This window comes from Streptomyces sp. NPDC053069 (assembly GCF_044546895.1).
GTDB lineage: Bacteria > Actinomycetota > Actinomycetes > Streptomycetales > Streptomycetaceae > Streptomyces.
The window spans coordinates 1-55,124 of sequence record NZ_JBITZN010000018.1; the positions used below are offsets into that span (position 1 = coordinate 1).

54 protein-coding genes and 1 rRNA gene (1 of these 55 running past the window's edge) are annotated in these 55,124 nt (G+C 71.1%); 30 read left to right on the forward strand and 25 right to left on the reverse strand.

All coding sequences use genetic code 11. The features are described 5' to 3' along the window. The 10 genes from rrf to ACIGXP_RS32915 form a co-directional block, all read left to right on the forward strand. Positions 1 to 92 (forward strand): 5S ribosomal RNA (gene rrf / locus ACIGXP_RS32870); the annotation flags it as partial. A 62-nt stretch (positions 93 to 154) separates the two neighbouring features. Beyond that, positions 155 to 799, forward strand: a complete 645-nt coding sequence (locus tag ACIGXP_RS32875; RefSeq protein WP_399774622.1) for an HAD family hydrolase — start codon at positions 155 to 157, stop codon at positions 797 to 799. Between the two features lie 93 nt (positions 800 to 892). Next, positions 893 to 1,630, forward strand: coding sequence for a VC0807 family protein (locus tag ACIGXP_RS32880; RefSeq protein WP_399774625.1), 738 nt, complete (start codon positions 893 to 895; stop codon positions 1,628 to 1,630). An 82-nt stretch (positions 1,631 to 1,712) separates the two neighbouring features. Beyond that, entirely contained in the window at positions 1,713 to 2,939 is a 1,227-nt protein-coding gene (locus tag ACIGXP_RS32885; protein ID WP_399774628.1) for an MFS transporter, read from the forward strand. Then, positions 2,890 to 4,062: an acetoin utilization protein AcuC gene (locus tag ACIGXP_RS32890; RefSeq protein ID WP_363220143.1), complete on the forward strand. Its 1,173-nt coding sequence runs from the start codon at positions 2,890 to 2,892 to the stop codon at positions 4,060 to 4,062. The genes ACIGXP_RS32885 and ACIGXP_RS32890 overlap by 50 nt, the downstream gene beginning before the upstream one ends. A gap of 129 nt (positions 4,063 to 4,191) precedes the next feature. Next, the gene (locus tag ACIGXP_RS32895; protein WP_363220142.1) at positions 4,192 to 5,007 is read left to right on the forward strand and encodes a phosphatase; all 816 of its coding nucleotides are present in this window, start codon (positions 4,192 to 4,194) and stop codon (positions 5,005 to 5,007) included. A gap of 129 nt (positions 5,008 to 5,136) precedes the next feature. After that, the gene (locus ACIGXP_RS32900; RefSeq protein WP_121791081.1) at positions 5,137 to 5,349 is read left to right on the forward strand and encodes a helix-turn-helix domain-containing protein; all 213 of its coding nucleotides are present in this window, start codon (positions 5,137 to 5,139) and stop codon (positions 5,347 to 5,349) included. A gap of 147 nt (positions 5,350 to 5,496) precedes the next feature. Beyond that, positions 5,497 to 5,595, forward strand: coding sequence for a 30S ribosomal protein bS22 (locus ACIGXP_RS32905; protein ID WP_003948845.1), 99 nt, complete (start codon positions 5,497 to 5,499; stop codon positions 5,593 to 5,595). Between the two features lie 192 nt (positions 5,596 to 5,787). Continuing rightward, complete coding sequence (locus ACIGXP_RS32910) at positions 5,788 to 6,849, forward strand: NAD-dependent epimerase/dehydratase family protein (RefSeq protein WP_363220141.1); 1,062 nt, start codon at positions 5,788 to 5,790, stop codon at positions 6,847 to 6,849. A gap of 12 nt (positions 6,850 to 6,861) precedes the next feature. Continuing rightward, positions 6,862 to 7,932, forward strand: a complete 1,071-nt coding sequence (locus tag ACIGXP_RS32915; RefSeq protein WP_363220140.1) for a lysophospholipid acyltransferase family protein — start codon at positions 6,862 to 6,864, stop codon at positions 7,930 to 7,932. Positions 7,933 to 8,036: 104 nt separating this feature from the next. Here the strand turns inward: ACIGXP_RS32915 and ACIGXP_RS32920 are convergent, their stop codons facing one another. The 3 genes from ACIGXP_RS32920 to ACIGXP_RS32930 form a co-directional block, all read right to left on the reverse strand. Next, on the reverse strand, positions 8,037 to 9,254 hold the full coding sequence (locus tag ACIGXP_RS32920) for a DUF5667 domain-containing protein (protein ID WP_399774631.1): 1,218 nt from the start codon (positions 9,252 to 9,254) through the stop codon (positions 8,037 to 8,039). Between the two features lie 247 nt (positions 9,255 to 9,501). Continuing rightward, positions 9,502 to 10,338, reverse strand: coding sequence for an ECF subfamily RNA polymerase sigma factor, BldN family (locus ACIGXP_RS32925; protein ID WP_399774633.1), 837 nt, complete (start codon positions 10,336 to 10,338; stop codon positions 9,502 to 9,504). Positions 10,339 to 10,668: 330 nt separating this feature from the next. Then, positions 10,669 to 11,598 (reverse strand): HAD-IB family hydrolase, encoded by a 930-nt coding sequence (locus ACIGXP_RS32930; protein ID WP_363219966.1) that lies wholly within the window; start codon positions 11,596 to 11,598, stop codon positions 10,669 to 10,671. A 142-nt stretch (positions 11,599 to 11,740) separates the two neighbouring features. On the opposite strand from ACIGXP_RS32930, the gene ACIGXP_RS32935 reads away from it, so the two are divergent. The 5 genes from ACIGXP_RS32935 (at position 11,741) to ACIGXP_RS32955 (ending at position 17,481) form a co-directional block, all read left to right on the forward strand. Then, complete coding sequence (locus ACIGXP_RS32935; protein ID WP_363219967.1) at positions 11,741 to 12,022, forward strand: glutaredoxin family protein; 282 nt, start codon at positions 11,741 to 11,743, stop codon at positions 12,020 to 12,022. 281 nt (positions 12,023 to 12,303) lie between these two features. Then, positions 12,304 to 13,080, forward strand: coding sequence for a redox-sensing transcriptional repressor Rex (locus ACIGXP_RS32940; protein WP_363219968.1), 777 nt, complete (start codon positions 12,304 to 12,306; stop codon positions 13,078 to 13,080). Further along, positions 13,077 to 14,816: a glutamyl-tRNA reductase gene (locus ACIGXP_RS32945; RefSeq protein WP_399774637.1), complete on the forward strand. Its 1,740-nt coding sequence runs from the start codon at positions 13,077 to 13,079 to the stop codon at positions 14,814 to 14,816. The genes ACIGXP_RS32940 and ACIGXP_RS32945 overlap by 4 nt, the downstream gene beginning before the upstream one ends. Beyond that, positions 14,813 to 15,772, forward strand: coding sequence for a hydroxymethylbilane synthase (hemC, locus tag ACIGXP_RS32950; RefSeq protein WP_363219970.1), 960 nt, complete (start codon positions 14,813 to 14,815; stop codon positions 15,770 to 15,772). Before ACIGXP_RS32945 ends, hemC begins: the two co-directional genes overlap by 4 nt. Continuing rightward, positions 15,769 to 17,481 (forward strand): bifunctional uroporphyrinogen-III C-methyltransferase/uroporphyrinogen-III synthase, encoded by a 1,713-nt coding sequence (locus tag ACIGXP_RS32955; protein ID WP_363219971.1) that lies wholly within the window; start codon positions 15,769 to 15,771, stop codon positions 17,479 to 17,481. The genes hemC and ACIGXP_RS32955 overlap by 4 nt, the downstream gene beginning before the upstream one ends. Positions 17,482 to 17,533: 52 nt before the next feature. On the opposite strand, the gene ACIGXP_RS32960 is transcribed toward ACIGXP_RS32955, so the two are convergent. Beyond that, the gene (locus ACIGXP_RS32960; RefSeq protein ID WP_399774640.1) at positions 17,534 to 18,826 is read right to left on the reverse strand and encodes an MFS transporter; all 1,293 of its coding nucleotides are present in this window, start codon (positions 18,824 to 18,826) and stop codon (positions 17,534 to 17,536) included. Between the two features lie 26 nt (positions 18,827 to 18,852). On the opposite strand from ACIGXP_RS32960, the gene ACIGXP_RS32965 reads away from it, so the two are divergent. The 3 genes from ACIGXP_RS32965 (at position 18,853) to ACIGXP_RS32975 (ending at position 21,807) form a co-directional block, all read left to right on the forward strand. Next, complete coding sequence (locus ACIGXP_RS32965) at positions 18,853 to 19,422, forward strand: CGNR zinc finger domain-containing protein (protein WP_399774642.1); 570 nt, start codon at positions 18,853 to 18,855, stop codon at positions 19,420 to 19,422. Between the two features lie 5 nt (positions 19,423 to 19,427). Beyond that, the gene (gene hemB, locus ACIGXP_RS32970) at positions 19,428 to 20,420 is read left to right on the forward strand and encodes a porphobilinogen synthase (RefSeq protein WP_363214298.1); all 993 of its coding nucleotides are present in this window, start codon (positions 19,428 to 19,430) and stop codon (positions 20,418 to 20,420) included. Between the two features lie 163 nt (positions 20,421 to 20,583). After that, the gene (locus ACIGXP_RS32975; protein ID WP_399774644.1) at positions 20,584 to 21,807 is read left to right on the forward strand and encodes a PLP-dependent aminotransferase family protein; all 1,224 of its coding nucleotides are present in this window, start codon (positions 20,584 to 20,586) and stop codon (positions 21,805 to 21,807) included. A 19-nt stretch (positions 21,808 to 21,826) separates the two neighbouring features. Here the strand turns inward: ACIGXP_RS32975 and ACIGXP_RS32980 are convergent, their stop codons facing one another. Beyond that, a complete protein-coding gene (locus ACIGXP_RS32980) occupies positions 21,827 to 22,645 on the reverse strand; it encodes a DUF4253 domain-containing protein (RefSeq protein ID WP_399774646.1) in 819 nt (272 codons plus the stop codon). Positions 22,646 to 22,793: 148 nt separating this feature from the next. Between ACIGXP_RS32980 and ACIGXP_RS32985 the strand changes: the two genes are divergently transcribed. After that, complete coding sequence (locus ACIGXP_RS32985; protein ID WP_363214295.1) at positions 22,794 to 23,954, forward strand: hypothetical protein; 1,161 nt, start codon at positions 22,794 to 22,796, stop codon at positions 23,952 to 23,954. Between the two features lie 114 nt (positions 23,955 to 24,068). Here ACIGXP_RS32985 and ACIGXP_RS32990 read toward each other — a convergent pair whose 3' ends face one another. Continuing rightward, positions 24,069 to 24,467: a VOC family protein gene (locus ACIGXP_RS32990; RefSeq protein ID WP_399774648.1), complete on the reverse strand. Its 399-nt coding sequence runs from the start codon at positions 24,465 to 24,467 to the stop codon at positions 24,069 to 24,071. Positions 24,468 to 24,539: 72 nt separating this feature from the next. Between ACIGXP_RS32990 and ACIGXP_RS32995 the strand changes: the two genes are divergently transcribed. Continuing rightward, a complete protein-coding gene (locus ACIGXP_RS32995) occupies positions 24,540 to 25,493 on the forward strand; it encodes a helix-turn-helix transcriptional regulator (protein WP_399774650.1) in 954 nt (317 codons plus the stop codon). A gap of 82 nt (positions 25,494 to 25,575) precedes the next feature. Here ACIGXP_RS32995 and ACIGXP_RS33000 read toward each other — a convergent pair whose 3' ends face one another. From ACIGXP_RS33000 to argS, 5 genes are all read right to left on the reverse strand, one after another. After that, a complete protein-coding gene (locus ACIGXP_RS33000) occupies positions 25,576 to 26,148 on the reverse strand; it encodes an SUKH-4 family immunity protein (RefSeq protein ID WP_399774652.1) in 573 nt (190 codons plus the stop codon). Between the two features lie 30 nt (positions 26,149 to 26,178). Continuing rightward, positions 26,179 to 27,960, reverse strand: coding sequence for a nucleic acid/nucleotide deaminase domain-containing protein (locus tag ACIGXP_RS33005; protein WP_399774654.1), 1,782 nt, complete (start codon positions 27,958 to 27,960; stop codon positions 26,179 to 26,181). A 130-nt stretch (positions 27,961 to 28,090) separates the two neighbouring features. Next, on the reverse strand, positions 28,091 to 29,767 hold the full coding sequence (locus tag ACIGXP_RS33010; protein WP_399774656.1) for a WD40 repeat domain-containing protein: 1,677 nt from the start codon (positions 29,765 to 29,767) through the stop codon (positions 28,091 to 28,093). Next, entirely contained in the window at positions 29,764 to 30,639 is an 876-nt protein-coding gene (locus ACIGXP_RS33015) for a nucleic acid/nucleotide deaminase domain-containing protein (RefSeq protein WP_399774658.1), read from the reverse strand. The genes ACIGXP_RS33010 and ACIGXP_RS33015 overlap by 4 nt, the downstream gene beginning before the upstream one ends. A 60-nt stretch (positions 30,640 to 30,699) precedes the next feature. Continuing rightward, entirely contained in the window at positions 30,700 to 32,466 is a 1,767-nt protein-coding gene (gene argS, locus ACIGXP_RS33020; RefSeq protein WP_399774660.1) for an arginine--tRNA ligase, read from the reverse strand. A gap of 149 nt (positions 32,467 to 32,615) precedes the next feature. Here argS and lysS point away from each other — a divergent pair, with 149 nt between their 5' ends. Beyond that, complete coding sequence (lysS, locus tag ACIGXP_RS33025) at positions 32,616 to 34,355, forward strand: lysine--tRNA ligase (RefSeq protein ID WP_399774662.1); 1,740 nt, start codon at positions 32,616 to 32,618, stop codon at positions 34,353 to 34,355. Positions 34,356 to 34,421: 66 nt separating this feature from the next. Here the strand turns inward: lysS and ACIGXP_RS33030 are convergent, their stop codons facing one another. The 3 genes from ACIGXP_RS33030 to ACIGXP_RS33040 form a co-directional block, all read right to left on the reverse strand. Then, on the reverse strand, positions 34,422 to 35,663 hold the full coding sequence (locus ACIGXP_RS33030) for a DUF2637 domain-containing protein (RefSeq protein ID WP_399774885.1): 1,242 nt from the start codon (positions 35,661 to 35,663) through the stop codon (positions 34,422 to 34,424). 119 nt (positions 35,664 to 35,782) lie between these two features. Beyond that, the gene (locus ACIGXP_RS33035) at positions 35,783 to 36,685 is read right to left on the reverse strand and encodes a DUF3558 family protein (protein WP_363214289.1); all 903 of its coding nucleotides are present in this window, start codon (positions 36,683 to 36,685) and stop codon (positions 35,783 to 35,785) included. A gap of 130 nt (positions 36,686 to 36,815) precedes the next feature. After that, positions 36,816 to 37,703: a DUF3558 domain-containing protein gene (locus ACIGXP_RS33040; protein WP_399774665.1), complete on the reverse strand. Its 888-nt coding sequence runs from the start codon at positions 37,701 to 37,703 to the stop codon at positions 36,816 to 36,818. A 222-nt stretch (positions 37,704 to 37,925) separates the two neighbouring features. Between ACIGXP_RS33040 and ACIGXP_RS33045 the strand changes: the two genes are divergently transcribed. Continuing rightward, positions 37,926 to 39,119 (forward strand): RtcB family protein, encoded by a 1,194-nt coding sequence (locus ACIGXP_RS33045; RefSeq protein ID WP_399774667.1) that lies wholly within the window; start codon positions 37,926 to 37,928, stop codon positions 39,117 to 39,119. A 7-nt stretch (positions 39,120 to 39,126) separates the two neighbouring features. Here the strand turns inward: ACIGXP_RS33045 and ACIGXP_RS33050 are convergent, their stop codons facing one another. From ACIGXP_RS33050 to ACIGXP_RS33065, 4 genes are all read right to left on the reverse strand, one after another. Then, on the reverse strand, positions 39,127 to 39,282 hold the full coding sequence (locus tag ACIGXP_RS33050; RefSeq protein ID WP_399774669.1) for a hypothetical protein: 156 nt from the start codon (positions 39,280 to 39,282) through the stop codon (positions 39,127 to 39,129). Then, a complete protein-coding gene (locus ACIGXP_RS33055) occupies positions 39,282 to 40,043 on the reverse strand; it encodes an SDR family oxidoreductase (protein ID WP_363214285.1) in 762 nt (253 codons plus the stop codon). Before ACIGXP_RS33055 ends, ACIGXP_RS33050 begins: the two co-directional genes overlap by 1 nt. 59 nt (positions 40,044 to 40,102) lie before the next feature. Beyond that, entirely contained in the window at positions 40,103 to 40,441 is a 339-nt protein-coding gene (locus ACIGXP_RS33060) for a YnfA family protein (RefSeq protein ID WP_363214284.1), read from the reverse strand. 132 nt (positions 40,442 to 40,573) lie between these two features. Then, positions 40,574 to 40,978, reverse strand: a complete 405-nt coding sequence (locus tag ACIGXP_RS33065; protein ID WP_363214283.1) for a helix-turn-helix domain-containing protein — start codon at positions 40,976 to 40,978, stop codon at positions 40,574 to 40,576. 136 nt (positions 40,979 to 41,114) lie between these two features. On the opposite strand from ACIGXP_RS33065, the gene ACIGXP_RS33070 reads away from it, so the two are divergent. The 3 genes from ACIGXP_RS33070 (at position 41,115) to ACIGXP_RS33080 (ending at position 44,376) form a co-directional block, all read left to right on the forward strand. Continuing rightward, entirely contained in the window at positions 41,115 to 42,005 is an 891-nt protein-coding gene (locus ACIGXP_RS33070) for an NADP-dependent oxidoreductase (RefSeq protein ID WP_399774672.1), read from the forward strand. A 220-nt stretch (positions 42,006 to 42,225) separates the two neighbouring features. Next, entirely contained in the window at positions 42,226 to 42,966 is a 741-nt protein-coding gene (locus tag ACIGXP_RS33075) for a response regulator transcription factor (RefSeq protein WP_363214281.1), read from the forward strand. Next, positions 42,967 to 44,376, forward strand: a complete 1,410-nt coding sequence (locus ACIGXP_RS33080; protein WP_363214280.1) for a HAMP domain-containing sensor histidine kinase — start codon at positions 42,967 to 42,969, stop codon at positions 44,374 to 44,376. It begins immediately after the preceding gene. A gap of 69 nt (positions 44,377 to 44,445) precedes the next feature. Here ACIGXP_RS33080 and ACIGXP_RS33085 read toward each other — a convergent pair whose 3' ends face one another. Then, positions 44,446 to 46,203, reverse strand: coding sequence for a phosphatidylglycerol lysyltransferase domain-containing protein (locus tag ACIGXP_RS33085; RefSeq protein WP_363214307.1), 1,758 nt, complete (start codon positions 46,201 to 46,203; stop codon positions 44,446 to 44,448). Positions 46,204 to 46,433: 230 nt separating this feature from the next. Then, positions 46,434 to 46,709, reverse strand: a complete 276-nt coding sequence (locus tag ACIGXP_RS33090) for a hypothetical protein (RefSeq protein WP_363214279.1) — start codon at positions 46,707 to 46,709, stop codon at positions 46,434 to 46,436. A 91-nt stretch (positions 46,710 to 46,800) separates the two neighbouring features. On the opposite strand from ACIGXP_RS33090, the gene ACIGXP_RS33095 reads away from it, so the two are divergent. Further along, positions 46,801 to 47,631, forward strand: coding sequence for a M55 family metallopeptidase (locus ACIGXP_RS33095; RefSeq protein ID WP_399774676.1), 831 nt, complete (start codon positions 46,801 to 46,803; stop codon positions 47,629 to 47,631). A 302-nt stretch (positions 47,632 to 47,933) separates the two neighbouring features. Here ACIGXP_RS33095 and ACIGXP_RS33100 read toward each other — a convergent pair whose 3' ends face one another. Then, positions 47,934 to 48,557, reverse strand: a complete 624-nt coding sequence (locus ACIGXP_RS33100) for a CGNR zinc finger domain-containing protein (RefSeq protein ID WP_399774679.1) — start codon at positions 48,555 to 48,557, stop codon at positions 47,934 to 47,936. Positions 48,558 to 48,650: 93 nt separating this feature from the next. Between ACIGXP_RS33100 and ACIGXP_RS33105 the strand changes: the two genes are divergently transcribed. Continuing rightward, positions 48,651 to 49,415: an MBL fold metallo-hydrolase gene (locus ACIGXP_RS33105; RefSeq protein ID WP_399774682.1), complete on the forward strand. Its 765-nt coding sequence runs from the start codon at positions 48,651 to 48,653 to the stop codon at positions 49,413 to 49,415. 40 nt (positions 49,416 to 49,455) lie between these two features. Here the strand turns inward: ACIGXP_RS33105 and ACIGXP_RS33110 are convergent, their stop codons facing one another. Continuing rightward, positions 49,456 to 50,355: a LysR family transcriptional regulator gene (locus ACIGXP_RS33110; protein WP_363214275.1), complete on the reverse strand. Its 900-nt coding sequence runs from the start codon at positions 50,353 to 50,355 to the stop codon at positions 49,456 to 49,458. A 78-nt stretch (positions 50,356 to 50,433) separates the two neighbouring features. Here ACIGXP_RS33110 and ACIGXP_RS33115 point away from each other — a divergent pair, with 78 nt between their 5' ends. Next, positions 50,434 to 51,447 carry an EamA family transporter gene (locus tag ACIGXP_RS33115; protein ID WP_399774684.1) on the forward strand — a complete coding sequence of 338 codons (1,014 nt, stop codon included), beginning with the start codon at positions 50,434 to 50,436 and terminating at the stop codon, positions 51,445 to 51,447. Further along, positions 51,338 to 52,015 (forward strand): NAD(P)-dependent oxidoreductase, encoded by a 678-nt coding sequence (locus ACIGXP_RS33120; protein ID WP_399774887.1) that lies wholly within the window; start codon positions 51,338 to 51,340, stop codon positions 52,013 to 52,015. Before ACIGXP_RS33115 ends, ACIGXP_RS33120 begins: the two co-directional genes overlap by 110 nt. Before the next feature lie 88 nt (positions 52,016 to 52,103). Here ACIGXP_RS33120 and ACIGXP_RS33125 read toward each other — a convergent pair whose 3' ends face one another. The 3 genes from ACIGXP_RS33125 to ACIGXP_RS33135 form a co-directional block, all read right to left on the reverse strand. Next, positions 52,104 to 53,294, reverse strand: a complete 1,191-nt coding sequence (locus tag ACIGXP_RS33125) for an SPFH domain-containing protein (RefSeq protein ID WP_363214273.1) — start codon at positions 53,292 to 53,294, stop codon at positions 52,104 to 52,106. A gap of 11 nt (positions 53,295 to 53,305) precedes the next feature. Continuing rightward, positions 53,306 to 53,557, reverse strand: a complete 252-nt coding sequence (locus tag ACIGXP_RS33130) for a hypothetical protein (RefSeq protein WP_399774687.1) — start codon at positions 53,555 to 53,557, stop codon at positions 53,306 to 53,308. A gap of 191 nt (positions 53,558 to 53,748) precedes the next feature. Beyond that, the gene (locus ACIGXP_RS33135; protein WP_399774690.1) at positions 53,749 to 54,270 is read right to left on the reverse strand and encodes a hypothetical protein; all 522 of its coding nucleotides are present in this window, start codon (positions 54,268 to 54,270) and stop codon (positions 53,749 to 53,751) included. A 667-nt stretch (positions 54,271 to 54,937) separates the two neighbouring features. On the opposite strand from ACIGXP_RS33135, the gene ACIGXP_RS33140 reads away from it, so the two are divergent. Next, positions 54,938 to 55,124 carry the start of a DUF5994 family protein gene (locus ACIGXP_RS33140; RefSeq protein ID WP_369365184.1) on the forward strand. 296 nt of this gene lie beyond the right edge of the window, so only the first 187 of its 483 coding nucleotides appear in the window; it begins with the start codon at positions 54,938 to 54,940; its stop codon lies beyond the right edge, outside the window.

A 55,124-nucleotide genomic window follows, 5' to 3' on the forward strand; every position in this document is an offset into this window, starting at 1 on the left:
CGCCCGGTTACATTCCGAACCCGGAAGCTAAGCCTCACAGCGCCGATGGTACTGCAGGGGGGACCCTGTGGGAGAGTAGGACGCCGCCGAACAAAATTTGAGAAAACCCCCGCACCACACGGTGCGGGGGTTTTCTGTGTTTAAGATCGATCGCATGCGCTATGACCTTGTCATCTTTGACAACGACGGTGTCCTCGTCGACAGTGAGCCGATTTCCAATCGGCACCTGGCCGCCTATCTGACCGAGCTGGGGCACCCGACATCGTACGAGGACTCCATCCGGGACTACATGGGATCGGCCATGCACCGGATCCATGAGCTGGTGCTGGAGCGGACCGGGCAGCGGCTGCCTGATGACTTCGACGACGTCTTCCATGCGCGGGTGTTCGCCGCGTTCGAGCGGGAGTTGGAGCCCGTTGCCGACGTCGAGGGCGTACTGGAGAAGCTGGCCGCGGACGAGGTGCCGTACTGCGTGGCCTCTTCCGGGAGTCATGCGCGGATCCGCGTCGGGCATCGGACGACCGGGCTCGACCGGTGGTTCACGGAGGAGCGCATCTTCAGCTCCGAGGACGTGGGGCGGGGAAAGCCGGCACCCGATCTGTTCCTGTACGCCGCTGAGCGGATGGGCGTTGCTCCCGAACGGTGCCTGGTCATAGAGGACTCTCCGCTGGGCGTGCAGGCGGCCGTGGCGGCCGGGATGGACGTCTTCGGGTTCACCGCGATGACGCCGGCGGCGAAGCTGGCAGGGGCCGATCAACTGTTCTCGTCCATGGGGGACTTGGCTGACCTGCTGGTATGACCTGAACCATCGGTCCGGGCCTGACAATTGTCATGCGGACGTCCGGACGATCGTTTCTACTGGCGGACCCCCTGCGGCGGCCAAGCTGAGGGCATGACGAAGAACACGGGGGCCCAGGGCCGGACCGAGCAGCAGCAGAGCCCGAGCGCGCTGGACAATTTCATGCCGCTGATCGTGGACGTGGCGGTGCCGCTCGGCTCGTACTACCTCTTCAAGGACGCCTTCGGGATGAGCACCTTCGCCGCGCTCGCCTGGAGCAGCGTGGTGCCGGCGGTGCGGACCGTGTGGAGCCTGGTGAGGGAGCGGAAGGCGAACGGACTTGCCGGGCTGATCCTGGCCGTCAACGTCGTCTCGCTGCTGCTGACCTTCGTCTCCGGCGATCCGCGGCTGATGCTCGCCAAGGACGGCGCGGTCAGCAGCACGGTCGCGATCGGGATCCTGCTCTCCGTGCGGCTGGGCCGGCCGATGATGACCGCGGGCCTGAAGCCCTTCCTGGTCAAGGGTGACGCGGCCAAGGAGGCGGCCTGGGCGCGGCTGATGTCCGGGGCGGCGGCCCGGTCCGCGGAGTTCCTGCGCAAGGAGCGGGTCTACTCCGTCGTCTGGGGCCTGGCGCTGCTCGCCGAGTGCGTCGCCCGGGTCGTGGGCGCCTACACCGTCCCCGTGGACACCATGGTCTGGCTGGGCACGGTCTTCCTGATCGGCGCGATCGGCATCGGCATGGTCGTCGGCGGTGGGCTGGCCATCGAGCCGATGGAGAAGATGCTGACCGCGGAGGCGGAGGCGGAGGCGGAGAAGGCCGGTCGGCCCGCCGACGTGGCAGTCGCCGCCTGATCGGCAAGGAAAGCAAAGCTGAAGGAAATTCATCTTTGGCTGGATCTACCCACGGGTAGTCCGGGGCCCTACGCTCGCCGCCATGACTGATGTGCTGCGGCGTGGCAGGGCCTCGCTGGCGTTCGGCTTCTTCGCCCAGGGCGTGACCTTCGCCCTGCTGGTGACGCGCATCCCGGCCGTCCAGGACCGGTACGGCATCTCCGACGCGCTGCTGCCGGCCTTCCTGGCCGCCGTACCGATACTCGCCGGTGTCGGCAGCGTGACCACCGAGCAGCTGGTGAAGCGGATACGGCCCAGCCGGCTGCTGCGCTGGTCCCAGCCGCTGGTGCTGCTGGCGCTGCTCGGTGCCGGGGCGGGCGAGCGGATCGCGGAGCTCGCGGTGGCGCTTGGCGCGTTCGGGCTGGCCGTGGGCGCGCTGGACGCCTCCATGAACATGCTCGGGGTGAGCCTGCAGCGGTCGTACGGGCGCAGCATCATGCTCAGCTTTCATGCCGCGTACAGCCTGGGCGGGATCCTGGGTGCCTCGCTGGCCTGGGTCGGGGCGCACTGGCATCTCGCGCTGTGGGTGTCGTACCTGCCGGTGGTGGCCGTGCTGCTGCCGGCGACGCTGGCGGGGAGCCGGTGGTACGTCGACGGGGATCCGGCGCCCCTGGAGGAGCAGGGCACCAAGGGCGGGGGTGTCGTCTTCAAGCTGCTGCTGCCGCTGTGTCTGGTGATGACCTTCGCCTACATCGGGGACTCGACGGTCTCCAACTGGAGCGCGAAGTATCTGAAGGACGTGCTGGGTAGTTCCGAGCAGCTGGCGACCGTGCCGTACAACGTGTACATGGTGACCACGCTGCTGGGGCGGGCCATCGGGGACTTCGGGGTGTGGCGGTTCGGGGCCGCGACGGTCGTACGGCTCGGGACGCTGGTGGCGGCCGGTGGGTTCGCGGTGGTGGCCTCGGCGCCCGGGGCGTGGGTGGGGATGCTGGGGTTCACGCTGCTGGGTCTGGGGTTGTGCGTGCTGGTGCCGCAGACGTTCGCGGCGGCGGGGCGGCTCGCTTTTGAACATCACGGTCCGGGGGCTTCGGATGCGGCCATCGCGCGGCTGAACATTTTCAATTACGTGGGGTTTCTGATCGGTTCGCCGTTGGTGGGGGCGCTGGGCGAGGCGTGGAGCTATCGGGGGGCCATGCTGGTGCCGATGGTGTTGGTGCTGGTGACACTGGTGTACGCCAGGTCGTTCGCTGCTCAACCGGACCGATACGGTGGCGGGCATGAGCGGCCGCGCACAGCTGATGTGGGACGAGGCAGTAACGGGCTATGACTTCGGCCCGGACCATCCGATGGATCCGGTCCGGCTGGCACTGACCCGCAAACTGGTGGGTGCCTTCGGGCTCGACCGGGAGATGGAGGTCGTCGCGGCCAAGCCCGCCGGGGAGTCGACGCTGCGGCTGGTCCACCGGGAGGACTACATCGACGCCGTGAAGGCCGCGTCGGCCGATCCGGCCGGGGCCGACGGGTCGTACGGGCTCGGGACCCTTGATGATCCTGCGTTCGCGGGGATGCACGAGGTGTCCGCGCTGATCGCCGGGCAGTCGGTGGGGGCGGCGGAGGCGGTGTGGCGGGGGGACGCCGAGCACGCCGTGAACTTCGCGGGCGGGCTGCACCATGCGATGCCCGGGGGCGCGGCGGGGTTCTGTGTGTACAACGACGCGTCGCTGGCCATCGCCCGGTTGCTGGAGCTGGGGGCCGAGCGGGTCGCGTATGTGGACGTCGACGTGCATCACGGGGACGGGGTGCAGGCGGCGTTCTGGGAGGATCCGCGGGTTCTGACGATCTCGCTGCACGAACATCCTCGTACGTTGTTCCCGGGGACCGGGTGGCCGCAGGAGACCGGGGCCGGGGCGGGGGAGGGGGCCGCGGTGAACGTGGCGCTGCCGGCGGGGACCGGGGACGGGGGCTGGGTGCGGGCGTTTCACGCGGTGGTGCCGGAGTTGCTCGCGGAGTTCCGGCCGCAGGTGCTGGTGTCGCAGCACGGGGCTGACACGCACTTCGAGGATCCGCTGGCGCATCTCGCCGTGTCGTTGGACGCGCAGCGGGCCGTGCAGGTGGCGTGCCATGAGCTGGCGCACGAGTACGCCGGGGGCAAGTGGGTCGCGCTGGGGGGCGGCGGGTATGCGGTGGTGGATGTGGTGCCGCGGTCGTGGACGCACTTGGTCGGGATCGCTGCGGGGCGGCCTGTGGCGCCGGAGACGGTGATTCCCGAGGGCTGGCGGCGGGAGGTGTTCGCCTTGACCCGGCAGTTGGGGCCGCAGCGGATGACTGACGGCCGGTGGCCGGTGAGTTGGGCGTCGTGGGAGTCGGGGTACGACCCCGCTGATCGCTTGGACCAGGCCGTACGGGCCACTCGCCGGGCGGTGTTTCCGCTGCGGGGGCTTCTTCCCTGAGCCGTCCGGGGGTTTCCCCATGGAGGGAGGCACGACTGCTCGCGGCTGCGGTGGCACGCGTTAGGCCAACCGTGCGCACTTGAGCCGTTCCGGTCCTCGGCCCCTCCCTCATGCGTCACCATCGCATCCGTGTGGACCGGCGGAGCTCTGCGTGCGCATCTGCTGGCTGTTCGGCTTGCCGGGGAGGTCGGGACCTCCCGGGAGGACAGCCTGCGGAGTTATCGGCTGTTCGCTGCCCGGGATCCGCGGGTGTTGATCGGCATCGATCCCGAAGGGTCCTGGGGGGAGCGGGACGTGCTGGGGCTCATGGCGGAGAGGTGCGGGGTTTCGGCCGATCCTCGGCACACTTCTGGCTTGGACGTGATCGATCCGGAGCGGACGCTGGCCGCGCTGGACGCTTTCGCGGCGCGGATCGGGGAGGCGGCCAGGCGGGGTGCGCCCGTGCTGTTCGGGACCGGGCATCCGCAGCGGCTGCTCGGGTTCTACGCCGGCTTGGCGGACGCGCTCTCGGCGGCGGGGTGTGACGTGCTCACCCCCGCGCAGGGTCGCTGTGTCGACATATTGACCCGGTTCGGTCTACGTACGTGTGCGGTCGACTACGCACGAGGTGTCGGGTTGGTGCGGGAAACCGTCGGTGGGCGCCCCGGTTGTGAGCCGGGTGTGCACTGCCATTCGCCGCTGCCGGTTCGGGTCGTGCTGGAGGCCGCGGCGGAAGGCGGAGGGCCGCTGCCCGAGTTGGTCGTAGGGGATCACGGGTGGGTCTGCGGTGCAGGTCAGCTGGGGTTCGAGGCCATCGGTCTGGCTGACACCGACGATCCGGCGCTGTTCGTCGGGGAGGCCGAGGGGCGCGTGTCCGTGGTCGTTCCGGTTGATGACGCCGTGCCGTCTGATCACTACCGGCCGCTCACCCGCTACGTACTCAAACGAGCGTGTCTGTCACAGTAGGCCTGCGATGGGTGCACCTCTTCCCCACTTGCATCACCCGCCCCTACATTGGGGAGTGAGCACGCAACGACGAAGAGTCACCGGAAGGGGAAGCCGGTGGCCGTCGAGTGCGGAAGGTTCAGGTGTGTCATGGCTGCAGCTGGCGAGAGGCCTCTGAACGAGGTTCAGTTCCTTACCGTGGCGGAGGTCGCCTCGGTGATGCGAGTGTCGAAGATGACCGTGTACCGCCTGGTGCACAGCGGTCATCTGCCCGCGATCCGGGTGGGGCGGTCCTTCCGCGTCCCGGAACAAGCGGTACACGAGTACCTCCGTGACAGCTATGTGGGGGTGGAGACGGCCTGACGGCAATCCCAGGGTGACCCCCGGGTGACCCGGGGCACCCCCCTCGATTACGACCTTGGCGCTCGGTTGGGTAGGCTAGCCCCTCGTAGGTCGTGTGGGCCCATGGCGCCCAAACAACCGAGTGATGAGAAGTGAGCGAGGGTAGTCGTGGGCTCTGTTATCAAGAAGCGGCGCAAGCGGATGGCCAAGAAGAAGCACCGCAAGCTGCTCAAGCGCACGCGCGTTCAGCGTCGCAACAAGAAGTAAGGCGACGCGCGCGAGCGTGTCAGCGTGGCTCTGTGGCCTCCCACCAACATTGGTGGGAGGCCACAGGCATGTCGGGGAACCCGTAGGTTCCGAGAGTGAATTTCCGTCACTTGGTGCATCGGGCGGTCATCACAGCGCAACAGCAAACCGCTAGGTTGGCCGTACGCATCCGTACGAAGGAAGGCGCTGATCTTGGGGAAGGTCGTGCTCGTCACCGGAGTGGCCCGGCAACTGGGCGGCCGCTTCGTACGGCGGATCCAGCGGGATCCCGAGGTCGACCGGGTGATCGCCGTGGACGCGGTGCCGCCGGCGCACCATCTGGGCGGGGCGGATTTCATCCAGGCCGACATCCGGCAGCCGGGGATCGCCCGGGTGCTCGCCGAAACAGGCGCCGACACGGTCGTCCACATGGACGTCACCGGGACCGCGCTGGGCAGCGGCAGCCGGGCCATGGTCAAGGAGACCAACGTCATCGGCACCATGCAGCTGCTCGGCGCCTGCCAGAAGTCGCCGACCGTGAAACGGCTGGTGGTGAAGTCCAGCACGAACGTGTACGGGTCGGCGCCGCGTGATCCGGCCGTCTTCACCGAGACGACCCCGCCGAAGTCGCTGCCCAGCGGCGGCTTCGCGAAGGACACGGTCGAGGTCGAGGGCTATGTGCGCGGCTTCGCCCGGCGGCGGCCGGACGTCGCCGTGTGCGTGCTGCGGTTCGCCAACATCCTCGGGCCCGCCGCGGACACCCCGCTCGTCTCCTACTTCGCACTGCCCGTCCTGCCGACCGTGTTCGGCTACGACCCGCGGCTGCAGTTCGTGCACGAGGACGACGTCGTCGAGGTGCTCAGGATCGCCTCGCACGAGCCGCGCCGGGGCACACTCAACAGCGGCACCTTCAACATCGCCGGGGACGGCGTGCTGCTGCTGTCGCAGTGCTCCCGGAGGCTCGGGCGGCCGACCGTGCCGTTGCTGCTGCCCGCGGTTACCTGGGCGGGTTCGCTGGTGCGTACGCTCGGAATGACGGACTTCTCGCCGGAGCAGATCCGGCTGCTCACGCACGGGCGTGTGGTGGACACGGTCCAGATGCGCGAGACGCTGGGTTTCACGCCCAGATACACGACGGCGGAGACGTTCGCGGACTTCGCGCGCGGCCAGGGGCCCGGGCTGGTCCCACCGGAGGCCCTCGCGGGGGCCGTCGACCGGATCGCCGCGCTGGCCGCGCGGGGCGGCGGCCGGCCCACCACGTACAGCGCCAACTGAGGAGCGGCAACGATGGCGGACGCCAAGGTCATTCCGTTCGACGACGACCGGTCCCGTGGGAGCGCCGTGCAGCGCCCGGCGCGGCGCCGCGGCGCGGGCAGCCGGCGCGGCCCCCTCGGCGAGGCCGGGGCCGGGGAGATGGGTGAGGTCCAACCTCTGCCGGGCCGGGCCCAGGCGCAGGAGGATGGGCCTGTGAGCCGTGCCGAGGAGCCTCGGGGGGCGTCGGGGGCCGACGGGCGGGACAGCGGCCTGGAGCGGCGCGTGGCGGCCGGGCTGGCCTTTCTGCGGCGCCGGCTGACCGGGGACTACGACGTCGACGACTTCGGTTACGACGAGGAGCTGACCGACCAGGTCCTGATGTCGCTGCTGCGGCCGGTCTACGAGAAGTACTTCCGGGTCGAGGTGAAGGGCATCGAGAACATCCCGGCGAAGGGCGGGGCGCTGATCGTCGCCAACCACTCCGGGACTCTGCCACTGGACGGCTTGATGATGCAGGTCGCCGTGCACGACCACCATCCGGCCGACCGTCATCTGCGGCTGCTGGCGGCCGACTTGGTGTTCGTGCTGCCGGTGGTCAACGAGCTGGCCCGCAAGCTGGGGCACACCCTGGCGTGCGCGGAGGACGCGGAGCGGCTGCTGGCGCAGGGCGAGCTGGTCGGGGTGATGCCGGAGGGTTTCAAGGGCATCGGGAAACCTTTCAGCGAGCGGTACAAGCTCCAGCGGTTCGGCCGCGGCGGTTTCGTGTCGACCGCGCTGCGTCAGGGCGCGCCGATCATTCCGTGCTCGATCGTCGGGGCGGAGGAGATCTACCCGATGATCGGCAACGCGAAGACGCTGGCGCGACTGCTGGGCTTCCCGTACTTCCCGCTGACTCCGACGTTCCCCTGGCTCGGCCCGCTCGGCGCGGTCCCGTTGCCGACGAAGTGGACCATCCAGTTCGGCGAGCCGATCCCGACGGACGGTTATCCGCCGGAGGCGGCCGAGGATCCGATGCTGATGTTCAACCTGACCGATCAGGTACGGGAACAGATCCAGCACACGCTGTACAAGCTGCTGGTGCAGCGGCGGTCGGTGTTCTTCTGAGCCGGAGGCGCCGGCCGGTACTGGCCCGGGTACGACGGTGGGGGCGCCCTGCTTGGAAAGGGCGCCCCCACCGTCGTACCCGGGCCGTCGTACCCGTGTCGGGGCTAGTGCGTTTCCTCGCCCTCGATGCCCAGGCCGGGCAGGAGGCCCGGCAGGAGCGGCGGGACGGTGACGTCCGGTGCGCTCGTCGGGGGCTTGCTGGTGGACGGCGCGCTGCTGCCGGGGCCGAGCTTCGGCGGTTCCAGCAGGCCGCCCGTGTTGCCGCCGATGAGGCCCTCGCCGCCGTTGCCGATGGCCGAGTGGCTCGGGTCTCCGGTGCTCGTGTGCTTGCCGGAGGACGGGGTGTGGCCGGCGGAGCTGGGTGCCGCGGACCGGTGGCCGCCGGAGGAACCGGTGGATGCGGAGCCGGCGCCCTGCCGCTTGCCGTCGCTGCTCGGGGAGGGCGACTGCGGGAGCAGGGACTGCAGCGGGGCGACCTCTTGGTCTATGGCGTCGAACACCGACGACACCTGCTCTTTGACGTCCCCGAGCTGCACGGGCAGCTTGTCGCTGAGCGCGCTCCAGGCTTCCCGGTGGGAGCGGGAGAACGCGGACAGGGCCTGGATCGGGCCGAGCGAGCCGGGGTCGGCCTCATAGGCCTCGTGGAGCAGGCGGTGGCCCTCGGTCACGTCGTGCTGCATGCCCGAGAGCGTGCGGCGGATCTCACCGATGGACTCGTGGTCGAGCCGGCCGCCGCGTCCCCGCTCCATCAGCCGACGAGCCTCGCTGAGCCGGGTGGAGGCCTGGTCGAGGTAGGTCTGGCCGCGCTGGTCGTCGCCGTCGGCCAGGTAGTTGAGCTTGAAGTCCTCGATGCCGCGTTTGAGGCCGTACAGCGAGTCGCCGGGCAGGGCGTCGGAACTCGCGGCGGCGACGCCGCCGAAGGCCCCGGCGGCCACGCCGACGCTGAGGCCGCCCGCGGCGAGCCCCTTGGTCAGCCGGGAACGCGGGCGGAGTTTGCCCAGGGGGCTCGCCCGGTGCGCGCCTTTCTGTCTGGGTACCGACGCGTCCGCCGCCCCGGCGCCCTCCTGGAGCATGGCCTCCATCGCGGCCACCAGCTGGGCGCGCTGCACGACCTTGACCTCGGGGTCGAGCTGCGGCCTGGGCAGTGCGCCGAGGTCCGCGGCGAGGGCCAGCAGCTCGCCCTGCTCGGTCTGTTCCTCGGCGGTCGGCGGACATCCCGCCGGACCTACGGACTGCTCGGCCGCCGTGTCCCAGTCGGACTGCTCCTCCAGGGCCTGGGCGAAGGCGCTCGCCCGCCGGTGGGCCGATACGTTCGCGATCACTGGCGGCACCTCCTCTCGTCATGACGGTCGACTCCCCAGGGGGTCCTGAGGGTTGCACGCCGCGACCACTTCCACACGATCGAGTGATCAGGGTCGGCCAAGACGTGACCACAGGGAGCCTGTATCCCGCACAACGACTGGCGCGGCACTTGGGTTACGGACGGCGGATGACCGGTTCGGAAAGGCAACCGGCCTTCACTGAACGTGAGTTGGACATCGCTGTGGGTGTCGGGGCGTGGGCTGCGGCTCAGCGCGCGTCGTCCGGCAGAAGCCGGGCCAGGGTGCGTACGGCGCGGTACTGCAGGGTCTTGATGGCGCCTTCGTTCTTGCCCATGACGCGGGCGGTCTCGGCGACCGAGAGGCCCTGCAGGAAGCGGAGCGTCACGCACTCCTGCTGCTGCGGGTTGAGCCGGCGTACGGCGTCGAGCAGCGCGGCGTTCGACAGGGACTCCAGGACGGAGTCCTCCGGGGAGCGCTCGACCTCGTTGGCGTCGAGCATCTCGCCGGTGGTGACCTCCAGCCGGAAGCGGCTGGACTTGAAGTGGTCGGCGACCAGGTTCCGGGCGATCGTCACCAGCCAGGCGCCGAAGTCCCGGCCCTGCCAGGTGAAGGTGCCGATCCTTCTGAGGGCCCGCAGAAAGGTCTCGCTGGTGAGGTCCTCGGCGGTGGCCCGGCCGCCGACGCGGTAGTAGATGTACCGGTACACCGTGTCGCTGTACTGGTCGTACAGCCGGCCGAAGGCCTCGGCCTCGCCCGCCTGGGCGCGCTCGACCAGGTCCATCATCCGGGCGCTGTCGCTGTCGGCGGCCGGACGGCGGGCGGTGGTGGTGGCGCCGGCGGAGCGTCCTCGTCTGCCGGCCGCCCGCCCGTCACCCGACCACCGCCCCTCGACGACGGCGCTGCGCGCCGGCCCCTGCTCCATGCCGTCGGCCAGTGCGTAGCACGGGCCCACGGGCGCGGCGGCGGCGAAGGCGGGGACGGCGTACGCGGTGGGGACGAGGCCGCGCAGCGTCTCTTTGACCGTTGCGACTGTTGCGCGCAGCGTAGCCAGGCCCGAGGCGTCAACCCCGACGTGTGGGTACACGGGACTCCCAGAGGCAGAGCTTCCATCACGTGCAGTGCGGGACCGTTCACCCGTCGTAGCGACGGAGGGGTACCGGTTTGCGTCTGAGGAGAATAACGCTTCGTGCAGGCACTGCTACACCGAGTTGCTCAAATCATCGATTGCGTCGCTTCTCTTATCGATTGACGCCGCATCAAGTGCCGCAGATTGACCGCTTGTTGATCGAAAAGGGGCTGGTTTCGGCGAGGTAGGGGGCGTGTTGAAATGGCCGCGGCATAATCCGGGCGCGGTACCGGTGGGAGCGGGATTGACGCGCTTCTGCGACGGTGATCCGGGTCCGCCGATGCGGATCTATCGGCGCCGGCGGCTCAGGGCGATCGCCGCCGCCGTACCGCCGGCGACCGCGCCGACCCCGGCGGCCGCCGGGATGCCGACCTTCGCCGCCTTCCGCCCCGTGCGGTAGTCCCGCAGCCGCCAGTCCTTCTCGCGGGCGTGCCTGCGCAGCTTGGCGTCGGGGTTGATGGCGTACGGGTGGCCGACCAGGGACAGCATGGGAATGTCGTTGTGGCTGTCGCTGTAGGCCGCGCAGCGGGACAGGTCCAGGCCCTCCGCCGCGGCCAGGGCGCGGACCGCCTCCGCCTTCGCGGGGCCGTGGAGGGGCTCGCCGACCAGCTTGCCGGTGTAGACGCCGTCCACCGACTCGGCCACCGTGCCGAGGGCGCCCGTGAGGCCCAGGCGGCGGGCGATCACCTGGGCGATCTCCACCGGCGCCGCCGTGACGAGCCACACCTTCTGGCCGGCGTCCAGGTGGGCCTGGGCCAGGGCGCGGGTGCCGGGCCAGATGCGGTCGGCCATGTACTCGTCGTAGATCTCCTCGCCGATCGATGCGAGCTCGGCGACGCGGTGGCCCTTGACGATCGACAGTGCCGAGTCCCGGGCCTCCTGCATGTGCTCCGGGTCCTCGACGCCGGCCAGCCGGAACCACGCCTGCTGCCAGGCGAACCTGGCCAGGTCGCGGGTCTCGAAGAACTTCCGCTTGTACAGGCCCCGGCCGAAGTGGAAGAGCGCGGCGCCCTGCATCACGGTGTTGTCGAGGTCGAAGAAGGCAGCCGCCTTGTCGTCGCCGAGGACCGGGAACTCCGGCTCCTCCTCGGCGACCTGCGGAGCCTCCTGCGCTTCCTGGGAGGACTTGCGGGCAGCCTCCGCCGAGGCCTCGCCTGCCAACACGCTGCGCGCCGTGGCGGAGCGCCTACGGGGGGTGAGCCATCCGAGAGCGGCCATGTCGTGAGCATAGCCAGTTTGTTCGGTGCTTCCTGCAGGCGAGAGGTTGGAAGGGTGTGAACTCTCCGCGACCGGGCCGTTAAACCCCTGCCGGACCAGGTGGGGGGCGCGCGGGGGAGCGGTCGGCGGCCGACGCGGGAGAATGGCCGGTATGAGTCCCCTGTTCCGGCGCAAGGCCGATCCCCGCGAGCGGCTCGTCACACTGATCCGCAAGCCCGGCTGTCATCTGTGCGACGACGCGGAGCTCGTCGTCGAGAAGGTCTGCGGCGAACTCGGCGTGTCCTGGGAGCAGAAGGACATCACCGAGGACCGCTCGCTGCACGACCAGTACTGGGAGCAGATCCCGGTCGTACTGATCGACGGCGAGCAGCACACGTTCTGGCGTGTGAACGAGGAGCGACTGCGTCGGGCACTGACCGACTAGTCCAAACTGGCCCGGAAAGTCGCTTAGGATCGACGGCGGTTTGGTCTCGGGGGCGGGATTCGTGAGGAGAGTGTGCGGTTTTGCCCCCAGTAACGAAGGAACGTCGGTGCGTATGTGCCGGTTCCCGGCGAGGGCGCCCCGGTTGCGTGACCCCGGTCACTTCTGCCGGGCAAATCGGACACCATCTTTGTGCACGCGTTCACAAAGACATAGCCTGCTGTCGACGGGGCGGTCTGGGGACGTATGACCGCCCGCAGCCCCGCTCTACCCGCAGGAGCACCGTGGCAACTGGCCGAACACACCGACCGGCGACCCGTAGCCGAGGGATTCCCGAGGCCACCGTCGCCAGGCTTCCGCTGTACCTCCGAGCCCTGACCGCGCTGTCGGAGCGCTCGGTACCCACGGTCTCCTCCGAGGAGCTGGCCGCGGCGGCGGGGGTCAACTCCGCCAAGCTGCGCAAGGACTTCTCGTACCTGGGCTCCTACGGAACGCGCGGTGTCGGCTACGACGTGGAGTATCTCGTCTACCAGATCTCCCGTGAACTCGGCCTGACCCAGGACTGGCCGGTTGTCATCGTCGGTATCGGCAACCTCGGCGCCGCCCTGGCCAACTACGGCGGGTTCGCCTCCCGTGGATTCCGGGTCGCGGCCCTCATCGACGCCGATCCCGCAATGGCCGGAAAGCCGGTGGCCGGCATCCCCGTCCAGCACACGGACGACCTCGAAAAGATCATCAAGGACAACGGCGTCTCCATCGGCGTGATCGCCACCCCCGCCGGTGCCGCCCAGCAGGTCTGCGACCGGCTCGTGGCCGCCGGGGTCACCTCGATCCTGAACTTCGCGCCGACCGTGCTGTCCGTCCCGGACGGCGTCGACGTGCGCAAGGTCGACCTCTCGATCGAACTCCAGATCCTCGCCTTCCACGAGCAGCGCAAGGCCGGCGAGGAGACCGCCGCGGGCGACGGCGCGCTGCCCGCCGCCGCTCCCCGCGGCGTGGCCGCCGACGCTTCCGCCGACCAGGGACCCGACGGGGACGTACCCGCCGTGATGCCGGCATGAGTCTCCTCGTCGTCGGGCTGAGCCACCGCAGCGCGCCGGTCAGCGTGCTGGAGCGGGCCGCGCTGAGCGCGGACGCCCAGACCAAGCTGCTGCAGGACACGGTCGCCGCCGAGCCGGCCACCGAGGCCGCGGTGCTCGCCACCTGCAACCGCATCGAGCTGTACGCCGACGTGGACAAGTTCCACGCCGGTGTCGCCGAGCTGTCCACGCTGCTCGCCCAGCACAGCGGTGTCGGCCTGGAGGAACTGACCCCCTATCTCTACGTCCACTACGAGGACCGGGCCGTCCACCACCTGTTCTCGGTGGCCTGCGGCCTGGACTCGATGGTCGTCGGCGAGGGGCAGATCCTCGGGCAGATCAAGGACGCCCTGGCCAGGGCCCAGGAGCTGCACACCGCCGGACGGCTGCTGAACGACCTGTTCCAGCAGGCCCTGCGGGTGGGCAAGCGGGCCCACTCCGAGACCGGTATCGACCGCGCCGGGCAGTCCCTGGTCACCTTCGGCCTGGAACAGCTGGCGGTCTCCGCAGCGGTGCCCGCCTGGGCGGAGGGCAAGAAGGCGCTGGTCATCGGCGCCGGCTCGATGTCCTCGCTGGCCGCGGCCACGCTTGCGCGGGCCGGGGTGGGCGAGGTCGTCGTCGCCAACCGCACCTTCGAGCGCGCCGAGCGGCTCGCGCAGATCCTCACGGACGCCGAGGACAACACGACGACGGCCCGCGCGGTGCCGATGGATGCCATACCGGGCGAGCTGACACGTGCCGACGTCATCGTCTCCTGTACCGGGGCGACGGGCCTGGTGCTCACGGCCGAGGCGGTCGCCCAGGCGGTCGAGGGCCGCACCGGCGTCCCCGTCGCCGAGATCGCCGACAGCGGTCGTACCACCGAGGACGGCAGCGCCCGTACGGCCCCCAAGGCCGGCGTCGCCCCGGCCGCGAAGACCACCGCCACTCCGCTGCCGCCCGCCGGCGTCGGAACCGACGAGAACTGCCCGCTGGACCTGGCCGCCGTGCAGCCCGGCTTCTCCGTCATGGGGGAGGCGGCCGTCGCCGGCATGGACGCGGCCACTTTGGAGCAGCACGCGGCCTGGGTGGCGGGCGGCACGGTGGACCGCCGGGACCGGCGTTCACCCGAGGCGGACGCCGAGCTGATCACCGCGCTCGCCGCGACCGTCGCGACCGTCGGCCGGATCCCCGAGCGGCGCAAGCCGGAGCCGGTGGCCGAGCGTCCGGCGCCCTCCCTCTTCCTGCTCGACCTGGCCATGCCCCGCGACATCGACGCGGCCGTGCACCGGCTGGCCGGGGTGCGGCTGGTCGACATCGAGTCGCTGGCGGAAGCTTCCGCCGACGCGCCGATGGCGGCCGATGTGGACCTGGTCCGGCGTATCGTCTCCGACGAGGTCGCGGCCTTCGGCGCGGCACAGCGGGCGGCGCACATCACGCCGACCGTGGTCGCGCTGCGCACCATGGCCGCCGACGTCGTCGCCAGTGAGATCGCACGGCTCGACGGCCGCCTGCCCGACCTGGACGAACGCCAGCGCGGCGAGATCCGCCAGGCCGTGCACCGGGTCGTCGACAAGCTGCTGCACGCGCCGACCGTACGGGTCAAACAGCTCGCGGCCGAGCCCGGCGGTGCCGGGTACGCGGACGCGCTGCGCACCCTGTTCGACCTCGACCCCGAGACGGTCGCCTCCGTCTCCCGGGCCGGGGACAGCACAGACAAGAAGGACCGACCGGCATGAGTGACAAGGCTTTGAGACTGGGGACCAGGCGGAGCAAGCTCGCCATGGCCCAGTCCGGGCAGGTGGCGGAGGCCGTTCGCCAGGTGACCGGGCGGCCCGTCGAGCTGGTCGAGATCACCACGTACGGCGACACCTCCCGTGAGCAGCTGGCGCAGATCGGCGGCACCGGCGTGTTCGTCACGGCGCTGCGCGACGCGCTGCTCAAGGGCGAGGTCGACTTCGCGGTTCATTCGCTCAAGGACCTGCCCACCGCGCAGCCCGAGGAGCTGGTCCTGGCCGCCGTACCGGAGCGCGAGGACCCGCGGGACGTGATCGTCGCCCGTGACGCGCTGAAGTTCACGGACCTGCCGCGTGGGGCGCGCATCGGCACCGGCGCGCCGCGCCGCATGGCGCAGCTGAACGCGTACGCCCGCGCCCACGGACTGGACATAGAGACGGTCCCGATACGCGGCAACGTCGACACCCGCATCCGGTACGTCCGGGACGGCGAACTCGACGCGGTCGTGCTGGCCGCCGCCGGACTGAACCGGATCGGCCGGATCGACGAGGTGACCGACTTCCTGTCGGTCGACACGGTTTTGCCCGCCCCCGGCCAGGGGGCCCTGGCGATCGAGTGTGCCGCGGACAACGCGGACCTGATCGCGGCGCTCGGCGAGCTCGACGACCCGTTCACGCGGGCCGCCGTGACCGCCGAACGGTCACTGCTCGCCGCCCTGGAGGCCGGCTGCAGCGCCCCGGTGGGCGCGCTGGCCGACCTTCTGGCCGACGGGCAGATTGTCAAGGAAATGCGCCTGCGCGGCGTCGTCGGCACGACCGACGGCACCCGCATGGTGCAGCTGTCCACCACCGGTCCCGTGCCCCAGACGCACGACCAGGCGATGGCACTCGGTCGCGACCTTGCCACCGAGATGCTCGCCCAGGGCGCGGCCGGTCTGATGGGGGAGCGAGCACATTGAGCCCCACCGCCCTTCCTGCCGCCGGTCCTGAACACGGGCACGTCACCTTCCTCGGTGCCGGACCCGGAGATCCGGGACTGCTGACTCTGCGCGCCGTGGAGGCGCTGTCGCACGCGGACGTCCTGGTCGCCGAGCACGAGGTGCTCGACGTGATCCGGACGCACGCCCGACAGGGCGTCTCCGTCGTGCCCACGGACAGCGACTCCTCCTCGGTGTCGCCGCCGGGCACGGGCACGCCCCAGCTGACGGTCGTTGACGGCACGTCAACAACCGCCGCGGCCCCGGCTGCTGCCCGGGATGCCGCTCATCTTGTCATGGAGGCTGCGCGGGGCGGCAGGCGGGTCGTGCGTGCGGTGTCCGGGGACCCGGGACTTGATACGTACGCGGCCGAGGAAATGCTCGCCTGCGCCGCCGCCGGGGTGCCCTTCGAGGTCGTACCGGGCGTGGCGGCGGCAGTCGGCGTGCCCGCGTACGCCGGTGTGCCGCTGCGGGACGCCGAGGGCGCGGACGTCCGGTTCGTGGACGCCCGTACGGCCTCCGACCGGTGCTGGACGGAGGTCGGCGCCTCGGACGGCACGGTCGTCGTCTCCACGACCCTGGACTCGGTCGCCGCCGCGGCGGGTGAGCTGGTGACGGCGGGCCGCAAGCCGGACACCCCCCTGACGGTGACGATCGCCGGTACGACGACCCGCCAGCGCACCTGGACGGCGACGCTCGGCACGATCGCGCAGACCCTGAAGCAGGCGAAGGTGCTGCCGTCCCCCGACGGCGGCCGGCCGGTCATAGCCGTGGTCGGCGAGCGCAGCGCCGCCGCCCGGCGCGACCAGCTGTCGTGGTTCGAGTCCAAGCCGCTGTTCGGCTGGAAGGTGCTCGTGCCGCGCACGAAGGAGCAGGCGGCGTCGCTCTCCGACCAGCTGCGGTCCTACGGCGCGGTGCCGCACGAGGTCCCGACGATCGCGGTCGAGCCGCCGCGCACGCCCCAGCAGATGGAGCGCGCGGTCAAGGGCCTGGTGACCGGCCGCTACGAGTGGATCGCGTTCACGTCGGTCAACGCGGTGAAGGCGGTACGGGAGAAGTTCGAGGAGTACGGCCTCGACGCGCGTGCCTTCGCCGGTATCAAGGTGGCCGCGGTGGGCGAGCAGACGGCCAAGGCGCTGGTCGCCTTCGGCGTGAAGCCGGACCTGGTGCCGAGCGGCGAGCAGTCGGCCGCGGGTCTGCTGGAGGACTGGCCGCCGTACGACCCGGTGTTCGACCCGATCGACCGTGTCTTCCTGCCCCGGGCGGACATCGCCACGGAGACCCTGGTGGCCGGTCTGATCGAGCTGGGCTGGGAGGTCGACGACGTCACGGCCTACCGGACCGTCCGTGCCTCGCCGCCGCCGGCGGAGACGCGTGAGGCGATCAAGGGCGGCGGGTTCGACGCGGTGCTCTTCACGTCGTCGTCCACGGTCCGCAACCTGGTCGGCATCGCGGGCAAGCCGCACAACGTGACGGTGATCGCGTGCATCGGTCCTGCCACGGCCAAGACCGCCGAGGAACATGGTCTGCGGGTCGATGTGATGGCTCCCGAGCCGTCCGTGCACAAGCTGGCCGAGGCGCTGGCCGACTTCGGGATGAAGCGGCGCGCTGCCGCGGTGGAAGCCGGGGACCCGGTGACGCGGCCCAGCGAACGCCGCCCGGGAGCGCGCAGGCGCCGTACGACCACCTGACGGCGGACCCGTGGCGCCCCGCACCCGTGAACCCGGGTGCGGGGCGCCACGGTCATTTCTCTGCCCGCACTTTCTCGACCGGTGCCGCTCGGCGGGACCGGGTTCGGGTCGCGGGGAGGGCTCCGCGTGCGGTGAGCGCGACGGTCGCCGCCGTGGGCACGGCGAGGGCCGCCCAGGCGGGGGTGAAGCTGCCGGTGGCGTCGCGGAGGAGACCGAGGGCGGGCGGGACCAGGATCACGGCCACCTGGGTGATGGCCATGACCAGGCCGAGGGCGAAGCCGGTCCGGCCCGGCGGGGCGGACTCGGTGAGGTGGGCGACCCAGGGGCCGTACCAGCCGATCCCGAAGAAACCGAGCCAGGCGAACAGGACCGCGGCCGCCCCGGGGTGACGGCCCACCGGGGTCGTCAGGGCCACGAGTCCGGCCACTGCCGCGGCCATGCTGACCAGGATGGGCAGGTAGCGGCCGGCGCGGCTGTGGTCGCTCCACGCCGCGAGCGCGATCCGGCCGAGTCCGCCCGCCACCTGGACCGCCACGAGGACGGCGGCGGCCGGGCCGGGTCCGAGGGAGGTGACCTCGTGGAGGTAGAGCGCGCCGAGGACGCCGATGCCGCTGTGCACCGAGACCATGCACAGGCCGGAGAGCAGGATCCTCCGCATGGCCGGTTCACGGAGCATCGTCAGCCGGGCGAGGAGTGACGCGGCCGGTACGTCGTAGGCGGCGCCGGCAGGGGCCGCAGGCATGGGCGACGGCATGGCCGGCCGGCGGTAGAGCGCGGTGAACGTCCCGGCGCCCAGGAGTGCGACGAGGCCGCCGGCCGCGAGCGCCGACCGCCACCCGTACGACACGGCAAGAGCCGGCAGCACGGCCGCGGCGAGGGCCCCGCCCAGCGGAAGCCCGGCCTGCCGGACACCCATCGCGAACCCCCGCTGCCCGGGGTCGAACCAGGCCGCGACCGACTTGCTGCCGCCCGGCTGCGCCGTGCTGTACCCGGCCCCGACGACCAGAAGGACGACGAGCAGGGACACGTATCCCTGCGCCAGGCTCCCGGTGAGCAGCCCCAGGCCGACCACGCCCGCACCGATGCCGACGACCCACCGCTCGTCGTAGCGGTCCAGCAGGTCACCCACCACCAGCAGGCCGATCAGCGGCATCAGTTGGGAGGCGGACAGGAGCAGGCCGAGCTGGGCCGTGCCGAGGTCGAGCGCGCGTTCCAGGGGAACGGCCATCGCCCCGATGCCCTGGACGAAGAAGCAGGAGGCGGCCTGGGTGAAGGTGGCGATCCCGAGGACCGTCCAGCGGTACGGATCGCGGACCGCGACCGCCGCGGCGGAGTGGTGACTCATGAGCCCCAGGCTGGTGTAATGGGCTTATGCACCTCAACCCTTACGGCGAGGACGCCGTGCACCTTGCCGCCGCGCTCGCCAACGGGCGCCCGGCGAGCCCCGAGGAGCTGGTGACTCGCTGCCGCGCCGCCGGCCTGGTGGTCGAAGACACCGCCACCGAAGCCGATCTGACGCGCACGCACGCCTTGCTCGACGCGTGGGAGGGAGTGGTCGACGCACCGGACGAGCGCGAGCGCGCCGCGCGCCTCAATCTGATGCTGGCCGAGGGCACTTCCCACCCCCGTCTGACCGACCACGCGGGCGGCTGGCACCTGCACTACCGCGACGAGCGCCAGTCGCTCGGCGGCCTGCTGTTCGCGCTGGTCTCGGTGGGCACCGCGCTGCACCTGGTCGGGCGCGGCATGCACCGGCTCGGGCGGTGCGCCGTCACCGAATGCACCACGATCTTCGCCGACACCACGCGTACCGGGCGCCGCCGCTACTGCTCACACCGGTGTGCCAACCGCGACGCCGTGCGCCGCCACCGCGCCCGGCCGGGCGATGCAGCGGGCCGACACGGTGTTGGCAAAGGCCGGGGCCGGGCGGGCGTAGCGTAGAAGGCATGACGAAGTACGGATCGTTTCCCGGTACCCGTCCCCGGCGGCTGCGCACCTCGCCCGTCATGCGCCGTATGGTCGCCGAGACGCGCCTGCACCCCGCCGATTTCATCCTCCCCGCCTTCATCCGTGAGGGCGTGAGCGAGCCCGTGCCGATCGGCGCCATGCCCGGAGTCGTCCAGCACACCCGCGACAGCCTGAAGAAGGCGGCGGCGGAGGCCGTGGCGGCCGGGATCTCCGGGATCATGCTGTTCGGTGTGCCGGAGGAGGCCAAGAAGGACGCGCAGGGCACGGCCGGGACCGATCCGGACGGGATTCTGCAGGTCGCCCTTCGTGACATCCGTGCCGAGGTCGGCGACGACCTGCTCGTCATGTCCGACCTGTGCCTCGACGAGTTCACCGACCACGGGCACTGCGGGGTCCTGGACGCCGAGGGCCGCGTCGACAACGACGCGACCCTGGAGCGGTACGCCGAGATGGCTCAGGTGCAGGCCGATGCCGGCGCCCACGTCGTCGGGCCGAGCGGGATGATGGACGGTCAGATCGGCGTCGTCCGCGATGCGCTGGACCAGATCGGCCGCGAGGACGTGGCGATCCTCGCCTACACCGCCAAGTACTCCTCCGCCTTCTACGGCCCCTTCCGCGAGGCCGTCGCCTCTTCGCTCCAGGGCGACCGCAAGACCTACCAGCAGGACCCCGCCAACTGGCGTGAGTCGCTGCGGGAGCTGGAGCTGGACCTCGCCGAGGGCGCGGACATGGTCATGGTCAAGCCGGCCGGTCCGTACCTCGACATCCTGGCCCGGGTCGCGGACGCGGTGGACGTGCCCGTCGCCGCCTACCAGATCTCCGGCGAGTACGCGATGGTCGAGGCCGCCGCCGAGAAGGGCTGGGTGGACCGGGACCGGGCCGTCTTCGAGACCCTGACGGGCATCAAGCGCGCCGGGGCGCGGAACATCCTCACCTACTGGGCGACCGAGGTGGCACAGAAGCTGCGGTAGGGGCGAGTGACGGGGGCGGGGCCGCGGGGGCTGATCGCCGCTCCTTCGGGGCGCTCTTGGCGCGCACGGACACCAACGGACCGTCCGGATCGCGGAATTACCGTTGTAGACGGCACGTACGTCTCTAGTCTGTCGGCTCCGAGAGCCGAAGGAGAGCCGCGCCATGACCGTCGCCGAGTCCGCCCCGAGATTCCTCACGACCCTCGCCGAGCCCGCTCCCGTCCCGCCTCTCGCCGCACGGGCTCGCCGTGTGGGCGGGTCGCCCGTGCGGGACATCCTCGCGGTCACCGCACGGCCTGAGATGATCAACTTCGCGGGCGGCCTCCCGGCACCGGAACTCTTCGACCGGGAGGGCATGGCGGCGGCATTCCGGGAGGTCCTGGCGGACGCCCCGGCACAGGCGCTGCAGTACTCCACGACCGAGGGCGAGCCCGTCCTCCGCGCCGCCCTGGCCGCACGCATCACCGCCCGCGGCCTGCCCACCACCCCCGACGACCTGCTCATCACCACCGGCTCCCAGCAGGCCCTGTCCCTCCTGGCCACGGCCCTGCTCGAACCCGGCGACACAGTGCTGGTGGAAGACCCCTGCTATCTGGCGGCACTGCAGGTCTTCGGTCTCGCGGGCGCACGCGTGGTGGCCGTGCCGGGCGACGCGGACGGGGTGGACCCGGCCGCGCTGGAGGAGGCGATCCGCCGTGAACGCCCCAAGCTGCTCTACCTCGTCCCCACCTTCCAGAACCCCACCGGCCGCACGATGCCCGCGCCGCGCCGCACGGCGATCGCCGCCGTGGCGGCCCGCCAGGGCCTGTGGATCGTCGAGGACGACCCGTACGGCGAACTCCGCTACGACGGTGAACCCGTTCCCTGGATCGCCGCCCTGCCCGGTGCCGAGGACCGCACCGTCGTCCTCGGCTCCTTCTCCAAGGTGATGGCCCCCGGCCTGCGCCTCGGCTGGCTGCGCGCGCCCGCCGAGCTGCGCTGGGCGTGCACCGTGGCCAAGCAGGCGGCGGACCTGCACACCCCGACGCTCAACCAGCTCGCCGCGGCCCGCTACATGGACGTCCTGGACGCCCATGTGGAGCGGGTGCGGGCCGTGTACGGCGCACGCCGGGACGCCATGCTCGCGGGCCTGCCGGCCGCCCTCCCGCCCGGCTCGCAGTGGAGCCGGCCCGAGGGCGGCATGTTCCTCTGGGTGCGCCTGCCGGAGTCGTACGACACCCTCGCCCTGCTTCCTCGTGTGGTCGAGCAGAACGTGGCCTACGTCCCCGGTGCGCCCTTCTACGCGGGCGCACCCGACCCCTCCACCCTTCGCCTGTGCTTCGTCACGCAGACACCCGAGGAGATCGCCGAGGGGCTGCGGCGGCTGGCGCGGGGGCTCGGCGGCTGAGCCGGCCCGGCTGCCGCCGTCAGTCCCACCAGAAGGTCCACACGGGCTGCCCGACCAGGTCCTTCGCGTAGGTGCGGAGGGTGTCCCGCTCGCCCTGCAGCACGATGTCCGGGCAGAACGCGAAGTGCTCCGCCGCCACCGCCTCGGCTTCCTCCTGCGTGGCCGGCGGGGCCGCGACGGACACGACGAGGGTGTCCAGACCGAGGGCCACGACCCGTATGCCGAAGCGGTCCTCCCAGGAGCGCAGCACCGCGCACATCCGGGCCACGTCGGCCTCGTAGTTCACCGGGCCGGTCCAGCCGATCACCGCCGGGATGTCGGCGGACCGGCGGGCCGGAACCAGGGCGAGGTGCGCCTCCTCGACGTCCGGCTCCCGGTCCCCGCCCAGCGCGTCGGCGACCTGCGCGGCGCGGGTGTCCGGGTCGGCGGAGAGGGCGGCGGGGGCGGGCGCGAGACCGGGCCACTCGCTCCCGAACGGCTCGATCTCCTCGGCTGTCCCACCGTCCTCCGTCTCCTCCTCCCAGTACTCCGCGAGGACGTCCTCGGCGTCGTGATCGCCCGGGTACGACGTCTCGCCGGGCAGCAGCACCCAGCTCTCCACGCCGTCCCCGGAACCACCGGCCACGAGCACGGGCAGCAGCCCGGCGCGGGCAGCCGGCGCGCCCAGCGCCTTCCAGGTGCCCGGCGCGGCCGGCTTCTCCGCGTACCACAGCAGAGGTTCGTGCCAGGAGCCGTCGTGGGACATGTCGACGAGCCTGCCGGGCGGCAGTTGGAGCCCTAGGGAACGCCCGCTGGGGTCGGTGGCCAGCTTGGGCAGCGGATTGGGAAGAGTCGCCATGTCCGTGACTGTAAAGCCCGGCACTGACAACGCCGTTGACCGGCCTTACCGATGAACCGGCGTTCGTCGAAGCCGCTCTTACCAGGTGGTGCTGTGATGGGGACGGGTGACGGGCGGACGGCGAGGGCGGCGAGGGGAAGGACGGAACGTGCGGATCGGGCGTTACCCGGTGCGATGGCACATCGTGCTGCTCACCTTGTGGACGGCCGTCTGGTTCGTGGTGGCCGAGCGCCACGCCGCCATTTCGTGGCACTACCTGACAACCGGCCAGCAACTCCTGTTCGGCCTGCAGTCGGGCGGCGGCCTCGCCCTCTACGCCAACCATCCCGACCTGCAGATCGGCCCCGTCAGCTTTGTGGTGGCCGGCCTTTTCGCACCGTTCCCCGCCGACGTCGGCGAAAAACTGGCCGACGCGTTCATGTCCGGCCTCGGCCTGTACATGCTGGTTCTGATCGGCCGTGCCGCCGCCGACCACAACCGGGGCACCGGCCTCAACCACAGACGCCTCCAGCAGCGCGTCCTGATCGCCGGCGCCGCCTTCATCCCGATGTGGGTCGAGGTCTCGGTCCGCTTCGCCCACCTCGACGACGTCCTGGCCCTGTTCTTCACCACCCTCGCCGTCCGCGCACTGGTCCGCGGCAACGCCACGGCGATGGGCGTGTTCCTGGCGCTGGCGGTCGACTCCAAACCCTGGGCGGTCGGCTTCCTGCCCCTGCTCCTGGCCCTGCCCCGCCCGCACCGCCTCCGCTCGGCGGCCTGGGCCGTCGCCCTGGTGGCGGTGGCCTGGCTCCCCTTCTACCTGACCCACCTGGACACCCTGCACGCGGCCCGCTTCACCATCCCCAACCAGCCGGCGTCCTCACTGCGCTGGTTCGGCGTGAACGACCCCGTGACCCCGTGGTGGGACCGCCCCACCCAGATGGCCCTGGGCATGGCGCTGGGCGCACTCGCGGTGCGCCGGAACCGCTGGCCGGCGGTCGTGTTCCTGGCCGCCGACGCACGCATCCTGCTCGACCCCAGCGTGTACACGTACTACAACGCCTCGGTCCTCCTCGGCACCCTCATCTGGGACTCGATAGGCCAACGCCGCCTGGTCCCGTGGGTGAGCTGGATCGCGCTGATCTCCCTCTACGGCAGCGCCCTGCTGATCCCGTCGGACGACGCCCAGGGGTTCATCCGCCTCGCCTTCGGGATCGGCTCGGCGGCGTACGTACTGTTCTGGCCCCAGCGGGCGCCACGCGGTGGACGGGGCGGACGGGGCCGGCGCTCGGGCGGGGAGCCGGTCCAGGGCGCCCTCGTCAACAACTGACCGAGGCCGGCCTCCCTCTCCGCCCTTGCCTGCCTCGGCGGCGTGCGCAAGTGGCCGCGGGGCCACGGCAGCGATGGCCACTCCCTCGGTGCGGCGACGAGGGGCCCTGAATCCCTAGACCAGGGTCGTGATGCAGAGCGGGTGCCCGGCGGGGTCCAGCAGTACCCGCCAGCGCTCCCCGCCGGGCTGGAACTCGGGCTTGCTCGCGCCCAGTTCGAGCAGACGCTTCTCGGCGACGTCGAGGTCGTCGACGCCCAACTCGATGTGCGCCTGCTTCTCCTGCGCCGGGTCCGGCCAGGTGGGCGGGCGGTAGTCGGCGAGACGGTTGAAGCCGAGGCCGGTCGCGCCTTCCTTGCCGAGCAGGACGAAGTCGTCGGTGGAGAAGAGGACGGACATGCCGAGCGACTCACCGTAGAAACGCGCCAGTTCGGCGGGGTCGGCGCAGTCGAAGGTGACGGCGGCATAGCGGAACGCGGGTGCGGAAGCGGACGTGGAAGCGGTCTCCGTGGTCATGGGAGAGACACTAGGACATGACCAGGACAGTTCCGGTCCTGGTCATGCGGGAGACATGCCAGACTTCCGGCCGTGCTCAGTTCATCCGCCCGCCTGCTCCGGCTGCTCTCCCTGCTGTCCTCCCGCCCGTCCTGGACCTGCGCCGAGCTGGCCGAGCGCATGGAGGTCACCGATCGCACGGTGCGCCGGGACGTGGCAAGGCTCCGGGACCTCGGCTACTCGGTCGACTCCGAGGCCGGCCCCTGGGGCGGTTACCGTCTGCGCGCCGGATCCCGGGTGCCGCCGCTGATCCTCGACGACGAGGAAGCGCTGGCCGTGGCGGTCGGCCTGCGCGAGGCCGCCCTGAGCGACGCGCTGGGCAGTGACCAGGCGGCCCTCTCCGCGCTGCTGAAGCTGCGCCAGGTGCTGCCCCGGCGCATCGCGGACCGCCTCGGCGACCTGGACGACGCCTTCGTACGGCTTCCCGGAGCCGACGGCCCTCAGATCAGGCCGGGGCTGCTGCTGGAGCTGGCGGTCGCCTGCCGCCAAGGCGAACGTGCCCGGCTGTCGTACACCGACGGGGAGGGGCGGGTCACGGTCCGGGAGGTGGACCCCTACCGCCTCGTCCACACGGGCCGCCGCTGGTACTTCGTCGCGCGGGACGTGACCCGGGGCCAGTGGCGTACCTTCCGCGCCGACCGGGTCGGCCGCCTCCAGCCCACCGGCCACCCGGCCGACCTCACCGACCCGCCGGACCCGGCGCGCCTGGTCTCCCGCAACATCGCGAACGGCCCCTACCCCCTGTCCGCGACCGTCCGCCTCCCCGTCCCCATCAGCGAGGCGCTACGGCTGATCCCGCCCACGGTCGGCACCCATCGCCCCGACGGCGAGGACGCCACCCTGGTCGACATCGGCGGCCCCGACCCGGACGGCCTCGCCCGCTACCTCCTCGGCCTGGGAACACCGCTGCGGGTCCTCACCCCGGACCCCGTACGCCAGGCCCTGACACGCCGCGCCCTGGAGCTGGCCGAGGAGAACGCGGGATGAACGCGCCCGCGAGGGCAGGCGGTTGGCAGATGGCTCAAGCGCCCGTGTTCGTCTGCTGAACCACGCCCGTCGACTTCGGCGTTCAGGACCACATGCCGGCTGCCATGTCGTCCAGTACGGCCAGCCAGATGCTGCCGCTGCTGAACGGCAGCGGATCGCGCTCCTCCACCGAAGCGCGGATGCCTTCCAACGCTTCCCCGAGCCGTTCGAAGTCGCTGTCTTCGTCGTCTTCGTCGTCACTCCAGGCGAATTCCTTCAGGAGGCGATGCAACGCGAAGGTGAGATAGGCGAGAGAGGAGATGTCCGAGTGAAGATCCTGAACCGGGCCACCATTCTCAGGGAAGCCGTGGACCTTGCCGGTCTGCGGATCGAGAGCCAAATGCGTCAGGGGGATCCAGCCGAACACCACCCAAGCCTCACACCCGGATGGCGCCTCGTACCCGTCGAGATCGATTTTCTCGTCCACGAGGGGGAACCGCCCCGAGTCCATTCGCGCCTGCGGCTGGAACACTCCCGTCGGAATTCCGACCGATAGTAGGATCTCTGCCGCTGGTGAGCTGTGCGGCGTATTCCCCAGCGAGCCGGGAGGTGCCACGAAGATGGCGTCCTCGCCGAGGGACGACACCATTTCTTCTCGGGAAAGTTCGAAGAGCATGGAGGTCGGCTGCTTTCTCGCTATGCGACGTCAGGGGAGAAATTTATTCTCGGACTGCCCCAGGTTGATCAGTGTACTGGTCGCCCCTCCGCCCACTCCATGCTCCTTCCACTGCTGGTGCAGCCACTTGACGTATGCCCTGTGTTCCCGGTCCTGTTTGTACTTGCTCAGCTCCGTACCGTCCGGACGGGACTCGTCCTGGTCGTATTTGGCGCTATGAGTTACCTCTAGATTGGGATCGAAGTGATGTGCCAGCCATTGGTCGCAATACATATTTCCTTCCTGGCACGGCTCGCGTTCGGTGTAGAGTGATCTGACGTTATGCTTCTCCTCGCTCTTAAGGATCGGATATCCGAGCATTCTCTCCGAGTGTACGGGGTCGCTGGTTCCGACCAGGATGAACCGGCGGCCCTCCTTGTCGTCGAAGAGGACTGAAGCGTAGTTCGCTCCACCTCTTTTATAGAGGTCTGGACGTTCATGGGCATTGTAATAACGGGCGAGCTGCGTGGCGCGAGCCAGTTCGGTCGATCCTGGAGGAATCTTTTTTGATGTGACCCGGGGAGCATTTTCCCCGCCGTCCGCGACCCCGTACCCCTTCTTGTCGGTCGAGCGCCACGGATGCCACGCTTCACCACCGTTCAGTACGGAATGGATGCCGGAGGAATCGTGCGGGTCCAAGTGGCGGGTTGTCCCGTCTGGCATGAGCCGCTGCACCTTGCCGTCGGCGTCCAGCAGGTACATCGGTGTGTCACCGTGTCCGCCGTCGTGGTGACCGGCCTTGATCCGCTTGACCCGGTCGCCGATCTCCAGGTCATTGTGTTTGTGCAGCCGTGAGACCTCCCGCGCGCGGTTCGGGACTGTCTCGGTGAGGTGCTTTCCGATCTTGGCCAGGGCTTTCTCGCAGCCATGTATGCCGCCGTGGATCACCGAGTCGAAGGCCTGGGTGAAGGGGTCCTTGCCCCTCGTGCGGCCGAACAGGCCCTTGGCCCGGCCGAGTGGGGCGGCGCTGTTCGTATGGAGTTCGCCGCCGTGGAAGGAGAGTTTGCCGGCGCCGCTCTCGAACTCCTCGTGGTCGATGTGGAGGTCGCCTCCCGCGCCAGAGCCGCCGGATGCGGAGGCCAGTTCCATGCCACCGCTTCCACCTCCCGCGGAGGCCAGCTTCATGCCGCCGTGTCCATGGCCGTGCCCGTGCTCGCCGCCGCCGCCTCCGCCCGCGCCGGTCGGGGCCGGCGGCAGGGTGAAGGCGTCCTCCGCCAGGTTAAGGACCGCGTCCTCGATCATCGCCTCCAGCTTGGCGTTGACCGGCTCGGTGACCTTCGCGAGCAGCTCGTTCACGATCTGGTCGGCGGCCTCGTCGATGATTCGTTTCACCAGCTGGCGCATGGCCGTGATCTCGGCCGCGCCGAGCACGGCGGACAGGCCTCCGGTGATGAAGGCCGCGCCGATCGAAAGGCCTACCGAGCCTGCCATGACGGCGAGTTCGGCCTCCGCCTTCGTCTTCATGCCGAAGACGATGTCCGCGACGACGTCCAAGGCATCGGCGAAGAGGCGGGCCAGCTCCGGGATCTTGTCGAGGTGGCCGGCCTTGACCTGGTTCCAGTGGGTCTGCATCGAGTGGACGGCCCAGCCGTGCGAGGAGGCCAGGATCTGCTCGACCGTCTTGTGCGCGTCCGCGCCGTGTCCCTCGAACTTGTCGGCGAACTCCCGCATGGCCGTGGCCATGTGGCGGTAGTCGTCCTCGTCGACGTTCGGAAAGTGGATGCCGATGTAGTCGAGGACCTGGTCCAGCCATCCCGGAATCGTGTAGCCCATCCCCGTGACGCCCCCTCGCCATTCCGATCATCGTATGAGAGGTAAAACCCTAACGATGAACGGGTGTTGCAGGGCAAGGGGGCCTGCCGTCTCTATGGCATGGTTGTGACAACACCCCAAGGGCCGGTTCTCAGAGCGGACGCAGATGCACCAGCCTCTCGTCCGTCCCGATCAGGAGTGTCCCGGCACGGGTCACCGCCAGCGCGTGCACCGGAGCTCCGGGCCGGTACGTGCGGACCGTGCCCTCCTCGTCCAGGGTGTGGTGTTCGACCAGACCGTCCGCCCAGCCGATGGCCAGCACCGGCGGTCCGGCGTCGGTGGGCGTCGCCGCCAGGGCCGTAACCGGGCGGGGCCGCGAGCGGACGGGGGAGGCAAGCGGGTCCGCTCCGGGGCTCCACACCCGTACCGTGCCGTCGTAACCGCCGCTGTAGACCAGGGGAATGCCCGGTCCGCCCTCGGGTGTCGTCAGGTGCAGGGCTGCTACGGCGGCGACTCCGCCCTCGTGCAGCCTGGCAGCGAAGGGCCCCGGCTCTGCGTCGGGTTCGAAGAAGGCGTGCACCCTGCCTGTGGCGTCCCCCGCCGCGAGCAGACCCTCGCTGAACGCCAATGCCACAGCACCGTCCTCCAGTTGGACCTGCGCCGCCTCCGCCAGCCGCTCCAGCGGTGCCGGCCCGTCCTCCAGCAGTGCCGCAAGGCCCGTCGCTCTCGGTGCCGAGGGGCTGTGCCGGGTGTGCAGTCGGCCCTGCCCATCCAGGATCAGTACGTCACCCTCGGACGCTGCGGCCACAGCGCGCACCCCCTGTACCGGCTCCGGCAGCCGACCGGACGGAGCCGCGTCCGACTCGCCGAGCAGGCGCACCGTGCTCTGGTGATCGGCCACCACCAGCTTCCCGGCGAGCTGTCCGCGCCCCGACGACAGCGCGCGTGCCGGTCCCGGCCAGGGAGGGCGGACATCGCCGCGCACCCTGCGCCAGACCACCTGCCATGCGGCGCCCCCGGTCAGCGCGGCGAGCGCTCCCGGCAGCCTCGGGTCGGCATCGTCGCCCAGCGCCGACAGGAGGACGACGGCACGGTCCGCCGGGCTCTGCTCGCGGGTCAGGGATGCTCCCGCCCGCAGCCATGCCGCGCGCAGGCCTCCGTGGGGATCCGAGGAGCGCTCGTAGGCGACGGACACCTGCCAGGGGTCCGCGGCGCAGACCGCCGCCGGGTCGTCCAAGTCGACTGCGGCGGCAAGGGTTTCGGGTACCGGCTCATGTCGGTCGGCGGGCCGGGTCGCCGCCCACGCCGCATACCGCCCCGGATCCGTCCACTGCGGCTGATCGAGGTCCATCACGGCCGAGGGAACCGCGGTGAGCGTTCCGGCGCTGTCGCTGCGGACCTCCACCAGCAGCCGTACGTGCGGCAACTCCATTAGTGCCAGGGCTAGTTCGGTCACCGCCTCGACGTCCGCCGTCGCGTGCAGGTCCGGCAGTGCGATCACCGTACGGCGCTCGTCGGCGGCCAGTGCGGTGACCAGCTCGCCCGGGGTGCGGGCCGCCACGTGCAGCTGCTCGGCGAGGGTCCAGGCGGCGGTGAGGGCGGTCTGGCCGGCCAGGGGGACGAAACCGTGGATCCGGCGTTCCGGCTGCGTCCCCTCTCGCGTCCCATGCCCGATCAGCCAGGCCAGCAGGGTCGACTTGCCGCAACCCGCGCTACCGGTGACGACACACAGGCGGGGGGCCTGCGGATCGGCCAGCCAGGACAGCATTGCGGCCGCGGCCGGTTCGCGGCCCGCGGCCGGGCGGGACCACTTCGGTGCCTCGGTCACTGGCGGCCCGCCTGCTTCGCCGCGTAGGTGATCAACTCCTTGAGTCCCTCTTCCCGCGAGTCCGCCGTGTCGCCGTAGTCGAAGCTGTGCGTGAACTCCGCGTGGGGAAAGGTCGCCTGGAGCCACACCGCGCAGTAGTGGCCCGGCATCATGCACGGCTCCAGCTCGCAGTAGACGCGCCGCACCTGCTCCGGGGCCACCCCTTGCGCGTGCAGGCGCTGCCAGACCAGTTCCTCGGGATGCGGGCGCCCCGGGCCCGTCGCATCCGTGACGATCTGCTTGGCGCCCGTCACGTCCACGTACTCGAAGGCGGAGGAGAACGGGAAGTTGAGCGTGTGCCGTACGTCGTCCAGGACCCTCGGCCACCAGCTCTCGCGGTCCTCGAACGCGGCGGCGTCGATCTGCCGCAGTTCGGCGTTGAGTTCGCGGAACGCGGCCGCCGCCACCGGGAGGCTGGTGGATGCGGCGATCACCGGGAGGCGGCGGTCCAGGGCGGCCAGCGAGGCGTTGAACGCCGGGACGCCGGAGCTGACGAACATGTCGTCCTCGTCCAGGCCCAGGAACACCGCCTGTACCGCGCCGTCCGGACGTACGCACAGGTGGGCCAGCGGGTCCGTGCCGAGCCGCAGCCAGTTCTCCCGGCCCGCCGGTGCGGGCAGGCCGTGGTGGCCGGCGGTCATCCCCAGGGTCGGTCCGTCGGTGTCGCCCGCCGCCGTGAAGTACGGCTGGACATGCACGGGCACCCCGGTGTCCGCCAGCATCTCGCGGATCGCGTCGGGCAGCTGGACACCGAAGGAGGCGGGCACCGTGAACCGGCGCATGCCGTCCGCGCCGAAGTGGGCCGTGGACGGGTCGGGGACTCGCTCGGACATCGGGCTCCCTCAGAGTCTGTGGAGATAGGAGACGGCTCCACAGACTCTAAAGGGTGTGCGTCAGAGCTTCTCCGGTGTCCGGATGCCCAGCAGGGCCATGCCCTGGTGCAGGGTGCGGGCCGTGATGTCGCAGAGGAACAGGCGGTTCTCCACCTGCGTCGGCGTCTCGGCCTTCAGGACCGGGCACTTGTCGTAGAAGGACGTGTAGAGGGACGCCAGCTGGTAGAGGTACGCGGCCAGCTTGTGCGGGGCGTACTCCGCCGCCGCCTCCGCCACCGTCTGCGCGAACGCGTCGACGTGCAGGCCCAGGGCGCGTTCGGCGTCGGCCAGTGCCAGCTCCGGGTGGGCGGCCGGTCGGGTCTCGCCGGCCTTGCGGAGGATGGACTGGATACGGGCGTAGGCGTACTGCAGGTAGACGGACGTGTCGCCGTTCAGGGAGACCATCTGGTCCAGGTCGAACTTGTAGTCCCGGTTCGCCGACGTCGACAGGTCCGCGTACTTCACCGCGCCGATGCCCACCTGGGCACCCCGCTCGGCGATCTCCTCCTCGGACAGGTCCTGGGCCTTCTCGCGCACGACGGCCGAGGCGCGGTCGATCGCCTCGTCGAGGAGGTCGACCAGACGGACCGTCTCGCCCTCACGGGTCTTGAACGGCTTGCCGTCCTTGCCGAGGACCGTGCCGAACGCCAGCTGCACCGCCGTGACGTCCTCGCCCAGCCAGCCGGCCCTCCGCGCCGTCTCGAAGACCATCCGGAAGTGCAGGGCCTGACGGGCGTCCACCACGTACAGGAGCGTGTTCGCCTTGAGGTTGAAGACACGGTCGCGGATCGCGGAGAGGTCGGTGGCGGCATAGCCGTAGCCGCCGTCGGACTTCTGGACGATCAGCGGGACCGGGTTGCCGTCCGGGCCCTTGATGTCCTCGAAGAAGACGCAGAGGGCGCCCTCGCTGCGGACCGCCACTCCCGACTCCTCCAGGAGGCGGCAGGTCTCGGCCAGCATGTCGTTGTAACCCGACTCGCCGACGATGTCGGGGTCCCGGATCTCCATGTCCAGCTTCTCGAAGACGGAGAAGAAGTAGATCTTCGACTCGTCGACGAACTTCTGCCACATGGCGAGCGTGTCCGGGTCGCCGGCCTGCAGGTCGACCACCCGGCGGCGGGCGCGCGTCTTGAACTCCTCGTCGGAGTCGAATTTCTTCCGCGCGGCCTTGTAGAGGCGGTCGAGGTTCGACATCGCCTCCTCACCCGTCACCCGGGCGTCCTTGTGGTCCAGCTCGTGCGGGTGCTCGTCCAGGTACTGGATGAGCATGCCGAACTGGGTGCCCCAGTCGCCGATGTGGTGGCGGCGGACCACGTTCTCACCGGTGAACTCGAGAAGCTGGACGACGGAGTCGCCGATCACCGCCGAGCGGAGGTGGCCGACGTGCATCTCCTTCGCCACGTTCGGCTGGGCGTAGTCGATCACCGTCGTACCGGGGTGCTCGACGTACGGCACGCCCAGGCGGCCCGTCTCGTCCGCGTACCGCGCGGCGAGGTTCCCGGTGATCGCCCTGTCCGAGACCGTGATGTTGAGGAAGCCGGGCCCCGAGACCTCGACGTCCTGGATCAGCTCGTCGCCGGTGACCACCTGGGAGACGACCTGCGTCGCCAGCTCCCGAGGGTTCGCCTTCGCCTTCTTGGCCAGCGCCAGGATCCCGTTGGCCTGGAAGTCGGCCCGGTCGCTTCGTCGCAGCAGCGGGTCCGCGCCGGCGGCCTCGGGCAGGGTGGCCGAGAGGGCGGACGTCAGGTGCTGCTGGACGGAATCGCTGAGGGACGTGACCGAGGCCATAGGAATGGGTGCCGTTCTCCTCGTGGGGATGGACAGTCCCAGCCAGTATCCCACGGCGGGTAAAGCCGTTTTCGCGGGCGCGAGCCGGTCTGTGAGAATGGAGTGTCACCCCGATCAGACGGAGTGCCACCCCGTTCAGAAAGAAGGACGTGCCGATCGTGGCTCAGAGCACCGAGACCACCGACTGGGTCTCCCGTTTCGCGGATGAGGTCATCGAGGAATCGGAGCGCCGGGCCCCGGGCAAACCGGTCGTCGTCGCGTCCGGTCTCTCCCCCTCCGGCCCGATCCACCTGGGCAACCTCCGCGAGGTCATGACCCCGCACCTGGTCGCCGACGAGATCCGCCGCCGCGGGTACCAGGTCCGGCATCTGATCTCCTGGGACGACTACGACCGCTACCGCAAGGTCCCGGCCGGCGTCGCGGGCGTCGACGAGTCCTGGGCCGAGCACATCGGCAAGCCGCTGACCTCGGTGCCGGCGCCGAAGGGGTCGTCGTACCCGAACTGGGCCGAGCACTTCAAGGCCGCGATGATCGCCTCGCTCGCCGAGCTGGGTGTCGAGTTCGACGGGATCAGCCAGACCGCGCAGTACACCTCCGGCACCTACCGCGAGCAGATCCTGCACGCCATGAAGCACCGCGGGGACATCGACGCGATCCTCGCCCAGTACCGCACGAAGAAGGCCCCGAAGAAGCAGCAGCAGAAGGCCGTCGACGAGGCCGAGCTGGAGGCCGAGGAGGGCTCGGGCGCGGCGAGCGAGGACGACGGCTCCTCCGGCTCCGCCGGGTACTTCCCGTACAAGCCGTACTGCGGCAGCTGCGACAAGGACCTGACCACCGTCACCTCCTACGACGACGACAGCACCGAGCTGTCGTACACATGCACCGCGTGCGGCTTCGCCGAGACCGTCCGGCTCAGCGAGTTCAACCGCGGCAAGCTGGTCTGGAAGGTCGACTGGCCGATGCGCTGGGCGTACGAGGGCGTGATCTTCGAGCCGAGCGGTGTCGACCACTCCTCGCCCGGGTCGAGCTTCCAGGTCGGCGGTCAGATCGTCGGGATCTTCGGCGGCAAGCAGCCGATCGGGCCCATGTACGCCTTCGTGGGCATCTCCGGCATGGCGAAGATGTCCTCGTCGCGTGGTGGTGTCCCGACCCCGGCCGACGCGCTGAAGATCATGGAACCGCAGATCCTGCGCTGGCTCTACGCCCGCCGCAGGCCCAACCAGTCCTTCAAGATCGCCTTCGACCAGGAGATCCAGCGGCTGTACGACGAGTGGGACAAGCTCGCCGGGAAGGTGGCCGACGGCTCCGCGCTGCCGGCCGACGTCGCCGCGTACACCCGCGCGGTGGGTACGGCCGCCGGTGAGCTGCCGAAGACGCCGCGTCCACTGCCGTACCGCACGCTCGCGTCCGTCGCCGACATCACCGCCGGCCACGAGGACCAGGCCCTGCGCATCCTCTCCGAGCTGGACCCGGAGCAGCCGCTGGCCTCCCTGGACGAGGCCCGGCCGCGCTACGACAAGGCCGAGGCGTGGATCAACACGCACGTGCCCGCCGACCAGCGGACCATCGTGCGCGACGAGCCCGACGCCGAGCTGCTGAAGTCCCTCGACGAGGCGTCTCAGCAGTCGGTACGGCTGCTGCTCGACGGGCTCGCCGAGCACTGGTCGCTCGACGGCCTGACCCACCTCGTGTACGGCGTCCCGAAGGTGCAGGCCGGGTTCCCGGCCGACGCCACGCCCAAGGAGCTGCCGCCGGAGATCAAGACGGCCCAGCGGTCGTTCTTCGCGCTGCTGTACCACCTGCTGGTCGGGCGGGACACGGGACCGCGGCTGCCTACGCTGCTGCTGGCGGTGGGGCAGGACCGGGTCCGCAGGCTGCTCGGGGAGTAGGAGCCCGTAGGAGACCGCGTAAGCAAAAAGGGGCCCTCCGTGATGGAGGGCCCCTTTTTCATGCCGTTACGCGATGTGGTTCTCTTCCAGTTCCGCGTTGAAGCGGTTGGTGAAACGTTTGACCATGCGGTCGGCCTCCCGTGCGGGGAGCTTGAGGCTGTACGTCGCCTCCACGGCCTCGCTGAACTGGTGCGGGGTGGGGAAGCTGCCGTCGATCGACTGGCGGAAGACCTGGTAGTAGGCCTCCTCGTCCGGCTCCGGGGGGCCGCCGCCCTCACCCAGTTCGCGGGTGCGGTTGGGGCCCACCGGAATGGGGAAGCTGCCGGTCTCCTCCGGGGAGGGCTGCTGGAACTGCTCCGGGGGCTGCTCCTCGTACCACTCCCCGTACTGCTCCTCGGGGGCGTACTGGGGCTCCTGCATCATCGGGTCGTAGGTGGGGTCGTAGCCACCGTGGTACTCGATCTCGCGCTGGGCCTGGAACCAGGGGCTCTGCTCGTCCACAGGAGGTTCTTCGGGGCGCTGTTCGCCGGGAGGTGCGGCTGCGCCCACCCGTGCCGCCCTGGCGGCCCGACTGCCCGCAGCGGCGGCGGTGGCGTCGGCCGCCGCCAGCTGCGGCTGCTGCGACACGGGCGGCAGCAGGGCCGGCTCGATGCCCGCCGCCGCCAGGCCCGCCGGTGCCGTTTCCGCCAGGGGCACGCCGTAGCGGGCCAGGCGCAGCGGCATCAGGGACTCCACCGGAGCCTTGCGGCGCCAAGCCCTGCCGAAGCGGCTTCGCAGCCTGGCCTGGTAGACGAGACGTTCCTGCTCAAGCTTGATCACCTGGTCGTAGGAGCGCAGCTCCCACAGCTTCATCCGGCGCCAGAGGAGGAACGTGGGGACCGGGGAGAGAAGCCAGCGGGTGAGACGGACACCCTCCATGTGCTTGTCGGCCGTGATGTCGGCTATGCGGCCGATCGCGTGCCGGGCCGCCTCCACCGCGACCACGAACAGCACCGGGATCACCGCGTGCATGCCCACACCCAGCGGGTCGGGCCAGGCCGCGGCGCCGTTGAACGCGATCGTCGCCGCCGTCAGCAGCCACGCCGTCTGACGCAGCAGCGGGAAGGGGATGCGGATCCAGGTCAGCAGCAGGTCCAGGGACAGCAGGACACAGATACCCGCGTCGATGCCGACCGGGAAGACGTAGGAGAAGTTCCCGAAGCCCTTCTTGAGGGCCAGAGCCCGGACGGCTGCGTAGGAACCGGCGAAGCCGATGCCGGCGATGATCAAGGCGCCGGTCACGACCACGCCGATGAGAACGCGGTGCATCCGAGTCAGCTGCAGTGGCGCGGCCACTCGTACTCCCCTCCCCTTGCCTGTTGTTGCGCGCAACAGGGTGGCACACGTGTACGGGGAACGTCGTACCGGTCAGGACTTCGGGCCTCCGCTCAGTCCTTCTTGGCTGCCGACTTGGACGGAGAAGCGCTGGAAGAGACCGACTTGGACGGCGACTTCGAAGGGGACTTCGACGCCGACTGCGACGGGGAGGCCGGGGCCTTCGAGGCCGAACCGGCCGAGGAGCCGCCGTTCGCGGACGTCACCGACCCGACCGCCTCCTTGACCGCCGCCTGCGCGGCCTTCGTCAGATCGTCGGCGTCCGGGGTCTTCTCGCCCGCGAGACCGGCGCCGTTGTAGTCGAGCGTGACCACCACGTTCTCGACCCGCGCGACCACCGTCTGCTGCTTGAAGAGACCCTCCTTCTTCTTCAGGTCGTAGCGCACGGCCGTCGCCTCCGCACCCGTGCCGGACAGCGGGATCTCCTTGGTGTTCTTCGCGCCGTCCACCCCCTCGGCATCCTTGACCTGCTGGCCGAAGTACGTGTGGGCCTGAGCGTCACCGGCGCCGCGCGCGGTGTCCGAGTCGAAGCGGAGCAGGGAGACGTTCAGCCAGCGGAACTGCGAGCCCTTCACGCCGTTGTTGTCCAGGCTGCTCCAGGAGCAGGAGGCACGCGACGACGGATCGTCCGAACTGCCCTTCTTGCCCGACGAGGCACCCTTCGGCACCAGATCCGTGAGGGTCTTCTTCGACAGCACCGCGCACGCGTCGGGAAGCTTCTTGTACGCCGCCGCCCGCACGGTCGGCGAGGCGCTCACCGACGGCGTCGCGCTGCCGCCCGCGGACTGCTGCGCACTGCTGCCGGCGCCCTTGTCCTTGGAGTCGTCCGAGCCCGACGAACAGGCGGCGGTGATCAGTACCGCCGGAACGGCTGCCGCGCAGAGAAGAACACGGCGAAGGCGCTTGGCTCGCTGGTGACGCTGGGCACGGTCGTCTCGCTGGGCTACTCGCTGCATGGTTCCTTCACTCATGACGCTCGGTGGTCGTGCGGGTTGGTTCCTGCGGGGCCACGGTACGCGGTGAAGGAGCTGTGCGGTTTCCGTCCGGGCACTTCGCGGACGGCGGGGCGAGCGGCTGCGGGGGCCCTCATCCGCCCAGCGTGTCGGCCAGTTGAGAAGCCAGATTACGGGCCCTGTCCTGCATTTCCTTGCTGTCGGGGACCGTTCCGGTGGCCGTCGGCTGCTCCTCGTACTGGAGGGTGACGATGACGTTGGACGTGCGGAACACCACAGTCACCGTCCGCGGCTCGGCGGTCGAACCGGACGAGTCGAGCTGGTCGTCCAGATACGCCTCGTCACCGAGGTCGGACAGCACCCGCGGCTGCAGATCGGCCGCGGAGGCGGTGCCGGAGGGCGAGGAACCGGAGGCGGAGGCGGCGCCGCTCGCGGAGGAAGAGGCGGAGGTAGAGGCGGAGGCGGACGAGGAGGGGGACGCGGGAGCGCCACCGGACCCGGACCTGGAACCGGACGCGGACGGCGAGGCCGTGGATGTCGCCGTCCCGCTCGCCGCCGGGGTGCTGCCCGGGTCGGGGAGGTCGGCCGCCGTCTCCTTGTCCTCGAACAGCTGCTGCGCCTGGTCGTCGTCGCTGACCGCGTTGTCGTACGACACCACACGCTCGAAGTCGACCGAGAGGCGGTCGGTGGCGTTCGCGGACTCCACCTTCCAGTGGCAGCCGACCTTGCGGTCGGTGTCATAGGTGAGCTCGGCCTCGCCCTGGTAGGCCTTGTCCCGCTGGACGGGGTCGGTGATCTGCGTGACACCCGGCAGCAGCGAGTCGAGGGCGTCATGGTTGACCGCGCGGCAGGGTTCGGGGAGGGTGCGGTACTTGCCGGGCTGGGCGGCCGCCGTGGCGGTGCCGGCCTCGCCCGGATTGGCGTTGTCCGCGGGGCTGTCGCCGCCCGAGCCGCTCGTGCAGCCGGCCAGCAGCGCCACCAGGAGGGCGGCGGTGCCGGTTACGTACGCCTTCCGCTGCACGGTCGGGCTCCTCTCGGGTGTGCGCTCGCTCGGTGCTCCAGTGTCCCCGCTGGTTATTCGCTTGCCGCAGCGGGGCGCCCCCTGGAGACAATGTGTATCGCACGCACTGCTGTGGCCGCCGGTCCCTTGTCCCTTTTCATAGACCTTGGCGCCGCTTTTGCGTTTTGTTGCCTATGAGGCTCATGAGCGTCTTGCTGTCGTTTTCGGGGGAATGAGGAACATATGTCGTACGTGGAGATACCGGGCGCGAAGATCCCGATCCGGATGTGGACGGACCCCGCGACGGTCGAGGACGTGGCCCTGCACCAGCTCCAGAACGTGGCGACCCTGCCGTGGATCAAGGGCCTGGCCGTGATGCCGGACGTCCACTACGGCAAGGGCGCGACGGTCGGCTCGGTCATCGCCATGCAGGGCGCGGTGTGCCCGGCGGCGGTGGGGGTGGACATCGGCTGCGGCATGTCGGCGGTGAGGACGTCGCTGACGGCCAATGATCTGCCGGGCGATCTGTCGCGGCTGCGGTCGAAGATCGAGCAGGCGATTCCGGTGGGGCGGGGGATGCATGAGGATCCCGTGGGGCCGGGAGACTTCCACGGGCTTGCCACGGCCGGGTGGGACGACTTCTGGGGACGGTTCGACGGAGTGGCCGAATCGGTCAGATTCCGTCGGGAACGTGCCTGGAAGCAGATGGGAACGCTCGGAAGCGGAAACCACTTCATCGAGATCTGCACGGACACGACCGGTGCCGTGTGGCTCATGCTCCACTCCGGCTCCCGCAACATCGGCAAGGAACTGGCCGAGCACCACATCGGCGTGGCCCAGAAGCTCCCGCACAACCAGGGCCTGGTCGACCGTGACCTGGCGGTCTTCGTCTCGGACACCCCGCAGATGGCGGCCTACCGCAACGACCTGTTCTGGGCGCAGGAGTACGCCAGGAACAACCGCACCCTGATGATGGCGCTGCTGAAGGACGTCATCCGCAAGGAGTTCAAGAAGGCCAGGCCGGCCTTCGAGCGGGAGATCTCGTGCCACCACAACTACGTGGCGGAGGAGCGGTACGAGGGCATGGACCTGCTCGTCACCCGCAAGGGCGCGATCCGGGCCGGTTCCGGCGAGTACGGGATCATCCCGGGCTCCATGGGTACCGGTTCGTACATCGTGAAGGGGCTCGGCAACGAGCTGTCCTTCAACTCGGCCTCGCACGGCGCCGGCCGGCGGATGAGCCGTAACGCTGCGAAGAAGCGTTTCTCGACGAGGGACCTGGAGGAGCAGACCCGGGGCGTGGAGTGCCGCAAGGACTCCGGCGTCGTGGACGAGATCCCGGGCGCCTACAAGTCGATCGACCAGGTCATCGACCAGCAGCGGGACCTCGTCGAGGTCGTCGCGAAGCTCAAGCAGGTGGTGTGCGTGAAGGGCTGACGTACGGTCAGTGACCGTGCCGGACGGCATAGATCATCACGAACGCCACGATGTGGATGCCGAAGAGGAAGTAGCCCAGCAAGTACCAGACCTTGCGTTCGTCCTTGGTTTCCTGGGCCAGGCGGCGCCTCTCCAGGGACTCGGGGGAGTTGTCCTCGGGCATCAGAGTTCGCGGTGGACCTTCGTGTTGGACGCCTGGGCGCGGGGGCGGAGGACGAGGAGGTCGATGTTGACGTGGCTGGGACGGGTGACCGCCCAGGTGATGGTCTCGGCCACGTCGTCCGCCGTGAGGGGCTCGGCGACGCCCTGGTAGACCTTCTCCGCCCGCTCCTTGTCGCCGGCGAAGCGGGTCAGGGCGAACTCCTCCGTCTTGACCATGCCGGGTGCGATCTCGACGACGCGGACCGGCTGGCCGACGATCTCCAGGCGGAGGGTCTCGGCGAGGACGTGCGCGCCGTGCTTGGCGGCGACATAGCCGGCGCCGCCCTCGTACGTGCTGAGCCCGGCGGTGGAGGACACGACGACGATCACGCCGTCGCCGCTCGCCACCAGTTTCGGCAGCAGGGCCTGGGTGAGGTTCAGGGTGCCGATGACGTTCGTCTCGTACATCGTGCGCCAGTCCGCCGGGTCGCCGGTGGCCACCGGGTCCGCGCCGAGGGCGCCGCCCGCGTTGTTGACCAGGACGCCGATCGTCTGGAACGCCGTGGCGAACTCGTCCACCGCCGCGCGGTCGGTCACGTCCAGCTGGTAGGCCACGGCCGAGTGGCCCGCCTTGGTCAGCTCCTCCGCCAGCGCCTCGATACGGTCCTTGCGGCGGGCGGTGAGGACGACGCGGTAGCCGGCCTCCGCGAGCTGCCGGGCCGTGGCGGCGCCGATACCGCTGCTCGCGCCGGTGACGACGGCGATGCGGGAGGCGGGGGTCATGGGCAGCTCCTGTGATCCGGTGGCGCGAACAGAACGGCTCCGTCCAGCGTAAGTGAGGCTCAACCGCCGTTCCTCGGCGCCCACATGATCACGGCCATGCCGGCGAGGCAGATCAGTGCGCCGGTGATGTCGTAGCGGTCGGGGCGGTAGCCGTCGGCGATGACGCCCCACAGGAGCGAGCCCGCCACGAAGATCCCGCCGTACGCCGCCAGGATGCGGCCGAAGTGGGCGTCCGGCTGGAACGTGGCGACGAAGCCGTACGCGCCGAGGGCCAGGACGCCACCGGTCGTCCACAGCCAGCCACGGTGCTCGCGCACGCCCTGCCAGACCAGCCAGGCGCCGCCGATCTCGAAGAGGGCGGCGACGACGAAGAGGGCGGCGGAGCGGAGGATCGACATGGGCAGCAGCTTGGCACGGGCGGCGGAGGGCGGGTCACCTGGCGGGCGGCACCTCGCGGCGAAGGGGCGGCCGGGGGTGCTCGTCCTGGACGCGGGGACGCGTGCGGGTTCTGCGCCGCCGGGGTGCGGGGCTCAGGCGGTGTCCTCGGCGTCGTAGCGCTCGCGGGCCGCTCGGACCTCCTCGAAGTGGGTCTCCGCCCAGTCCTTCACCGCGGTCAGCAGGCAGGCGAGGCTGGTGCCGAGCGGGGTGAGTGCGTAGTCGACGCGGACCGGGACGGACGGGGTGACCGCGCGGCTGACGAGGCCGTCCCGCTCCAGGGCGCGCAGGGTCTGGGTGAGCATCTTGGGGCTGACGCCCGCGATCCTGCGGCCGAGGTCGCTGTAGCGCTGGGGGCCGGCGGAGAGGGCCGCGACGACGAGGCTGACCCACTTGTCGCTGAGCCGTCCGAGGAGCTGGTTGGTGGGGCAGTCGCGCAGGAAGGCGTCGTAGTCGGCGCGGGCCTGTTCGCGTCGCTGGGCTGCCGTCATGGTCGTCATGGGCTGTCTCCTCGGGGTCGGTTACGCACTTCGAGGTAACTACTTACCGATGGATAGTAGCTCTCCTAGAGTTGGTGCTGCGAGCGGGAAAGCGGCTCGCGAGACATCAAGTCCCTTGAGTTCCAGGAGAGTTGTCATGCGTGCGGTGGTTGTGAAGTCGTTCGGTGGTCCGGAGGTCGTGGAGATCGCGGACGTGCCGCTGCCGGAACCCGCGGCGGGGCAGGTGCGGATCAAGGTGGCCGCTGGTGCGCTGAACCCGGTGGACGCGGCCACCCGTGCCGGTCTCTTCGGCGGGGCCGGTAAGACGCTCGGGCTGGGCTGGGACGTGGCCGGCACGGTGGACGCGGTGGGGGTGGCCGCCGCCTGGCAGGTCGGTGACCCGGTGGTGGCGCTGGTGCCGGGGGTGGCCGACCCGCTGGGCGCGCACGCCGAGTACGTCGTCGTCCCCGCGGATGCCGTGGCCCAGGCGCCGGCCTCGGTGGACCCGGTGCATGCGGGCACCCTGCCGCTGAACGGGCTGACCGCGCTGCAGGCCCTGGACCTGCTGGATCTCGCGCCGGGTGCGTCCTTGCTGGTGACCGGTGCGGCGGGCGCGGTCGGCGGGTTCGCCGTGCAGCTGGCCGCCCGCCGGGGGATCGAGGTCACCGGGCAGGCGCGCGCGGGCGACGAGGAGCTGGTGCGCTCGCTGGGGGCCGCGCACTTCACGGCCGACGGGGTCGAGCCGGGCGGTGTGGACGCGGTGCTGGACGCGGCGGTGCTCGGCGAGCCGGCCCTGGAGTGGGTGCGGGACGGGGGTGTGTACATCGGGGTCCGGCCGGGTGTGCAGCCCGGTGCGGTGCGCGGGGTGCGTACCGACGCGGTGGAGGTCCGTCCGGACGGGGCGCAGCTGGCGGAGCTGGTTCGACTGGTGGACGAGGGGGTGCTGACCCTGCGGGTGGCGCAGACGTACGCCCTGAAGGATGCGGCCGAGGCGCATGCCCGGCTGGCCGGGGGCGGGGTGCGGGGGCGGCTGGTGCTGGTGCCCTGAGGTGATCCGGGTGGGGTCGGCGACGTCACGCCGGCTCGCGGGGCGGACACCCCGGCGGGTTCGAGGGAGTGTCCTTCGAGGAGCGGCCGGCGACACTCGGTGAGAAGACGGTAGAACCCGGGGCCGGGTTGCCCCTGTGACGGTGAGAGGCCGGTAAAAAGGGTGATCGTAGGCCCACTCGCCCCGGCCGAACCGCCGGAGGCCTTGGCAGACTGGGAGCGTGCCCCAGACTGTGCTGCTCGCTGAAGACGACCGTGCCATCCGCCATGCCCTGGAGCGTGCTCTGACCCTGGAAGGGTACGAGGTGACGGCGGTGGCCGACGGCGTCGAGGCGCTGGCACAGGCCCACAAGACCCCGCCGGACGTCCTCGTGCTCGACGTGATGATGCCGGGCATCGACGGGCTCCAGGTGTGCCGGGTGCTGCGCGCCGAGGGCAACCGTACGCCGATCCTCATGCTCACCGCCCTCGTCGAGACCGCCGACCGCATCGCGGGCCTGGACGCCGGCGCCGACGACTACGTGGTCAAGCCGTTCGACGTCGAGGAGGTCTTCGCCCGGCTGCGCGCCCTGCTGCGCCGGACCAGCCCGGTCCCCGCGGCCGGCGGCAACGGCGGCGGGGGCGGCGTCGAGACCGGCGGCCGGGACGTCCAGCTGCCCGACCGGCAGGTGGAGGCCGCCGGCATCCGTATGGACCTGCAGGCCCGCCGGGCCTGGCGCGGCAAGCGCGAGCTGGAGCTGACCCGCACCGAGTTCGAGCTGCTGGAACTGCTCGTGCGCAACGCCGGCATCGTGCTCGACCACTCGACGATCTACGACCGGATCTGGGGCTACGACTTCGGGCCCGGCTCCAAGAACCTCGCCGTGTACGTCGGCTACCTGCGCCGCAAGCTGGACGAGCCCGGCGCCCCGCAGCTGATCCACACCGTGCGGGGCGTGGGTTACGTGCTCCGGGAGGACTAGGTGGGCCGGCTGCGGCGGCTGTCGGCCCGGCGCCGGCCCAAGCTGGTCTCCCTGCGCACCACCTTCGCCGTGTCGTTCGCGGCTGTCACCGCGGCCGTCACGATCCTCGTCGGCATCCTGTCGTACGGCTCCGCCGCGCGGCTGGTCCGGGTCGACCAGCAGTCGGTGTTCAGCCAGGTCGTGCAGGACGTGCGGGACGAGGTGCGGCAGCACGAGATGGTCCCGGAGGACTTCTCCTCCTCCCGTCCCGGGCACGACCTGGTCCGGCCCGCCCGCACCGATGTGCAGGTGCTCGGCGCGCAGGGCCAGATCGTCGACCACGGCAACCCGAGTCTGCCCGTGACCTCCCGCGACAAGGCCATGGCGCTCGCGGTGACGGCCGGGAAGGTGGTCGAGCACAAGGACGTACGGGTCGACGAGGACCTGTTCCGCATCGCCACCGTCTCGCTCGGCGACGGGCGGGGCGCGGTGCAGGTCGCGCAGGAGTTCAGCGACACCGAGGATCTGCTGCGGGCGTTGCAGCAGCGCACGCTGATCCTGATGGCGGCGGTCGTGGTGGCGGCCGGTCTGTTCGGGTGGTGGCTGGCCCGCCGGATCACCCGGCGCCTGGTGATCCTCACCTCCGCGGCGGAGGACGTGGCCCGCACCCGCCAGCTGGGCATCGAGGTGCCGGTCGCGGGCCTGGACGAGGTGGGCCGGCTCGGGCGTGCCTTCGACCGGATGCTGGGCCGGCTCGCCCAGTCCGAGGAGGACCAGCGGCGGCTGGTGCAGGACGCGGGGCACGAACTGCGCACCCCGCTGACGTCGCTGCGTACGAACATCTCGCTGCTCCGCCGGATCGACGAGCTGCCCCCCGCCACACGGGAGGAACTGGTCGCCGACCTCGGCCAGGAGGCACGGGAACTGACCGACCTGGTCAACGAGCTGGTCGACCTCGCCGCCGGGCAGTCCGACACCGAGCCGCCGCAGCGCGTGGACCTCGCCGACATCGCCGAGGACGTCGTGGGGCTGGCCAAACGCCGTACCGGGCGGGAGATCGTGCTGCACACGAGCGGCGACACGACGACCGACGGGCGGCCCGGGATGCTGCAGCGGGCCATGTCCAACCTGGTGGAGAACGCCGCCAAGTTCGACCGGGACGGGAAGGCGCCCATCGAGGTCCGCATCATCGGGCCGGCCCGGCCGGGCACCGTGCGGGTGGAGGTGCGGGACCGGGGGCCCGGGATCGCCGAGGGCGACCTGATCCGCATCTTCGACCGCTTCTACCGCGCCGCCGACGCGAGGTCCCTGCCGGGGTCGGGGCTGGGGTTGTCGATCGTCAGGGAGGTCGCCATGGCGCACGGGGGAGCGCCGTTCGCCTCTCGGCGGGAGGGCGGCGGAGCGGTGATCGGCTTCACCGTGGGCGGATGAGCGCCCCGCGCCCCCAGGGGCACTGCGGCCGCCGCACCGCCCACGCCTCGTAGCCTGCGGTACCCCTTCCTACGGCCGGCGTCCGCCGCCCATGCCCGGCAGTTCGAGGAAGCCCTCCGCCCGGGCGCTCGCCAGGCCGATTCTCGGGATGTCGCTGCTCTTGGCGAACAGCAGGAAGCGGGGTTCCCAGACCGGGCGGTACTTGGCGTTGGCCCGGTACAGGGACTCGATCTGCCACCAGCGGGAGAAGAAGGTGAGGGTGGAGCGCCACAGGCGCAGGACGGGGCCCGCGCCGAGGCGGGCGCCGCGTTCGAAGACCGAGCGGAACATCGCGAAGTTCAGCGACACCCGCTTGATGCCCAACTCCTTTGCGCGCAGCAGGAGTTCCACGACCATGTACTCCATCAGGCCGTTCTCGCAGTCACGGTCGCGGCGCATCAGGTCCAGGGACAGGCCGTGCTCGCCCCACGGGACGAAGCTGAGCAGGGCACGCGGCTCGTCGTCCGCGTCACGGCACTCCAGCATCACGCAGCGGCCGTCCGCCGGGTCGCCGAGGCGGCCCAGGGCCATGGAGAAGCCGCGCTCGGTGGCGCCGTCACGCCAGCGGTCGGCGCGGTCGATCAGGAGGGCCAGCTCGTCGGCGGGGATGTCCTCGTGGCGGCGGATGCGGACCGTGTACCCGGCCCGCTTGACCCGGTTGTGGGCCTGGCGGACCACGCGCATGGCGCGGCCCTCAAGGGTGAATTCGGCGATGTCCACGATCGCTTCGTCGCCGAGTTCGAGCGCGTCCAGGCCGTGCCGGGCGTAGATCGTGCCGGCCTCCTCGCTCGCGCCCATGACGGCCGGGGTCCAGGCGTGCCGGCGGGCCTCGCTGAGCCAGGCGTCGATGGCGCCGGGCCAGGCCTCGGGGTCGCCGATCGGGTCCCCGGAGGCGAGGGACACCGCGCCGACGACACGGTAGGTCACGGCGGCCTTGCCGGTGGGGGAGAAGATGGCGGCCTTGTCGCGGCGCAGCGCGAAGTAGCCGAGGGAGTCGCGGGCGCCGTGCTTGTCGAGCAGCGCGCGCAGTTTCTCCTCGTCGTCGGAGGTGAGCAGCCGGCGACCGCGCGGGGAGCGGAAGCAGGCGTACAGGACCAGGCAGAAGGCCGCGGCGAGCAGGATGTTGATGATGATGTCGGCCCAGCGGGGCGCGTGCACGGAGTCGACCCGGTCGGCGAGTGGGCCGACGCTGATGCCGCGCAGCAGGGTGTAGGCCAGCTCGTCGAACAGGGTCGCGCCGGTCAGGCTGTTGGTGGCGTGCACGAGCAGGGTACCGAGCCCGCCGGTCACCAGGATGCCGCCGGCGCCGACGGCCAGTGCGAGCTTGGGGTTGGACGGGTCGCCGACGGCGTTGAACTCCCGGCGGCCGATCAGCAGCGCGGCCACGAAGAGGCCGGTGAGGGCGGTGGAGACCCAGTTGAAGGCGTGGTCGCGGAACGGGTGCTGGGTGAGGGCGAGGACGTAGAGCACGAAGAGGGGGCCGGCGAGCAGTATGTTCACCACCCACCCGGCCCGCTTCCCGCGCCGCATCACCAGCGCCAGGAAGATCGCCGCCGCGGCCGAGGCCAGGCCGGCGGTGGCCAGGTACGGGGTGAAGAACTGGCCGGCGTGGTGGGTGTGCGCGTGCACATGACGGGCGGTGAAGAGCTTGCCGTCGTTGTGTTCTTCCACCTCTTTGCGGAACGGCAGCGACATCACCGCGATGATGTTGAAGACGGCGATCAGCCGCAGGTACCACACGGTGGCGGAGGCCGCCCCCGCGCGCAGCCGGGGGCTGGGGACGGGCATCCGGAACTCGCGGCGTGCACCGCGTTGACCGGGGATCTTCGCGGCGGTCAGGGTCGACTGCTGAGCGGGCATGGTGACTGGTCACCTTGGGTGGGAAGGGACGGGACGGACGCTCACCCTACAGTTTGTAGGGCAGTGTTCCTGTGCACCGGGAGCGTACCGGCATCGGCTCCTGCCCGGCGCCCTCCCCTGCCGCTCCTCTTACCCAACCCCTTCCCGTGCCGCCTCTCTTACCCGGTCCTTGCCCTGTCGCGCCGGGCCGTCACCAGGTGCCAGGCCAGGTTGCCCACCGCCGCTCCGGCCGCGACCGCAGCGACGATCACCCCGCCGGTGGCGAGACCGTCGCTGAACAGGTGCGGGCGCCGGTCGAGGCTGTGCAGACCGAAGCCGCACAGTTCGTACACGCCGACGGCGGCGATGAGGAGGCTGACCGCCAGCAGGGTCAGGGTCGGCGCGAGAGTGCGTGCGCAGACCTCCCCGCCGGCTTCCGTTTCCGTGTCCTGCAAGGCGTCCCCCGATGAACAGACATGTGAACAGGCGCGTGGCCGCCCACGGTTGGGAACCTACGATACGTAGGGTCCGGCTAGGGTCGACGCCGTGCGTATGTACATCAGCGTGGACATGGAAGGCGTCACCGGGCTCGTGGACGCCGACGACGTGCAGCCGGGTGGCCGGGACTACGAGCGCGGCCGTTCCATGATGGCCGAGGATGTGAGCGCGGCCGTGCGGGGCGCGCTGACGGCGGGCGCCGACGACATCCTCGTCAACGACGCCCACGGACCGATGCGCAACCTGCTGCCCGAGGCGCTGCACCCGGCCGCCCGGCTGATACGGGGCAAGCCCAAGCAGATGGGCATGCTGGAGGGCCTGACCGGGGAGTACGACGCCGCGCTGTGCGTCGGCTATCACTCCCGGGCCGGCGCCCCGGGCGTGCTCAGCCACAGCTTCATGGGGCACGAGATCGAGGACATGTGGCTGGACGGCCGGCCGGTCGGCGAGATCGGGCTCGCCCATGCCACGGCGGCGGCCCTGGGGGTGCCCGTGGTGGCCCTCACGGGTGACGACGTGGCGTGCGCGGAGATGACGGCGTGGGACGCCTCCGTCGTCACGGTGCCCGTGAAGTACGCGCACGGCCGGTTCGCCGCCGAACTGCGGCCGCAGGCGGAGGCGCGGAAGGCCATCGAGGAGGGGGTCGCGGCGGCCCTGGGCCGGGCCCCGCGCCGCCCCGCGGCCGCAGCCGGAGAGGTCACCCTCGCCGTCCGCTGGCAGTCCGCCTCCGTCGCTGCCACCCTCCTCGGCATCCCGGGCGTGACGGCCGACGACAGCCGTACGATCCGTGCGACCGGCCGGCTCCCCTCTCTCTACCGCCAGTTCTACGTGTGGCTGCGGGTGGCCGCCTCGCTCACCAACCAGGCGCCGTACTGCTAGTGCTCCGGCCCCGGCTGCGTGCCGGCGAGCGTGGACGATGCCCGGCGTGACTCCGCAGGCGGGCCGCCCCAGGTGGCGGTGTGCGCTGGCGCCCTTGCGTGCTCCCTAGAGGGCGGTGGCCTTGACGCGTTCGCGTTCGCGTTCGCGTACGCGGCGGTCCCGCAACGGCCGGGTGGGACGCCCTGGGGCGGGTCGCTGCTCGGGGCGCTCGGCGCGCTTGGGTGCGCGGCGCTCGGCGCGCTGTTTCCGAGGCGTCGTCGCTGAGCCGTACCCGCCGCCGCGAGCCTCCGGCAAGGGGCCGCTCAGTCCTCCCCGGCCCGCCCCGTGCGGCGGGCGTAGGCGCGGGCCGCGCGGGCGCGGTCGCCGCAGCGGGTGGAGCACCAGTGGCGGCGGCCGTGGCGGAGCAGGTAGCGGTTGCAGGGGGCGGAGCCGCAGGCGGTGAGGCGGTCGGCGTCGGGGCCGGTGAGCAGGTCGGCGGCGTCGGCGGCGAGGGCGGCCAGGGCGTGTTCGAGGATCTGGGTGGTGGGGTGGGAGACGGCGCGGTGCAGGCCGCGCACGGGGTCCCAGTGCAGCAGGGGGGTGGCCGGGGCCTTGGTCATCGCCTCGTTGACGGCGGCCAGGGCGCCGGCCGGGGCCGGGTGGCCGTCGACCCGGGACGCGATCAGGGCGCGGACCTGCTCGCGCAGGGAGCGCAGCTGGGCCACGCACATCTCCCGCAGCCCGGCGTCGGCGGGGGCGAGGCCGCGCTCGGCGAGCCAGCGGTTCGCGGCGCCGGGGGTGCCGAGCAGATCGAGGACATGGCCCCCGGGCAGCGCGGGAGCGCTGTTGGCGAGGTCGAGGGCCGGGTGCTGCTCCGCGCCGGGCGCGGGCGCGACGGCCGTCGGTTCCAGGGGCTCGGCGGGCGCGGTCTCCGTCATGAATCTCATGGTACGGCTTGCGTCCATCCGTGAGGTGCGGCTACCGTCTTTCTCACGGATAGGTGTTGTGCCATCCGTGACAACCTTGTGAGGTGCTTTCCCATGTCGTCTTCCCGGCTCCCCGTGCAGGTGTACGGCGGCCCCACCGCGCTCATCGAGTACGGCGGCCTGCGCTTCCTCACCGACCCGACCTTCGACGAGCCCGGCGACTACCCGCTGGGCGGCGGCCGCTTCCTGACCAAGACCGCCGCCTCCCGCACCACCCCGTCCGGCCTCGGCCGCATCGACGTGGTCCTGCTCTCCCACGACGAGCACCCCGACAACCTCGACCGCTCCGGCCGCGCCCTGCTCGCCGACGTGCCGCTCACGCTCACCACGCCGGGCGGCGCCCAGCGGCTCGGGGCCAGGGCCACGGGCCTGGCGGACTGGGAGTCGGTCGAGCTGGACCGGCCGGGCGGCGGCACGGTGACGGTGACCGGTGTACCCGCCGTGCACGGGCCGGGCACCAAGGAGCAGGTCGAGCCGGTCAGCGGCCAGGTCGTCGGCTTCGTCCTGACCGGCGAGGGGCTGCCCACCGTCTACGTCAGCGGTGACAACGCCTCCCTGGAGGCGGTCCGCGAGATCGCCGACCGGTTCGGGCCGGTCGACACCGCGGTGCTGTTCGCGGGGGCGCCCCGCACGGTCCTCTTCGACGGCGCGCTGCTCGTCCTGGACGGCGCCGGCGCCGCCGAGGCCGCCCGTCTCCTCGGCGCCCGCCGGGTGGTCCCCGTCCACTGCGACAGCTGGACCCACTTCACCGAGACGCGCGACGACGTGGTGACGGCATTCGAGAAGGCGGGGCTCGCGGACCGGCTCCAGCTGGACTGACCGCCGCGGGCCAGGGGCGCGCCGAAGGCCCGGCGGCGCGTCAGGACCGTACGGACGACGGTCTGACCCCGAGGACGTCGAGCATCGCCCGGGTGGCCGGGCTCGGGTTGAACCGGCTCCACGCCAGATACTCCAGGCGCCGCGGCCCGTCGGCCACCGGGACCAGGGCCAGTCCGGGGTGGTCGGCGGCGAGCGGGCGGATGAACGCCGACGGCAGCAGCGCGACCCCGAGACCGCGCGCGATCAGCCGGGTGATCAGCTCCACGACACCGGCCTCGTACGCGACGTCGCGGACCAGACCCGCGGCGGCGAACGCCCGGTCGGACTGGGCGCGGGCGGGGGTCCCGGCCACGAAGTCCACGAACGTCTCCCCGGCGATCTCCGCCAGCGTGACCCGGGCGGCGTCCGCCAGCCGGTGTCCGGCCGGTACCGCGAGGACATGCCGGTCGTGATCGAGCACGACGGTCTCCAGCCCGGCCGGCCGCTCGCCCTCCGGCAGACCGAGGAAGGCGATGTCCAGCTCCCCGTCGCGCACCGCCGCCGCCAGCTCGTCGCTGCGTCCGGACCGCAGGACCACCCGGACGTCGGGATGCCGGGCGCGGTACCGCTGCAGCAGTTCGGGTACGTCGACGGCGGCCGTGGTCACGATCACGCCGACGGCGAGCCGCCCGCGCACCACCCCGGTCGCGGCGGCGGCGTCGGCGACCGCACGGTCGGCGGCGGCCAGACACTCACGCGCACCCACGAGGAATGCCGCACCCGCGCCGGTCAGTTCGACCCGGCGGCTGGACCGGGCGAACAGCCGCACCCCCAACTCCCGCTCCAGTGCGGCGATCCGATGGCTCAGCGAGGACTGCACCACCTGACACCGCTCCGCGGCCCGGGTGAAGTTGAGGGTGTCGGCGACGGCGACGACGTAGCGAAGCTGCTGAAGGTCCACGCATCAATCGTCATCATTCATGACTGCAATGACAACCATGCTTTGGACCCATGGCCACCGTCGGCCGACACTTCCCCCATGCATCGGCACACGGCACAGGCGGCGACCGTCCTGCTCACCGCGCTCGCTCCCGCGTCCTGGGGAACCACCTACGTGGTCACCACCCGGCTGCTCCCGCCCGGGCATCCGCTGTTCGCGGGCCTGATGCGGGCCCTGCCCGCCGGGCTGCTCGCGCTGGCGCTCACCCGGGTGCTGCCGCACGGAGCGTGGTGGTGGAAGACCGCGGTCCTCGGCGTCCTCAACATCGGCGCCATGCCCCTGCTGTTCGTGGCCGCCGAGCGCCTGCCCGGCGGGGTGGCCGCCACCCTCGGCGCCGCCCAGCCGCTGCTGGTGGCGGGTCTCGGCCTCGGGCTGCTGCACGACCGGCCCACGGCCTGGCGGCTGACCTGGGGCGCCCTCGGCGTGCTCGGAGTGGGGCTGGTCGTCCTCGGACCGCGGGCCCGGCTGGACGCCGCCGGCGTGCTCGCCGGCCTCGGCCATACGGCGATGATGGCCGCCGGGGTCGTCCTCACCAAACGCTGGGGCCGTCCGGCGGGCGTCGGCCCGCTCACCCTGGCCGGCTGGCAACTCACCGTCGGCGGCCTGCTGTTGCTTCCGCTCACCCTGGCGGCCGAAGGGGTGCCGCAGCGGATCGACGCGGGCGCCGCCGGCGGCTATCTGTGGCTCGGCAGCATGGGCGGACTGATCGCGTACACGCTGTGGTTCCGCGGGATCGGCAGCCTGCCGGTCGCTGCGTCCGCACCGCTGGTGCTGCTGTCCCCGCTGGTCGCGACCGTCATAGGCGTCGCGCAGGGCGAGTCGCTGAGCCTGCCGCAGACCCTCGGTTTCACCCTGGCGCTCATCGCCTTGCTGGCCGCGCAACTCGCCCCCGGCGTACGGAAGAACACCGCAGAAACGAAGGAGAACCCTGATGCCGAAGGGCATGACGATCGCCGTGCTCGGGGCCACCGGGATGGTCGGCGGCCGGGTGGTCGGCGAGGCGAGAGCGCGCGGACACCGGGTGCTGGCGCTGTCGCGGAAGCCGGCGAGTGAGGCGAGCGAGGACCCGGGCGTGACGCCGGTCGCGGTGGACGCCGGCGACCCGTCCGCCGTGGGGGAGGCACTGACCGGCTCCGGAGCCGACGCCGTCGTACTGGCCGTACGGACGTTCCCGGCCGACCAGGAGTTCCTGGTCGCCGCCACCCGCACGGTGCTGGACGCCGCCGCACGGCTCGGCATCCGCGTCCTCGTGGTCGGCGGCGCCGGCGCCCTGCGCAGCCCCGGCGACCGGGAGCGGCTCATCGCCGAGAACCCCGCATACGTGCCGGACGAGTACCGCGCCGTGGCACTCGCCGGCGTGGCCCAACTGCGCACCTGCCAGGCGCACTCCGGCGCCGACTGGGTGTACCTGAGCCCGCCGGCCGTACTCGAACCGGGCAGCCGCACCGGACGCTACCGGCGCGGCACCGACACGTTGCTGACCGACGCCGACGGCCGGTCGTGGATCAGCGCCGAGGACTTGGCGGCGGCGGTGCTGGACGAGCTGGAGAGTCCGGGGCCGCACCGCCACATAACGGTCGTGCAGGACAGCGCCCCGAAAGGGGCGCGGCACTGTGCCTGACATGCGGCTGCCGCCGCGCGGGCGCGACCGGCCGGGACGGCGCCGCAGACCAACGACGGCCTGCCACGGCTGAAACCGCGACAACCCCCTAGTCGAGGTTCACCGGACCGTCGCCCTCCGACGCCCCGTCCTTGCCCGAGCGCAGCTGGAGCAGGTCGTTGAGGTCCCCCCTGTTGCCCGGGTTGTCCTTGTTCTCCTGGCCGCCGTTCAGGTTCTGCCGCACCGAGTCGAGGATCGTCAGGCCCTGGGACACCAGACCCGCGGCGATCTCGCCGAGCCCGTCCGCGCCGTTCAGGACATTGACGTTGGCGCCGGCCAGGCCGCCGGCCGCCTCCTTCACGATCTGCGGGAGCTGGTCGATGAGCATCCGGTCGAGGGCGACCCGGTCGTAGGAGGCGGCGGCCTCGGCCTGGATCTTCATGCGCTGGGCCTCGGCGGCGGCGAGGATCCTGACCCGCTCGGCCTCGGCCTCGGCGGGCTTGACGACCTCGGCGACCAGCTGCTTCTGACGCAGCTCGGCCTGGCGCTGAGCCAGCTCCGTCTGGGCGGAGAGCACCTCCTGCTGGGCGTGCGCCTGGGCGAGCGGTCCGGCCTGCGCGGCCTGCGCCTGGGCGCGGTCCACCTCGGCCGAGTACTCGGCCTTGACGATGGCGGTCTGCCGGGCGTACTCGGCCTGCTTGCGGGCCGCCTCCTGCTCCGCCTCGACCGCGGCCTGGGTGGCCTGGGCCTGGGCGATCTGGGCCTGCCGCTGGATCGCCGCCTTGTGCGGGGCGGACATCGCGTCGATGTAGCCGGTGTCGCCGTCGTCGATCGACTGGATCTGCAGCGAGTCGACGATCAGGCCGATCTTCGCCATCTCCGTCTTCGAGGTGTCCAGCACCTCCGCGGCGAGCTTCTGCCGCTCGGTGACGATCTCCTCGACCGTCATCGAGCCGATGATCGCGCGCAGGTGGCCGGCGAAGATCCGGCCGGTGAGCACCGACATCTGCTCCTGGTCGGAGAGGAAGCGCTGACCGGCGTTGATGATGCTCTCGTGGTCGTTGCCGACCTTGAAGGCGATGACCGCGCGGACGTGCAGCGAGATGCCCTGCTTGGTCACACAGGTCTCGGTGACCTCGGCCTCGCACATGGAGAGGGTGAGGAACCGGACCTTACGGAAGACCGGGAGCACGAACTTGCCGTGGCCCGTCACCACGCGGAACGGCGCGCCCCCCAGTCCCCGCCGGCCTCCCGAGATCAACATCGCCTCGTCGGGAGCGGGAACGCGGTATCCGAACATGCTTGTACTCCTCAGCCTGCGCCGACGGTGTCGCCGCCGAGCGCGTCCAATGGATCCACCCACTCGATGACGCCGACCTCGCGGCATCCCCGTGATTCGATCACGAGGACCGTGGCGCCCACGGGCAGGGGATCCTCGGACCACGCCAGGAAGGTCTCGGAGCCGCCCCTGACCCGCACCAGGACCTCGCCGGGGCCCGCGGATCCCCGCGTCCCGATGAGCACCTTGCCCATACAGCCGATCACGGCCTCGTCCTGCGGCATCACCGGCCGTCCTCCTCGTCCTGACCTCAGAATTCAGACGATAGACCCAGCGGGGCCGGGACCCAATGGGAGGGGGACCGGCTCATGTGCCCTTGATCAGTAGCCCGTCGAGGCCGGCCGCCGGTACGGGCGACCACGACCTTGCGGTGGGCTCGGCGCGAAGCTGTTGAACGGCTCGGACCGCTACGGCGTCAGCGCTTGACGAAGACCTTGAAGAGAACGACGACCAGTCCGAGCACCAGGTTGACCGCCCCCGCGGTCACCACCGCGCGGCCTGTGGCCCCCGCGTGGTAGGCGGCCACCGTGGACCAGCCGACATAGCCGGCCAGCGCAACGCCCAGGGCCAGCCACACCGCCCCTCTCGGCCCGATGCCCAGCAGGGGCGTGACGGCGATCGCCACGGCCGGTGGGACGGCGGCCATGAGGACGGGCCACTCGGCCGCACCCGCTGCACGGATCTCCTTCCCGCCCACGGACGCGCCCTTGATCCGCTCCTTGAACAGCCGGGAGTACACGCGGGTCGCCCAAGTCACCATCCCGGTGCACAGCAGCAGGAGAACGAGTTCCAGCCGGGGGAAGGAGCCGAGCGAGCCGGCTCCGACCACCACCGAGGCCGCGAGCAGCGAGCCGTACACGGCCCCCTCGTATTCACGTCGCTCGCCGGCGTCCGACCGCGGCACGTCCACAGCCTGCGAGGGAGGCCGGCCTTCCATGCCTCCAGTGTGGCCACACACGTTGCGCGCCGCACGGCCACAGGCTCGTCGCACGCGGTCAGCGCCGTCCGGCATCGGGGCCGCTGCTGGGGGGTGTCGTCGTATCAAGGAAGTACCGGCAGCAGGTGGCGACCCGTGCGGGCAAGGGGAAGCCCATATGCCCTCAATGTGCCCTGGCCGCCCGACGGTCCCTCCCCGGCACCAAAAGGGGCGAGGCCCGAAGACCCCGCCCAAGCCCCACGGAACCCCAGCTCAGGGCCAAACCAAGCAATACGGCTGATGCCCGGCCTCATGCAGTCGATGCGAGAAGTCCTGCCACTCGTGCAGCGAGTGGGGGCGGTGGGGCGCTGACCTTGGGTTTCTCGGTGAAGTGTGCGTTGACCTGCGGAAACACTCCTCGGTAGTTCTCACGGGTCAACGCCGTTTCCCGGACTCATGTGCCCTGGATGTGCCCTCCGGGGACCTGGCTGGGGAGGCGTTCATGCCCAGTTTTCGCGCCTAGGGAGCTCTCGACATGCGACGGACGTCCTGTGTGCTGCATCCGTTCCCTCCGGGGCCGGACGAGGGGGAGCTTCGGAGATGCCCGTCGCGTGTGACACCAGGAGTAACGTGGCAGGTGCGGGGCGGAGTCCCGTCGTCGCACCGGCCCTACAGACGGGTGGTCATCATGACCAGCTCGGATACACCACCTGTTCCCCGGCGTCTGCCCAGCGGCGTCCACGAGGCGGTGCGGCCAGGGTGTGCGCTTCTCCGGCTGGAAACGACCGAATCACGCGAAGGCGTCCTCGACGGCGCGTGGTGGCCGCGCTCGCGCGACATCGGTGCTGAGCTGCCCGCGCTCCTGAGCGCCCTCA

What these genes read in the sequence shown, in the direction of transcription:
- ACIGXP_RS33045 (WP_399774667.1), top strand. Translation starts at nt 37,926, where the DNA reads ATGTCGTACGTGGAGATACCGGGCGCGAAGATCCCGATCCGGATGTGG.
- ACIGXP_RS32965 (WP_399774642.1), top strand. Translation starts at nt 18,853, where the DNA reads ATGCACCTCAACCCTTACGGCGAGGACGCCGTGCACCTTGCCGCCGCG.
- ACIGXP_RS33105 (WP_399774682.1), top strand. Translation starts at nt 48,651, where the DNA reads ATGTCGTCTTCCCGGCTCCCCGTGCAGGTGTACGGCGGCCCCACCGCG.
- ACIGXP_RS32945 (WP_399774637.1), top strand. Translation starts at nt 13,077, where the DNA reads ATGAGTCTCCTCGTCGTCGGGCTGAGCCACCGCAGCGCGCCGGTCAGC.
- ACIGXP_RS33130 (WP_399774687.1), bottom strand. Translation starts at nt 53,557, where the DNA reads ATGCCGCAGGACGAGGCCGTGATCGGCTGTATGGGCAAGGTGCTCATC.
- ACIGXP_RS32915 (WP_363220140.1), top strand. Translation starts at nt 6,862, where the DNA reads ATGGCGGACGCCAAGGTCATTCCGTTCGACGACGACCGGTCCCGTGGG.
- hemB (WP_363214298.1), top strand. Translation starts at nt 19,428, where the DNA reads ATGACGAAGTACGGATCGTTTCCCGGTACCCGTCCCCGGCGGCTGCGC.
- ACIGXP_RS32875 (WP_399774622.1), top strand. Translation starts at nt 155, where the DNA reads ATGCGCTATGACCTTGTCATCTTTGACAACGACGGTGTCCTCGTCGAC.
- ACIGXP_RS32900 (WP_121791081.1), top strand. Translation starts at nt 5,137, where the DNA reads ATGGCTGCAGCTGGCGAGAGGCCTCTGAACGAGGTTCAGTTCCTTACC.
- hemC (WP_363219970.1), top strand. Translation starts at nt 14,813, where the DNA reads ATGAGTGACAAGGCTTTGAGACTGGGGACCAGGCGGAGCAAGCTCGCC.
- ACIGXP_RS33060 (WP_363214284.1), bottom strand. Translation starts at nt 40,441, where the DNA reads ATGTCGATCCTCCGCTCCGCCGCCCTCTTCGTCGTCGCCGCCCTCTTC.
- ACIGXP_RS32980 (WP_399774646.1), bottom strand. Translation starts at nt 22,645, where the DNA reads ATGGCGACTCTTCCCAATCCGCTGCCCAAGCTGGCCACCGACCCCAGC.
- ACIGXP_RS32880 (WP_399774625.1), top strand. Translation starts at nt 893, where the DNA reads ATGACGAAGAACACGGGGGCCCAGGGCCGGACCGAGCAGCAGCAGAGC.
- ACIGXP_RS33015 (WP_399774658.1), bottom strand. Translation starts at nt 30,639, where the DNA reads ATGTCCGAGCGAGTCCCCGACCCGTCCACGGCCCACTTCGGCGCGGAC.
- ACIGXP_RS33005 (WP_399774654.1), bottom strand. Translation starts at nt 27,960, where the DNA reads ATGGGCTACACGATTCCGGGATGGCTGGACCAGGTCCTCGACTACATC.
- ACIGXP_RS32885 (WP_399774628.1), top strand. Translation starts at nt 1,713, where the DNA reads ATGACTGATGTGCTGCGGCGTGGCAGGGCCTCGCTGGCGTTCGGCTTC.
- ACIGXP_RS33115 (WP_399774684.1), top strand. Translation starts at nt 50,434, where the DNA reads ATGCATCGGCACACGGCACAGGCGGCGACCGTCCTGCTCACCGCGCTC.
- ACIGXP_RS32975 (WP_399774644.1), top strand. Translation starts at nt 20,584, where the DNA reads ATGACCGTCGCCGAGTCCGCCCCGAGATTCCTCACGACCCTCGCCGAG.
- ACIGXP_RS33065 (WP_363214283.1), bottom strand. Translation starts at nt 40,978, where the DNA reads ATGACGACCATGACGGCAGCCCAGCGACGCGAACAGGCCCGCGCCGAC.
- ACIGXP_RS32960 (WP_399774640.1), bottom strand. Translation starts at nt 18,826, where the DNA reads ATGAGTCACCACTCCGCCGCGGCGGTCGCGGTCCGCGATCCGTACCGC.
- ACIGXP_RS33100 (WP_399774679.1), bottom strand. Translation starts at nt 48,557, where the DNA reads ATGAGATTCATGACGGAGACCGCGCCCGCCGAGCCCCTGGAACCGACG.
- ACIGXP_RS33135 (WP_399774690.1), bottom strand. Translation starts at nt 54,270, where the DNA reads ATGGAAGGCCGGCCTCCCTCGCAGGCTGTGGACGTGCCGCGGTCGGAC.
- ACIGXP_RS32935 (WP_363219967.1), top strand. Translation starts at nt 11,741, where the DNA reads ATGGCCGGTATGAGTCCCCTGTTCCGGCGCAAGGCCGATCCCCGCGAG.
- ACIGXP_RS33030 (WP_399774885.1), bottom strand. Translation starts at nt 35,663, where the DNA reads ATGCACCGCGTTCTCATCGGCGTGGTCGTGACCGGCGCCTTGATCATC.
- ACIGXP_RS32990 (WP_399774648.1), bottom strand. Translation starts at nt 24,467, where the DNA reads ATGACCACGGAGACCGCTTCCACGTCCGCTTCCGCACCCGCGTTCCGC.
- ACIGXP_RS33125 (WP_363214273.1), bottom strand. Translation starts at nt 53,294, where the DNA reads ATGTTCGGATACCGCGTTCCCGCTCCCGACGAGGCGATGTTGATCTCG.
- ACIGXP_RS33085 (WP_363214307.1), bottom strand. Translation starts at nt 46,203, where the DNA reads ATGCCCGTCCCCAGCCCCCGGCTGCGCGCGGGGGCGGCCTCCGCCACC.
- ACIGXP_RS33055 (WP_363214285.1), bottom strand. Translation starts at nt 40,043, where the DNA reads ATGACCCCCGCCTCCCGCATCGCCGTCGTCACCGGCGCGAGCAGCGGT.
- ACIGXP_RS32930 (WP_363219966.1), bottom strand. Translation starts at nt 11,598, where the DNA reads ATGGCCGCTCTCGGATGGCTCACCCCCCGTAGGCGCTCCGCCACGGCG.
- ACIGXP_RS32890 (WP_363220143.1), top strand. Translation starts at nt 2,890, where the DNA reads ATGAGCGGCCGCGCACAGCTGATGTGGGACGAGGCAGTAACGGGCTAT.
- ACIGXP_RS33000 (WP_399774652.1), bottom strand. Translation starts at nt 26,148, where the DNA reads ATGCTCTTCGAACTTTCCCGAGAAGAAATGGTGTCGTCCCTCGGCGAG.
- ACIGXP_RS33070 (WP_399774672.1), top strand. Translation starts at nt 41,115, where the DNA reads ATGCGTGCGGTGGTTGTGAAGTCGTTCGGTGGTCCGGAGGTCGTGGAG.
- argS (WP_399774660.1), bottom strand. Translation starts at nt 32,466, where the DNA reads ATGGCCTCGGTCACGTCCCTCAGCGATTCCGTCCAGCAGCACCTGACG.
- ACIGXP_RS33035 (WP_363214289.1), bottom strand. Translation starts at nt 36,685, where the DNA reads ATGCAGCGAGTAGCCCAGCGAGACGACCGTGCCCAGCGTCACCAGCGA.
- ACIGXP_RS33050 (WP_399774669.1), bottom strand. Translation starts at nt 39,282, where the DNA reads ATGCCCGAGGACAACTCCCCCGAGTCCCTGGAGAGGCGCCGCCTGGCC.
- ACIGXP_RS33120 (WP_399774887.1), top strand. Translation starts at nt 51,338, where the DNA reads ATGACGATCGCCGTGCTCGGGGCCACCGGGATGGTCGGCGGCCGGGTG.